This is a genomic window from Bradyrhizobium sp. 76 (genome assembly GCF_023073025.1).
Lineage (GTDB): Bacteria > Pseudomonadota > Alphaproteobacteria > Rhizobiales > Xanthobacteraceae > Bradyrhizobium.
Genome location: NZ_JADPIS010000035.1, coordinates 1 through 54,526 on the forward strand (window position 1 = coordinate 1; position 54,526 = coordinate 54,526).

Annotated in this window: 58 protein-coding genes and 3 pseudogenes; 36 read left to right on the forward strand and 25 right to left on the reverse strand. The window is 64.5% G+C overall.

Going from position 1 to position 54,526, the window contains the following annotated elements:
• Positions 1-76: 76 nt before the first annotated feature.
• Positions 77-907 (reverse strand): hypothetical protein, encoded by an 831-nt coding sequence (locus tag IVB48_RS07850; protein ID WP_247399165.1) that lies wholly within the window; start codon positions 905-907, stop codon positions 77-79.
• Positions 908-1,152: 245 nt separating this feature from the next.
• On the opposite strand from IVB48_RS07850, the gene IVB48_RS07855 reads away from it, so the two are divergent.
• Positions 1,153-1,413, forward strand: coding sequence for a DUF1127 domain-containing protein (locus IVB48_RS07855; protein WP_081747940.1), 261 nt, complete (start codon positions 1,153-1,155; stop codon positions 1,411-1,413).
• A gap of 109 nt (positions 1,414-1,522) precedes the next feature.
• Here the strand turns inward: IVB48_RS07855 and IVB48_RS07860 are convergent, their stop codons facing one another.
• The 4 genes from IVB48_RS07860 to IVB48_RS07875 are packed head-to-tail and all read right to left on the reverse strand — an operon-like array spanning position 1,523 to position 3,899.
• Positions 1,523-2,023, reverse strand: a complete 501-nt coding sequence (locus IVB48_RS07860) for a heme-binding protein (protein ID WP_027569093.1) — start codon at positions 2,021-2,023, stop codon at positions 1,523-1,525.
• Between the two features lie 29 nt (positions 2,024-2,052).
• Complete coding sequence (locus IVB48_RS07865) at positions 2,053-2,736, reverse strand: family 16 glycoside hydrolase (protein ID WP_247399167.1); 684 nt, start codon at positions 2,734-2,736, stop codon at positions 2,053-2,055.
• A 3-nt stretch (positions 2,737-2,739) separates the two neighbouring features.
• Entirely contained in the window at positions 2,740-3,648 is a 909-nt protein-coding gene (locus IVB48_RS07870) for a DUF1259 domain-containing protein (RefSeq protein ID WP_247399169.1), read from the reverse strand.
• Between the two features lie 17 nt (positions 3,649-3,665).
• Positions 3,666-3,899, reverse strand: a complete 234-nt coding sequence (locus IVB48_RS07875; RefSeq protein ID WP_247399171.1) for a hypothetical protein — start codon at positions 3,897-3,899, stop codon at positions 3,666-3,668.
• Between the two features lie 493 nt (positions 3,900-4,392).
• Here IVB48_RS07875 and IVB48_RS07880 point away from each other — a divergent pair, with 493 nt between their 5' ends.
• From IVB48_RS07880 to fetB, 3 genes are read left to right on the forward strand one after another with little or no spacing between them, the layout of a single operon-like run.
• On the forward strand, positions 4,393-5,427 hold the full coding sequence (locus IVB48_RS07880; RefSeq protein WP_247399174.1) for a Cj0069 family protein: 1,035 nt from the start codon (positions 4,393-4,395) through the stop codon (positions 5,425-5,427).
• 3 nt (positions 5,428-5,430) lie between these two features.
• Entirely contained in the window at positions 5,431-6,027 is a 597-nt protein-coding gene (locus IVB48_RS07885) for an ABC transporter ATP-binding protein (RefSeq protein ID WP_247399176.1), read from the forward strand.
• On the forward strand, positions 6,024-6,824 hold the full coding sequence (gene fetB / locus IVB48_RS07890; RefSeq protein ID WP_247399179.1) for an iron export ABC transporter permease subunit FetB: 801 nt from the start codon (positions 6,024-6,026) through the stop codon (positions 6,822-6,824). Before IVB48_RS07885 ends, fetB begins: the two co-directional genes overlap by 4 nt.
• 12 nt (positions 6,825-6,836) lie before the next feature.
• Here fetB and IVB48_RS07895 read toward each other — a convergent pair whose 3' ends face one another.
• The 3 genes from IVB48_RS07895 to IVB48_RS07905 all read right to left on the reverse strand — a co-directional run bounded on the left by IVB48_RS07895 (position 6,837) and on the right by IVB48_RS07905 (position 9,871).
• A complete protein-coding gene (locus IVB48_RS07895) occupies positions 6,837-8,018 on the reverse strand; it encodes an MFS transporter (protein WP_247399993.1) in 1,182 nt (393 codons plus the stop codon).
• Between the two features lie 115 nt (positions 8,019-8,133).
• On the reverse strand, positions 8,134-9,501 hold the full coding sequence (locus IVB48_RS07900; RefSeq protein WP_247399182.1) for an NAD(P)-binding domain-containing protein: 1,368 nt from the start codon (positions 9,499-9,501) through the stop codon (positions 8,134-8,136).
• 52 nt (positions 9,502-9,553) lie between these two features.
• Complete coding sequence (locus tag IVB48_RS07905; protein ID WP_247399994.1) at positions 9,554-9,871, reverse strand: helix-turn-helix domain-containing protein; 318 nt, start codon at positions 9,869-9,871, stop codon at positions 9,554-9,556.
• Positions 9,872-10,004: 133 nt separating this feature from the next.
• Here IVB48_RS07905 and IVB48_RS07910 point away from each other — a divergent pair, with 133 nt between their 5' ends.
• The 3 genes and pseudogenes from IVB48_RS07910 to arsC all read left to right on the forward strand — a co-directional run bounded on the left by IVB48_RS07910 (position 10,005) and on the right by arsC (position 11,461).
• Positions 10,005-10,367: a metalloregulator ArsR/SmtB family transcription factor gene (locus IVB48_RS07910; RefSeq protein ID WP_247288796.1), complete on the forward strand. Its 363-nt coding sequence runs from the start codon at positions 10,005-10,007 to the stop codon at positions 10,365-10,367.
• Positions 10,360-11,063 (forward strand): annotated as a pseudogene (locus IVB48_RS07915) (MIP/aquaporin family protein). Before IVB48_RS07910 ends, IVB48_RS07915 begins: the two are co-directional and overlap by 8 nt.
• Positions 11,060-11,461, forward strand: a complete 402-nt coding sequence (gene arsC, locus IVB48_RS07920) for an arsenate reductase (glutaredoxin) (RefSeq protein WP_247399184.1) — start codon at positions 11,060-11,062, stop codon at positions 11,459-11,461. The pseudogene IVB48_RS07915 and the gene arsC overlap by 4 nt, the downstream one beginning before the upstream one ends.
• 27 nt (positions 11,462-11,488) lie before the next feature.
• Here the strand turns inward: arsC and IVB48_RS07925 are convergent, their stop codons facing one another.
• The 3 genes from IVB48_RS07925 to IVB48_RS07935 form a co-directional block, all read right to left on the reverse strand.
• A complete protein-coding gene (locus IVB48_RS07925; RefSeq protein WP_247399186.1) occupies positions 11,489-12,466 on the reverse strand; it encodes a tripartite tricarboxylate transporter substrate binding protein in 978 nt (325 codons plus the stop codon).
• Between the two features lie 74 nt (positions 12,467-12,540).
• Positions 12,541-13,446, reverse strand: a complete 906-nt coding sequence (locus IVB48_RS07930) for a VOC family protein (RefSeq protein ID WP_027569079.1) — start codon at positions 13,444-13,446, stop codon at positions 12,541-12,543.
• Between the two features lie 15 nt (positions 13,447-13,461).
• Positions 13,462-14,454 (reverse strand): zinc-dependent alcohol dehydrogenase family protein, encoded by a 993-nt coding sequence (locus IVB48_RS07935; RefSeq protein WP_247399188.1) that lies wholly within the window; start codon positions 14,452-14,454, stop codon positions 13,462-13,464.
• Between the two features lie 106 nt (positions 14,455-14,560).
• On the opposite strand from IVB48_RS07935, the gene IVB48_RS07940 reads away from it, so the two are divergent.
• The 9 genes and pseudogenes from IVB48_RS07940 (at position 14,561) to IVB48_RS41150 (ending at position 19,727) form a co-directional block, all read left to right on the forward strand.
• Positions 14,561-15,262: an FCD domain-containing protein gene (locus IVB48_RS07940; RefSeq protein WP_027569077.1), complete on the forward strand. Its 702-nt coding sequence runs from the start codon at positions 14,561-14,563 to the stop codon at positions 15,260-15,262.
• Between the two features lie 94 nt (positions 15,263-15,356).
• Entirely contained in the window at positions 15,357-16,220 is an 864-nt protein-coding gene (locus tag IVB48_RS07945; RefSeq protein WP_247399190.1) for a fumarylacetoacetate hydrolase family protein, read from the forward strand.
• A 9-nt stretch (positions 16,221-16,229) separates the two neighbouring features.
• Positions 16,230-16,823, forward strand: coding sequence for an amino acid synthesis family protein (locus tag IVB48_RS07950; protein WP_247288779.1), 594 nt, complete (start codon positions 16,230-16,232; stop codon positions 16,821-16,823).
• Between the two features lie 95 nt (positions 16,824-16,918).
• Positions 16,919-17,192 (forward strand): annotated as a pseudogene (locus IVB48_RS07955) (LysR family transcriptional regulator); the annotation flags it as partial.
• Positions 17,193-17,375: 183 nt separating this feature from the next.
• Entirely contained in the window at positions 17,376-18,530 is a 1,155-nt protein-coding gene (locus IVB48_RS07960; RefSeq protein WP_027569073.1) for a helix-turn-helix transcriptional regulator, read from the forward strand.
• Between the two features lie 189 nt (positions 18,531-18,719).
• On the forward strand, positions 18,720-18,905 hold the full coding sequence (locus tag IVB48_RS07965; RefSeq protein WP_027569072.1) for a hypothetical protein: 186 nt from the start codon (positions 18,720-18,722) through the stop codon (positions 18,903-18,905).
• 60 nt (positions 18,906-18,965) lie between these two features.
• Complete coding sequence (locus IVB48_RS07970; RefSeq protein WP_247399192.1) at positions 18,966-19,133, forward strand: hypothetical protein; 168 nt, start codon at positions 18,966-18,968, stop codon at positions 19,131-19,133.
• Between the two features lie 205 nt (positions 19,134-19,338).
• Positions 19,339-19,536 (forward strand): hypothetical protein, encoded by a 198-nt coding sequence (locus IVB48_RS07975; protein ID WP_247399194.1) that lies wholly within the window; start codon positions 19,339-19,341, stop codon positions 19,534-19,536.
• Positions 19,537-19,595: 59 nt separating this feature from the next.
• Positions 19,596-19,727, forward strand: a complete 132-nt coding sequence (locus IVB48_RS41150; protein WP_256379048.1) for a hypothetical protein — start codon at positions 19,596-19,598, stop codon at positions 19,725-19,727.
• A gap of 5 nt (positions 19,728-19,732) precedes the next feature.
• On the opposite strand, the gene IVB48_RS07980 is transcribed toward IVB48_RS41150, so the two are convergent.
• Entirely contained in the window at positions 19,733-20,494 is a 762-nt protein-coding gene (locus IVB48_RS07980; protein ID WP_085395547.1) for a hypothetical protein, read from the reverse strand.
• Positions 20,495-20,509: 15 nt separating this feature from the next.
• A complete protein-coding gene (locus IVB48_RS07985; RefSeq protein ID WP_027516916.1) occupies positions 20,510-20,698 on the reverse strand; it encodes a hypothetical protein in 189 nt (62 codons plus the stop codon).
• Between the two features lie 253 nt (positions 20,699-20,951).
• Between IVB48_RS07985 and IVB48_RS07990 the strand changes: the two genes are divergently transcribed.
• On the forward strand, positions 20,952-21,938 hold the full coding sequence (locus tag IVB48_RS07990) for a DUF2336 domain-containing protein (RefSeq protein WP_247399196.1): 987 nt from the start codon (positions 20,952-20,954) through the stop codon (positions 21,936-21,938).
• On the opposite strand, the gene IVB48_RS07995 is transcribed toward IVB48_RS07990, so the two are convergent.
• From IVB48_RS07995 to IVB48_RS08005, 3 genes are read right to left on the reverse strand one after another with little or no spacing between them, the layout of a single operon-like run.
• Positions 21,935-22,279: a DUF1491 family protein gene (locus tag IVB48_RS07995; protein WP_027569068.1), complete on the reverse strand. Its 345-nt coding sequence runs from the start codon at positions 22,277-22,279 to the stop codon at positions 21,935-21,937. The two genes, IVB48_RS07990 and IVB48_RS07995, sit on opposite strands and share 4 nt — an antisense overlap.
• A 56-nt stretch (positions 22,280-22,335) precedes the next feature.
• Positions 22,336-23,031: a peptidoglycan-binding domain-containing protein gene (locus IVB48_RS08000; protein WP_247288761.1), complete on the reverse strand. Its 696-nt coding sequence runs from the start codon at positions 23,029-23,031 to the stop codon at positions 22,336-22,338.
• A complete protein-coding gene (locus IVB48_RS08005) occupies positions 23,024-24,955 on the reverse strand; it encodes a PAS domain-containing sensor histidine kinase (RefSeq protein ID WP_247399198.1) in 1,932 nt (643 codons plus the stop codon). Before IVB48_RS08005 ends, IVB48_RS08000 begins: the two co-directional genes overlap by 8 nt.
• Before the next feature lie 384 nt (positions 24,956-25,339).
• On the opposite strand from IVB48_RS08005, the gene IVB48_RS08010 reads away from it, so the two are divergent.
• Together IVB48_RS08010 and IVB48_RS08015 are read left to right on the forward strand one after the other, a co-directional pair.
• Complete coding sequence (locus tag IVB48_RS08010; RefSeq protein WP_247288757.1) at positions 25,340-25,765, forward strand: DUF5330 domain-containing protein; 426 nt, start codon at positions 25,340-25,342, stop codon at positions 25,763-25,765.
• 68 nt (positions 25,766-25,833) lie between these two features.
• Positions 25,834-26,265, forward strand: coding sequence for a SufE family protein (locus tag IVB48_RS08015; RefSeq protein ID WP_247399201.1), 432 nt, complete (start codon positions 25,834-25,836; stop codon positions 26,263-26,265).
• A gap of 5 nt (positions 26,266-26,270) precedes the next feature.
• On the opposite strand, the gene IVB48_RS08020 is transcribed toward IVB48_RS08015, so the two are convergent.
• On the reverse strand, positions 26,271-26,687 hold the full coding sequence (locus tag IVB48_RS08020; RefSeq protein ID WP_027569063.1) for a MucR family transcriptional regulator: 417 nt from the start codon (positions 26,685-26,687) through the stop codon (positions 26,271-26,273).
• 174 nt (positions 26,688-26,861) lie between these two features.
• Positions 26,862-27,734 carry a DUF308 domain-containing protein gene (locus IVB48_RS08025; protein WP_247399204.1) on the reverse strand — a complete coding sequence of 291 codons (873 nt, stop codon included), beginning with the start codon at positions 27,732-27,734 and terminating at the stop codon, positions 26,862-26,864.
• Between the two features lie 313 nt (positions 27,735-28,047).
• Between IVB48_RS08025 and IVB48_RS08030 the strand changes: the two genes are divergently transcribed.
• Together IVB48_RS08030 and IVB48_RS08035 are read left to right on the forward strand one after the other, a co-directional pair.
• Positions 28,048-29,697, forward strand: a complete 1,650-nt coding sequence (locus IVB48_RS08030; RefSeq protein ID WP_247399207.1) for a glycosyltransferase family 39 protein — start codon at positions 28,048-28,050, stop codon at positions 29,695-29,697.
• Positions 29,698-29,877: 180 nt separating this feature from the next.
• Positions 29,878-30,657: a class II aldolase/adducin family protein gene (locus tag IVB48_RS08035; RefSeq protein WP_007593534.1), complete on the forward strand. Its 780-nt coding sequence runs from the start codon at positions 29,878-29,880 to the stop codon at positions 30,655-30,657.
• A gap of 197 nt (positions 30,658-30,854) precedes the next feature.
• Here IVB48_RS08035 and IVB48_RS08040 read toward each other — a convergent pair whose 3' ends face one another.
• The 3 genes from IVB48_RS08040 to IVB48_RS08050 all read right to left on the reverse strand — a co-directional run bounded on the left by IVB48_RS08040 (position 30,855) and on the right by IVB48_RS08050 (position 35,392).
• Positions 30,855-32,249 carry a M20/M25/M40 family metallo-hydrolase gene (locus IVB48_RS08040; protein ID WP_247399210.1) on the reverse strand — a complete coding sequence of 465 codons (1,395 nt, stop codon included), beginning with the start codon at positions 32,247-32,249 and terminating at the stop codon, positions 30,855-30,857.
• Between the two features lie 52 nt (positions 32,250-32,301).
• A complete protein-coding gene (locus IVB48_RS08045) occupies positions 32,302-33,630 on the reverse strand; it encodes a glycosyltransferase family 87 protein (RefSeq protein ID WP_247399214.1) in 1,329 nt (442 codons plus the stop codon).
• Positions 33,631-33,763: 133 nt separating this feature from the next.
• A complete protein-coding gene (locus tag IVB48_RS08050) occupies positions 33,764-35,392 on the reverse strand; it encodes a helicase HerA-like domain-containing protein (protein WP_247359878.1) in 1,629 nt (542 codons plus the stop codon).
• A 346-nt stretch (positions 35,393-35,738) separates the two neighbouring features.
• Between IVB48_RS08050 and IVB48_RS08055 the strand changes: the two genes are divergently transcribed.
• The 15 genes and pseudogenes from IVB48_RS08055 to IVB48_RS08125 all read left to right on the forward strand — a co-directional run bounded on the left by IVB48_RS08055 (position 35,739) and on the right by IVB48_RS08125 (position 50,291).
• A complete protein-coding gene (locus tag IVB48_RS08055) occupies positions 35,739-36,104 on the forward strand; it encodes a DUF2267 domain-containing protein (RefSeq protein ID WP_247399217.1) in 366 nt (121 codons plus the stop codon).
• Between the two features lie 26 nt (positions 36,105-36,130).
• On the forward strand, positions 36,131-36,538 hold the full coding sequence (locus tag IVB48_RS08060; RefSeq protein ID WP_007608193.1) for a DUF4332 domain-containing protein: 408 nt from the start codon (positions 36,131-36,133) through the stop codon (positions 36,536-36,538).
• Positions 36,539-36,773: 235 nt separating this feature from the next.
• Entirely contained in the window at positions 36,774-37,634 is an 861-nt protein-coding gene (gene folP / locus IVB48_RS08065; RefSeq protein ID WP_247399219.1) for a dihydropteroate synthase, read from the forward strand.
• Positions 37,631-37,999 carry a dihydroneopterin aldolase gene (folB, locus tag IVB48_RS08070; protein WP_027516901.1) on the forward strand — a complete coding sequence of 123 codons (369 nt, stop codon included), beginning with the start codon at positions 37,631-37,633 and terminating at the stop codon, positions 37,997-37,999. The genes folP and folB overlap by 4 nt, the downstream gene beginning before the upstream one ends.
• A gap of 1 nt (position 38,000) precedes the next feature.
• Positions 38,001-38,492: a 2-amino-4-hydroxy-6-hydroxymethyldihydropteridine diphosphokinase gene (gene folK / locus IVB48_RS08075; RefSeq protein ID WP_247359881.1), complete on the forward strand. Its 492-nt coding sequence runs from the start codon at positions 38,001-38,003 to the stop codon at positions 38,490-38,492.
• A gap of 82 nt (positions 38,493-38,574) precedes the next feature.
• The gene (locus tag IVB48_RS08080; RefSeq protein ID WP_247399223.1) at positions 38,575-40,446 is read left to right on the forward strand and encodes a methylmalonyl-CoA mutase subunit beta; all 1,872 of its coding nucleotides are present in this window, start codon (positions 38,575-38,577) and stop codon (positions 40,444-40,446) included.
• Positions 40,443-40,907 carry a GFA family protein gene (locus tag IVB48_RS08085; protein ID WP_247399225.1) on the forward strand — a complete coding sequence of 155 codons (465 nt, stop codon included), beginning with the start codon at positions 40,443-40,445 and terminating at the stop codon, positions 40,905-40,907. The genes IVB48_RS08080 and IVB48_RS08085 overlap by 4 nt, the downstream gene beginning before the upstream one ends.
• A 23-nt stretch (positions 40,908-40,930) precedes the next feature.
• Positions 40,931-43,087 carry a methylmalonyl-CoA mutase gene (scpA, locus tag IVB48_RS08090; RefSeq protein ID WP_247399228.1) on the forward strand — a complete coding sequence of 719 codons (2,157 nt, stop codon included), beginning with the start codon at positions 40,931-40,933 and terminating at the stop codon, positions 43,085-43,087.
• Between the two features lie 53 nt (positions 43,088-43,140).
• Positions 43,141-43,900: pseudogene (locus IVB48_RS08095) on the forward strand (RsiV family protein).
• Positions 43,901-44,029: 129 nt separating this feature from the next.
• The gene (locus tag IVB48_RS08100; protein WP_247399231.1) at positions 44,030-45,022 is read left to right on the forward strand and encodes a tripartite tricarboxylate transporter substrate binding protein; all 993 of its coding nucleotides are present in this window, start codon (positions 44,030-44,032) and stop codon (positions 45,020-45,022) included.
• Positions 45,023-45,111: 89 nt separating this feature from the next.
• Positions 45,112-45,606, forward strand: coding sequence for a tripartite tricarboxylate transporter TctB family protein (locus IVB48_RS08105; RefSeq protein WP_247399234.1), 495 nt, complete (start codon positions 45,112-45,114; stop codon positions 45,604-45,606).
• A 4-nt stretch (positions 45,607-45,610) separates the two neighbouring features.
• On the forward strand, positions 45,611-47,125 hold the full coding sequence (locus tag IVB48_RS08110; protein ID WP_027569048.1) for a tripartite tricarboxylate transporter permease: 1,515 nt from the start codon (positions 45,611-45,613) through the stop codon (positions 47,123-47,125).
• 51 nt (positions 47,126-47,176) lie between these two features.
• Positions 47,177-48,166 (forward strand): methylmalonyl Co-A mutase-associated GTPase MeaB, encoded by a 990-nt coding sequence (gene meaB / locus IVB48_RS08115; protein WP_247359886.1) that lies wholly within the window; start codon positions 47,177-47,179, stop codon positions 48,164-48,166.
• The gene (locus IVB48_RS08120) at positions 48,163-48,816 is read left to right on the forward strand and encodes a pyroglutamyl-peptidase I (protein WP_247399237.1); all 654 of its coding nucleotides are present in this window, start codon (positions 48,163-48,165) and stop codon (positions 48,814-48,816) included. The genes meaB and IVB48_RS08120 overlap by 4 nt, the downstream gene beginning before the upstream one ends.
• A gap of 104 nt (positions 48,817-48,920) precedes the next feature.
• The gene (locus IVB48_RS08125) at positions 48,921-50,291 is read left to right on the forward strand and encodes a TIGR03808 family TAT-translocated repetitive protein (RefSeq protein WP_247399240.1); all 1,371 of its coding nucleotides are present in this window, start codon (positions 48,921-48,923) and stop codon (positions 50,289-50,291) included.
• Positions 50,292-50,321: 30 nt separating this feature from the next.
• Here the strand turns inward: IVB48_RS08125 and IVB48_RS08130 are convergent, their stop codons facing one another.
• From IVB48_RS08130 to IVB48_RS08145, 4 genes are all read right to left on the reverse strand, one after another.
• A complete protein-coding gene (locus IVB48_RS08130) occupies positions 50,322-50,984 on the reverse strand; it encodes a TIGR03809 family protein (RefSeq protein ID WP_247399243.1) in 663 nt (220 codons plus the stop codon).
• 480 nt (positions 50,985-51,464) lie between these two features.
• Positions 51,465-53,165 (reverse strand): S8 family serine peptidase, encoded by a 1,701-nt coding sequence (locus IVB48_RS08135; RefSeq protein WP_247399245.1) that lies wholly within the window; start codon positions 53,163-53,165, stop codon positions 51,465-51,467.
• A gap of 15 nt (positions 53,166-53,180) precedes the next feature.
• Positions 53,181-53,876: a hypothetical protein gene (locus tag IVB48_RS08140; protein ID WP_027569041.1), complete on the reverse strand. Its 696-nt coding sequence runs from the start codon at positions 53,874-53,876 to the stop codon at positions 53,181-53,183.
• Entirely contained in the window at positions 53,873-54,442 is a 570-nt protein-coding gene (locus tag IVB48_RS08145) for a sigma-70 family RNA polymerase sigma factor (protein WP_007593582.1), read from the reverse strand. Before IVB48_RS08145 ends, IVB48_RS08140 begins: the two co-directional genes overlap by 4 nt.
• Between the last annotated feature and the right edge of the window lie 84 nt (positions 54,443-54,526).

The following is a 54,526-nucleotide window of genomic DNA, read 5'->3' on the forward strand; positions in this document are numbered from 1 at the left end:
CAGCGGGCAGGCGGGGGCTGATCGCGAAGACTTCCACTCTGAGGCAAACAGGCGACCTCCCGTATAAAGCTGGGTGCTACTCGGTCCTTGGCTGCGAAGCCCAATTGACCGAATGCCGTCCAGGCCGCTGCGGAAGGATAGCTACGAGCAAGACAATTGCAGCGAGAATGACTACGGAAGCTAAAGGACGACTTAGGGCGAGCCCGCCATGGCTGACTGGCTTGTCCAGAAAATCTCCAACAGTGGCCCCCAGAGGACGCGTGAGAATGAAGGCTGCCCAGAACAGAAACACCCGCGATATCTTGCTCCAGTAATACAGCGCCGCAAGCACCACAAGTCCCGCACCAAACAGTAGAGCGCCTCCATCGTATCCCAGTCCGGTGTCGTCAGCGATCCAGTCCCCGAGAGCAGTACCCAAGGTTTGCGAAAACGTAATCGTGATCCAATAGAATAGTTCGGTCCTTAGGGATGTTACCGTGTCCACATTCACTGAGCCCAAAGTCACGTACCACGCACCAAGGGAGCAAAGCACGCTTGCCAGCAAGATGGATGAGCCTCCCACATAGCCAATCCCCAATGAGCGATCAAAGAAATCGGCGAGCGCGGTGCCAACGGTGGTGGAAGCAACAATGGCGAGCCAGTAGACCCAAGGATTGAACTTCGTCGTTGAAATCTGAGCAATCACTGCGGCAATGAAAATCGCCAGAAAGATTGCAGTTCCGATCAGATATCCGCCGTTCTGGGCATTCTGATCTGCGTGAAGCCAGCTCATCGTTACCGCGTCGCCACCAGTCTCTCCCAGAGTGGTGGCAAGGATTTTGATGACCCAGAAGCCGAGCGTGACGGCAGGTACTTTGCTGAGAATGTCATTGGCGCTCTGAATGTCGTTTGCGCTCTGAAACCTCATTAACGTACTCCTGCATACCCGTGTCGCTGGCCCCGGACGGCCAGCCAACGAAACGCTGCAAGTACTTGAAAAGTTGCCGCGCAAAAGCCAAGCAGCTGGAGCGGCCGCTAAGGGTCACTTGCCGAAGTCGGCAGGGTCGCTTGCGCGGCAAGGACGAGCATGATAGCAAGCGCCATCGGGTCAAACACAACCGCCCGACCAGCTTTCGAGCCAAGCGTTGTTTCGCTCCATTATGGAGGTGAAACATGTCTTGCGACAGCACCACTGGCTCAATCTGCACATCCAACGCAGCCTTCGTTCCTTCTCCAAACCCTGGATGGTTCTGGAAACTCACGCTCGCGCTGCTGGACGGCATCACACGGCGCCGCCAGTACGACGAGCTTCTCGAACTGGACGACCGGCTTCTCGCGGACATCGGCTTATCGAGAACAATCGTTGGGGAAGCTCGACGGTCTTATTTCTCAGGTTGGCGTGACAAATCGGATATTGTCGATTCCTGTCGGTGAGCGCCCGACACCTGCGCGTGCGAAGGCGGCGCGTCTGCTTGTCTCTGCGGATCGGACGGCCGCCAAGCTCGCAAAGGTCTGAAGATTTTTCCACCACGATCTTTACGCCTCAGAAGTCCAGCTTGTCTCGTATGGCGTCAATTCCGGCTTTCGCGCAGGCTTCGTCCGCGTCACCGCCCGGCGCACCGGACACGCCGACCGCTCCGACCAGGGAGCCGCCGGCTTCGACGATCAGTCCTCCGGCGATGACGACCGTTCCGGGAAGGTTGCGAATGCCCGCCTGCATCATGCCCGGCTGGCTGATCGCATTCAGCTCGGTCGTGCTGGTCTTGAACGAGGCAGCTGTCCACGCCTTGCCTGCTGCGGTTGGGACAGTGTGAGGACCTGCAAAGCGGTCGCGCAACATCACTTGCGTGACGCCGAAGCGATCGACGACGGCAACTGCAACCTGGTATCCACGGGTGCGGCAGTTCGCCAACGCAGCGCGCGCAAGATCGAGCGCCAGTTCCGGACCGAGGGATTTGTAGGCGACCAGACCTTCCTCCGCCCGTACCGGGCAGATGGACGCAATCAGCAGGGCCGTCGCGACCGACAGGCATCGAACGTTCATGGCAATCTCCGGCAAAGGTGACCAAACGCCTATTTGATCCCACCATATGTCAGATCATCGAACAGGGTTACGCTATCTGCCTTGGTCCAAAGGCCGATCATGCCGGCGTCCGGAATGGTGGCGTCTTCCACCTCGAACAATTGCTTTCCGTCATAGCTCACCTTGAACCGACTTCCTGCGAAGTCGCAGCGCAGCAGGTGCCATTGTCCGGACGGCACCGGCGCGCTGACGCCATAGCCGCCTCTGCGACCCACGATCTCAAGTGATGTTCGGACGCCATTGGCCGTCTTGTACAGCACGACATTGTCCTCCAGCGCATTCGCGCGGACCACGTAGTAATTGTCGGCATCCTTCGCACGCCAGATAACTCCCGCCGCGCGATCCTCGGAGCCGGCGACGGCTTTGAATTTCACTTCGACGAAGCCGTCACGGATGGACGTATCGCGCTTGATGGCGAGGGGAAACGTCGCCCGTCCGGATTGCTTGAGGACGTTCGGCTTGCTTGGCGCTGTCGACTCGGCCTCGACGGTCCATTTCGGCTGTCCCTTGCCGGTCATCGTCAAAGTCCACCCGTCGGGCGAGGTTCCGGCAGCAGCGTTGTCGAAATTCAAGGTCTCGGCCATGGCGTTCCCTCCCACTAACAAAGCCAGCATGGATGCCAGCGCAAGCATGCCCACGAGCTTGTCCAGGTGCTTGTCCACGTACTTGTCCATGCGTCAGCCCTTCGTGCTCGCCGTCTTGTCGAGCGCCGCACGGAGACCCTCTGCAAGTTTGACGGCATCGTCGTTGGCCCAGAAGTGCATGAAGAAGAGCCGCGGCTGTTCGTCCAGCATGTGGCTGTGCAGCGCGGTCACCTCGATGCCGTGCGTCCGCAGCGCCACGATGACCGGGTTTACCTCGTCGCTGGTCAGCACGAAGTCGCCGGTGATGGCCGCCCTACCCGCGCCCGTCGGCTGGAAATTGATGGCGATCGCGACGCCCATCGCGCCGACGGGCGTCAACAACATGCCGTCTTCCGTGATGGGGTCGCGCCGCTTCACGTTGAACTGGTAGACGCCGCCGTTCGCCTGCCCCTTGACGCCAATGATCTGATCGAGCTTCGCGGTGTCGAGGTCGATGGCGGGCGGCGGGTTCGCCGGCGCCGTGACCGTCAGCGGGGTCTTGCTTTCGGCCAGCGCATCATGGATCGCCGAGGCCAATTTGACGGGATCGCCATGGCCGGCGACGTGCATGTAGAACGTGGCCGGGCTCGCACGCAGCAGATGATTGTGCACGGCGGTGATCTCGAGCCCGCTCGCGATCATCTTCGCCATGACAGGATTGATCTCGGTCTCGAGCAGCACGAGATCGCCCATGACCATGGCGCCGCCATGCGCAGGCTTGAACGCGATCCAGCCGCCCAGCGCCAGCGCCGGCTTGATCGCAACCCCGTCCAACGTCACGGAGAGATCGCTGCGGGGAAAGCCGTAACGGCGGACGTCGTCCGAGACGGCGGGCTTGCGACGCAGGGTCTCGTCCACCTTCTGCCAGTCGGCATCCTGAGCATATGCCGGGATGAAGGGGCCGAAGCGAAATGCAAGAAGACAGACACCAATGCCGACCACGGCCCAAATGATTCTTTTCATCGCGCTACTCCCTAGGCTTAGTTTCGCTCTTTGACCTGGCCGCTGCTGTCGACGACCAGCGTCACCGCCTTGCCGTTCTTCACCGCCTTGGCGGTGATGCCTTCGGCCGTCGACTTGATATCGCTGACTTGCGCGTAACCGGCCGCCTGGATCCTGGCGACGAGCTCCTCCTGCGTCAGAGCGTGCGCGCTCGACAGCCCGCCCGTGATCGCAAGCAACAGGATCGTGCGGAAGATTGGTCGTGTTCGCATGATCATTCTCCTGGTTTGTCCTGCCCCAAATTTTCTTGCCCCAGGTGAAGTCCGTTTCGCGATCTTCCCCTACGCGATGCCCACAAGGCGCAAGAGGCCGGGGGCATTAATGTGCACAGCGACGCGACCGGCGCGGACGCCGTGCCGAAAAGTCGAGCCGGTCTGACGGATGAATCGGGGATGTATGATGACATGCTGCGCCCTTGGTGATCAGGACGCGATGCTTGGGCATGTCGCCTCACGGGGAGATCGCACATCCCCGAGCCCCAAGTAAAAACCCGAGGGCGGCAGCTGTCAACGGGCCCAGGCTTTGGGCGGCGCACCGACGCCGCCGGCGAACGTCACAAAGAGTTCACCGCTCCGCGGAACCCCGCCAGCCACGTCTTGAAACTGGCGGACGGCCCCGCTACTGTCCTTTGCGTGGGGACAAAGCAGACTCCCCGTGAGGCCTCGGTCCAAGCTCTGCGCAGCACGCCATTTGTGGAGCTTGCGCATGGACACCGAACGACACCCTTCTCACCAACATACCGTCGCCATCCTCTCACGCGGAGACGCTGCCGCGCGGCGGGATGCGACGGCGCAAAACAGCCGCTTCGCGCAGCTTTTCGAAGCGCTCGCCGCCGTCGGCATTGAAGCCCAGCCGGCGATCTATGATGAAGGCTTCGCCGAGGGCGTCCGTGAACAATTGCTCGGGGTGGACGGCGTGCTGGTCTGGGTTAACCCCATTCAGGACGGTCGAAGTCGCATTGGTCTCGACCCATTGCTGCGGGACGTCGCGGCGCAGGGTGTGTGGGTAAGTGCCCATCCCGATGTCATCCTCAAGATGGGCACCAAGGAGGTTCTGTATCGTACCCGCGCGATGGGCTGGGGATGCGACACGGCCTTATATCAAACTGCCGAGGCCATGCGCGCCGAGTTGCCGACACGGCTCGTCACCGGTCCGCGCGTGATCAAGCGCAACCGGGGCAACGGCGGCCAAGGCGTCTGGAAGGTCGAGAGTCTGCCGACCTCCTCCATGATAAAGGTGCTGGACGCGACCAGGGACGCGCCCGAGGAACTGACGCTGGATGATTTTCTCCGTCGCTGCGCCGAGTATTTCGAGAACGGTAGCGTGATCGACCAACCATTCCAGCCTCGCCTGGGCGAGGGCGTCGTACGTTGCTACATGGCAGGCGATCGCTGTGCCGGCTTCGGCCATCACAAGGTCAAAGCCCTGGTTGATTCGCCAGCCGCACGCGCCGAGGCCGGACCACGGCTCTATTCGTCCAACGCAGACCCGCGCTTCCAGCGGTTGCGTCGCTTGATGGAAGACGAGTGGACGCCGCAGCTGACGTCGTTGCTCGATATTCCGCGGCTCGACCTGCCTGCGATTTGGGACGCCGACTTCATGCTTGGCTCGGTCCTTCCCGACGGGACCGACAGCTATGTCCTCGGTGAGATCAACGTCAGCTCGGTGCATCCTTATCCGGACGAGGCGCCGGCGGAGATCGCTAGGCGAGTTGCCGATCGGCTCCGGCGCAAGCTTTGAGACATGCTGACGGTCCGCGCGCTCAAGCGCTTGCACATCTCCGTTTCATTCGACTTGCAGGACGGCGAATGCGTCGCCCTGCAAGGGCCCTCGGGCGTAGGGAAGACCCAACTCCTTCGCGCGATCGCGGATCTCGATCCCAACGAAGGAATGGTCAAACTGGACGGAACGCTCAGGGAGGCGATGCCCGCCCCGGCCTGGCGCAAGCGAGTGACCTACCTCGCTGCCGAGCCGGGCTGGTGGACAGACATCGTGCAAGATCACTTCGGTGGCTGGGATGATGCCTTACCGCTGGTCACGAGATTGGGGTTGCCGTGTAGTTGCGGTCCCTGGCCGATCCAAAGACTTTCGACCGGCGAACGACAACGGCTGGGGCTGGTGCGGGCGCTGATGCTGCGATCGCGGGTTCTTCTCCTAGACGAGCCGACTTCGGCCCTCGATTCGGCATCGACAGCGGCCGTGGAATCCTTGATCGCCGAACGCATTTCGAATGGAACGAGTGTCGTCTGGAGCACTCACGACAACACCCAGGCCCGCCGCGTCGGGTCGAGGGTCCTTGTGATGAATGCCGAGGGCGGAATTGAGGACAATCGGCCGTGAGTTACATTCACCTGGCATACGGCGACTTGGTTCTGCCCGCGCTCCTTGTCGTCATGGACGGCGCTCTCTCGCTCGCTCTCCGCCTCAAGCTTGAAAAGCAGCTGGCCATCGCCACCGTGCGGATGGTGGTTCAGCTGGTGCTCGTCGGATACGTATTGACGTTCCTGTTTGCCGCGGTCTCGCCGCTCTGGACCGCCCTCGCCGCCGTCATCATGGTTCTGTTCGCATCACGGGAAATCGTCGCTCGGCAGAAGCGACGTCTACCGGGTATCTGGAGCTATGGCTTAGGAGCGGGATGCATGCTGCTCGCGGCCGGTACCGTCACGATGTTCGCGCTTCTGACGGAGCTACGCCCGGATCCCTGGTATCATCCGCGCTATGCGCTGCCATTGTTGGGCATGATCCTGGGCAACACCATGACCGGGATAAGCCTGGGCTTGGACGTGCTGACGAATAGCCTGGTGCGCGAACGGGCCGCCGTCGAAGCTTGCCTTGCTCTTGGCGGTACGCGCTATCAGGCGTTGCTGCCGGTCCTGCGAGACGCATTGAGAAGCGGCTTCACGCCAATCATGAACAGCATGGCTGCGATCGGCCTTGTCTCTTTGCCGGGGATGATGACCGGTCAGATCCTTGCAGGCGTCGAGCCGATCGACGCCGTCAAGTATCAGCTCCTGATCATGTTCTTGATCGCCGGCGGCACGGGATTGGGAACGCTCGCCGCCGTGATGGGAGGTGCTCGCCTTCTCACCGATCATCGGCATCGATTGCGCCTCGATCGATTTTCCACCGCCGAGTAGAATTGCGCGACCTCACATCGACTGCGCCCGAACAGACTGGCCCTTCCGCGCCCACAGCAGCGCGAATGGACCCAACGCGATACCAGCCGCGAGGACGCTGAACGCCAGCAGCCAGCCGGTCGCGCTCTGCGGGCCACCGGCTGCGTCGAGCGCGGCGCCGGTGCCCCAGGCGCCGACCGCTGACAGGCCGAATCCGACGGTCGAATGCAGGGCCAAGGTCGCGCCGCGATGTTCGGACACAGCCGCGGCCGACATGCCGGCGGTCAATGCGCCCGAATCCGCCGGCACGGTCAGGCCATAGGCAAGCAGCAGCAGCGCGAGCACCCATGCCGGCGCTGTCGCGTTAAGGCCGATGATGAGCGCGACGCAGGCCGACGCGATCATCACGACCGTGATCGCGCGATGGCGCCCGAATTTCAGCGCCGCCTCGTTGCCGAGGATGCTGGCCGGCATCGAGATCACCGCGAAGCAGAAGCTCAGCACGACGGGGCTCAACCATGAGGGCGCGCCTTGGTGGACGACGACGAAGGTCCAGAACCCGACCAGCCAGGTGCGGATACCGTAGAGTTCGAAGCAATGGGCGCCGTAGCCGAAGATGTATCCGAGCGCCTCGCGGTTGGCGAAGACGGGCGCGAAGTTCAAGAGACGTCCCGTCTTCGGCGCGGGCCGCTGCGCCTGCATCAGAAGGCACGCGACGACCATTGCGATCGGACCGAAGCCGGTGACAAGGAAAGCGGTCCGCCATCCCCAGCGGTCGGCGATCACTTGCGCGACCAGGAACGAGAGGCCGACGCCGACCGAGAAGCTCGACGTGTACAGCGTGACGGCGCGCGAGGTGTCGCCGGGGGGAAGCCGGTCCGTCAGCGCCTTCAGGCCCGGCATGTAGGCGCCGGCAAATCCAAGTCCTGCCAGGGACCAGATCGCGGTCGCGGACCAGAACCCTTGCGCGAAGATTCCGAACGCTGCGGTCGCCAGTCCGCTGACGATCGACCCCCAGAGCAGAACGAGGCGCGCGTCGATCCGGTCGGTCAACGTCGTCAGCACGGGCACGGCGAGCATGTAGCCGAACGCGTAACCGCTCGCCATCAAGCCGCCTTCGGCCGCCGACAGCCCCCACGCCGGCATCAGATGCTGCGCCAGATTCGCAGACAACGTCACATGCGGCAGCAGATTGCCGACCTGGCCGATGCACATCACCGCGATCAGAGACCGCCCGCTCAAGTTACGAATGCTGTCCTCCCGCCCCCACGCCGACACGGCGCACCAACCACAATGGGCAACTCTCCGGCTTCACCTGCAAGACCCAAATTCATGAACAACCGCAGCCGGAAGCGCCGGCCTTCTTCGCCGCTTCGTCGTCGGCGCAACAGGCCGTCGGTTCCTGCTTCGCCGGCCCGCCGCAACATCCTGATCCGGCCGCGGCGGCTTCGACGCCGCCGCGCGTGCAGACGCCGGTCTCCGGCAGCACGAGCTCCACCCTTGCGGCGGCTTTCTTGTCGCCGGCGAGATCGGCCGCAATCGAGCGCACCTGCTCATACCCCGTCGTCATGAGAAAGGTCGGCGCGCGGCCATACGACTTCATGCCCGCCATGTAGAAGCCCGGCTCGTCGTGCGAGAGCTCGCGCGCGCCGTGCGGGCGCACCGTGCCGCAGCTGTGCTCGTTGGGATCGATGAGCGGCGCCAGCGCGACCGCCGCCTCGATGGCGGGATCGAGCCGCAGGCGCAATTCGGACAGGAACGAAAAGTCGGGACGAAAGCCGGTCGAGACGATCAGCTCGTCCACAATCACGCTTCGCGCGCCGCAACCCGAGCCGGCCGCGATCTCGAGGCGGCCTTCGGAGTCCGACAGATGCGTGACGCCGAATTCGGTTTCGACCCTGATCTTTCCGGAGGCAACAAGCGCAGCGAACGCGCTGCCGAGCTCTCCGCGTGCGGCAAGCTTGTCATTCCGGCCGCCGCCAAAGGCCTTGGCGGGATCGGCGCCGCGCAACAGCCAGATCGCTTGCGTCCCCGGCACCTCGCCTGCGAGCTGCACCAGATCGATCAGCGTGCCCACCGCGGAGTGGCCGGCGCCGAGCACCGCAACGGTCTTCCCGGCATATCTGGCGCGGCCGGCACCGCGGACATCGGGCATGCCATAGGCGATGTGACCGGCGCATTCACGCTCGCCGATCGCGGGCAGACCATTGCCTCCGGCGGGATTGGGCGAGAACCATGTGCCTGATGTGTCGATCACGGCATCCGCGCGCAGCACTTCAGGACCTTTGCCGTTCTGGTAGCGGATTTCGAACGGCGCCTGCTCACGTCCCGTCGTCTTCGCCTTGTCGAAGCCGACGCGGCTGATGGCCGTGACACGGCTGGATGTCCGGATCACCTCGCGCAACGGCGTTCGCGTCGCAAGCGGCGTCAAATATCGGTCGATCAGCTCGCCGCCGGTCGGATAGGAGCCCGGGTCCGGCGAATTCCATCCCGTCGGCGCGAGCATGCGCGCGGCGGCCTTGTCGATATTGTACTCCCACGGCGAGAAGAGCTGGACCTGCTGCCACTGGCGAACCGCGTGCCCCGCTTCGGGTCCTGCCTCCAGCACGATGGGTGACATGCCACGCTCCAGGACGTGCGCAGCTGCTGCGAGGCCGACAGGCCCTGCCCCGATGATGGCGACCGTCTTAGCGTTCATTCGACTTTTCCCATAATTCTAGAATCATCGAAAAATGCTAGCCAAAAAAAGTTCACGCCGCGGTTTGCTTCGTCTTGCATCCGACTTCGTCTGCGCAGCACTCCGCCGCCAGGAAATCGACCAGGCCCCGCATCGCCTCGAAATTCGCGTGACAGACGAGGCTCGTCGATTCCCGGACCTGACTGACGAGCCCGACCGAGACCAGGGTCTTGATGTGATGCGACAGCGTCGAGGCCGGAATCTTCAGCTTGTCCTGCAGGCGGCCGACGGCCATGCCCTTGTGCCCTGCCCGCACCAGGGCACGATAGATCTCAAGCCGGGTCCGGTTTCCCAGAGCCTCCAAGCGTGCTGCTGCGTCGTCGATCTTCATGGCCGCCATGATGCGCCTGCCGATTTCAAACTGTCAAACCATATTTCTAGAATCTTCGAAATACTGGCTCGGCCGCCCAACGGGCAAGAATTCCGGATTGACGCGCTCCAATTAGTTCCATAAGTCTGGATATATGGAAACAGAAGAAGCCGTCCTGGCGCTCGCCGCGCTGTCCCAATCGACCCGGCTGGAGGCCTTCCGCGCACTGGTCAGGCACGAGCCTGATGGTCTCGCTGCCGGCGATCTCGCACGGCTGTTGGAGGTCCCTCAAAACACCCTCTCGGCGCATCTGTCGATCTTGACGCGCGCGCGGCTGGTGACCTCCGAGCGGCGCAGCCGTTCGATCGTCTACCGCGCCAATCTCGGCGAATTTCGCGACGTCGCGGTCTTCCTGCTGCGGGATTGTTGCGGCGGACGGCCGGAAGTCTGCGAACCTGTCGTCGAAACCCTGCAAGCGTGCTGCAAGCCGAGACGAAAGGAGCGAAGCCGTGCCTGATCAATTCGATCTTCCGCGGCGTCTCGCGGCTGAGGCGCTCGGCACGGGCATTCTGGTTGCCACGGTGGTCGGCTCCGGCATCATGGCGGAGACGCTGACCAAAGACGTCGCGCTTGCGCTTCTGTGCAACACCCTGCCGACCGGCGCCATTCTGGTCGTCCTGATCACCGTGCTCGGTCCGATCTCCGGCGGACACTTCAATCCGGCAGTGACCCTCGTCTTCACCGGCAAGCGGGAGTTGCCGGGAACGACGCCGCATTTTACGTCGTCGCGCAGATCGCCGGTGGCATCGTGGGAACGATGGCGGCGCATCTGATGTTCGGACTGCCGCTGCTCGATCTCTCGGCGAAGGTGCGAACCGGAGGAGCGCAATGGTTCGCCGAAGCAGTCGCCGCTTTCGGTCTGGTCGCGACGATCCTGGCCGGCATCCGGTTTCAGCGCACTGCGGTCCCGTGGCTGGTCGGTCTCTACATCACCGCGGCCTATTGGTTCACGGCCTCGACCTCGTTCGCCAATCCGGCCGTGGCCATTGCGAGGTCGCTGACCAACACGTTCACGGGCATACGTCCCGCCGACCTGCCCGGATTCATTCTCGCGGAGCTCTGCGGAGCGTTCGCCAGCGTGCTGCTGATGAATTGGCTGCTCGCAGACGCCCGCGCGGCCGGCCCCATCCCAATCGCGGAGACCACCCGATGAGCGTCACGATCTATCACAACCCCGCCTGCGGCACCTCGCGCAACACACTGGCGATGATCCGACAGAGCGGCGTCGAGCCGGACGTGATCGAATATCTGAAGACGCCGCCATCCCGCGAAAAGCTGGTCGAACTCGTCAAGGCCCTCGGCATCTCGGTTCGCGCGCTGCTGCGCGAGAAAGGCACGCCCTACAAGGAGCTCGACCTCGACGACCCGAAATGGTCCGACGACGAGCTGATCGACCAGATGCTCGCGCACCCCATCTTGATCAACCGTCCGATCGTGGTGACCCCCAAGGGCACACGCCTGTGCCGTCCCTCGGAAGCCGTGCTCGATCTCCTGGACCATCCCGTCGGCCGGTTCGTGAAGGAGGATGGCGAGGTGGTCGAAGCGCGATAGGCTTACGAGATCCCTGTCCTATTGGGATCAGATCTTCGGGATCTTCGCCCGCTCCACCACGCCGGTCCATTTGCTGATCTCGGTCTCGATCAGGGCCTTCATCTCCTCCGGCGAGCTACCGCGAACCTCGCCGCCGACGGCGGTCTCCAGACGTTGCTTGAGGTCGGGATCCCTGAGAGCGTCGAGCGTCGCCGCATTGAGTGCGGCCATGATGGCGGGCGGCGTTCCCTTCGGGGCCAGCAGGCCGGCCCAGGTGCGCACGTCATATCCCTTGATACCGGCTTCCTGAACCGTCGGCACGTCGGGCAACAATGCGGTGCGCGTCGGCGAGGTCACCGCCAGGCCGCGGATCGCGCCGCCCTGGATCTGCGAGGCAAGCAAGACCGGCGTGCCGACGATCACCGGAACCTCTCCGCCGAGCAACGCGGTGACGGATTGAGAATCGCCGCGATAAGGCACGTGCACGATCTCGACGCCGGCGGCTGCGTTCAACAGCTCTCCTGCTAGATGGTGCGTGCTGCCAAAACCGACCGATCCGAAGCTCAGTGCACCGGGCTTCTGCTTTGCCATGGCGACGAGCTCGCCCAGCGATTTCGCCGGGTAGTCGCTACGCACGGCAATGACGAGCGCGTAGTAGACCAGCGTCGAGATCATCTCGAAACTCTCGGCCGGCTGGTAGGCGAGGCTCTTGTAGGTCGCGGCGGAAATCGCGTGAGCGCCGGTGACGAGCCCGATCGTGTAGCCATCGGGCGCCGCCTTCGCGATGGCATCCGCGGCGATGTTGCCGCCGGCGCCGGGCTTGGCCTCGACGATGATCGGCTGGCCGAGCTTCTTCGAGAGCCCGTCGGCGATGATGCGCGACAACGTGTCGGCCGCGCCGCCGGCGGCAAATCCATGCAGCAGCCGGATCGGGCGCGATGGATAATTGTCCGCCGACGCCGAAGTGGCTGCTAAAAAGCCGCCAAACAGAAAAATCGCCGCAGCAAGCCGCTTCATCCTTCGCATGGATGCGTCCTCCCTTTGACTGTTCTATCGTTGGCCGCGACGAGGCGGCGCTCTTCAAGTCGAGTTTGAATCCGCTAGCGGGCGAACTCCGTGCATTCAGGCGATGGCGGCATGCCCCAGACGTCGCGCGGCAGACCGACCCAGACTTTTGGCCGCTGCGGTCGATCGCGATGCCAGGGACGCGGCTCGAAGTAGCCGAGCTCTTCGTCGGTCATGCGGTCGAGATCGAAGAACAGCTCGACCACATGCCCGTCGGGATTGCGGTGGTAGATCGCGGTGTTGTGCCCGGGGCCATGACGAACCGGCCCCCAGAGAACCGGCAGCTTGTGCCGCGCGAGATGATCGCAGGCCTCGTGCATGTGGGCGGCACCACGCAGCTCGAACGCGACATGATGCAGGCCACGGACGGGCGCGCGGGCGAAGTTCAACGTGTGATGCTCGAAGCCGCTGCGCATGAACACGAAGCGATCCTCGATCCAGTCTGAAACCCGCAGGCCCATCATGTTCGCGTAGAACTCCGAGGCCGCGCGCGGATCGGGCGTGCGAAGAGCGACATGGCCGAGCTTGGTGACGGCAAGCGCACCGATCCGCTCCTGCGCAGGCGTCGGCGTCCAGCCCTGGATCAACTCGAAGCGCGTGCCTTCGGGGTCGCTGAACGACAGCGATTTGGAAACGCCAGGCAGGGGATCGCTATGCAGCTCGGGCCGCAGATCGGCCTGCTTCAGCGCGGCGCCCAGCGCCTCGATCTGGACATCAGGAGATATCTCGAAGGCGATGCTCGTCAGCGCCGCGTCGCCGGGTTCGATCACCAGCGAAAGCTGCTCGGAATCGTTGGCAAGGAAGATGCGGTTGCCGTCGCGGCCGACGAGGCCAAGACCGATCACGGCGCGGTAATAGTCGAGCAACCGCTCGGGATCGGGCGAGGCAAAGCTCGCGTGCCGGAGCCGGGTGAAGCGTGCAATGGGTGCTTGTGTCGTCATCGTGCAATCCCCCCCTCATGGCGTCATGATGATCTTGCCGAGCGCCGAGCCTTGCTCGAGCAGCGTGTGGGCCTGCCTGACCTCGTCGAGCTTCAGGACCGCCGAGATCGCCGGCTTGATCGCATTGCGGCTCAGCGCGTCGATCACGTTGCGCATGAGCACGCGACGCCCGTCGCGATCGTGGTCGTAGATGTGGAAGGAGAAGCAGCGTATCGCCGGGCAGATGTCGAGATGGTCGCGCATCGCCGCCATCAGGTTTTCTTCCGGCAATCCTGCGAAGGCGTTGTACGACAGCAGCGTCCCCCATTTGCCGAGCGCGCCGAGATAGCCGGTGAACTCGGGCCCACAGACGTGATCGAGCACGAGGCCGACGCCCTCGCCATTGGTCAGCTCGCGGGTCCGCGCCACCACGTCTTCGCGGCGGTAGTAGATGACGTGATCGGCGCCGTTGCCGCGCGCGAATGCGGCCTTCTCCTCGTTGGAAACCGTGCCGATGACATTCATCTGCGCGAGCTTGGCGAGCTGCACCAGCGCGGTGCCGACACCACCCGCCGCCCCGATCACCAGCACGCTGGCCGGTGCGCGCGGATGGCGGCACTCGTTCAGCAGCGCGTAGGCCACCTGGTAGTTCGACAGGCACACGGCCGCTTGCATATCGACATCGTCGGGCAGCAGATGAATGGCGTCCGCCGGCGCGACCACATAGTCGGCGTAGCAGCCGCCGCGCTGCGACAGGTCGCGCGCGCTCAGCAGCACCTTCTGGCCGATCGCAAACCCTTCTACGCCGGACCCGAGCGCGGCAATGCGGCCGGCGACGTCGTTGCCGGGATTGGCCGGCAGCGGCGGCATCCATTTGTAGACGCCACGCCGGATCAGCACATCGGGCTGGCCCACCCCGAACGCTTCGGCCCGGATTTGCACATGGCCGGGTCCGGGCACAGGCACCGGACGCTCCACCAGTTCGAGTGCATCCGGCCCACCCGGCTGACGCACCAGCACCGCCCTCATGATTTCATCTCCCGCCCATATTTTCGAAAATAATATCGTTTACGAAAATTATTGCAAGATGCTCGTTACCGCGGCATGTTGAGCCATCGATTCAATGACAGAAACCATGTCCGAAAGCGCCATTCGCCCCCGCAAGGAATTCGGCAAGACCGTTGCCGCCGACATCACCCATCGGCTGCGCGAGGAGATCATTGCCTGCGGCCTGGCGCCGGGCGAGCCGCTGCGATTCGACGTCCTGCGCGAACGATTCGGCGTAAGTTTCACGACGCTGCGCGAGGCGCTGACGGCGCTTACCGCCGAAGGCCTGGTCGACGCGCAGGAGCAGCGCGGATTTCGGGTGGCGCCGGTCAGCCGCCAGGACCTGGTGGAAGTCACCGATGCCCGGGTGCTGATCGAGGTGGAATTGATCCGCCGGGCGATCGAGCGGGGCGACGACGATTGGGAAATCGCCGTCATCTCGACGCTGCATAGATTGAAGCGAATCGAGCAGCGCGATCCCGAACATCCGCTGCGCGATCCCGAATGGAAGATCGCCCACCGCCAATTCCACCAGGCACTGGTGTCCGCCTGCGGCTCCGCTACCCTTCTTGCCATTCGCGCCGACCTGTTCGATCGCGCCGAGCGCTATCGGCATCTGTCGGCCAATTTCCGGCCGCGGCCGCGCGACAAGGCCGGCGAGCACCAGGCGATCATGCAGGCCGCCATCTCGCGCAATCCGGATCTCGCGGTGCAGCTGATCGAGACGCATATCCGCACGACCGCCGACAACGTCGCGACCTACGCCGCGCATCTGCTCGATATCGAATAGGCGGCAACGGCTTTTTACCGCCGTGGGCTTGCGCCTCGCAAGATTTTCGAAAATAATAGACAAGATCGAAAATGCCAACCTTTGGGGCGTAACCATGAAGCTGCTGTCGTTCTTGGACGTAAATCGGGAAAGCTGGGGCGCCGTTGTCGAAAATGGCGTCGTGGATCTCAGCCGCGCCCTGCCCCAGTACCCTGTTCTCGCGGACTTCCTCGGCAGCGACGACTATGCGCGGCGCGAGGCCATCGTCGCCGGACACAAGCCCACGATGGCGCTGAGCGACGTCAAATATCTGCCGGTGATCCCGCGTCCGGAGAAGATCGTCTGCGCCGTGCGCAATTATCTCGACCACCACAATGAAGCCGTGGCGTTCGGGATGAAGCGCGAGATCACGGAGTTTCCGCCGATCTTCCTCCGGGTCTGGCGCTCCCAGGTCGCGCACAACGCGCCGGTGATCCGGCCGAAGGTCTCGGACAATTTCGACTGGGAGGGCGAGCTGGCTGTCGTCATCGGCAAGGGCGGCCGTCACATCAGCCAGGCCAACGCCTGGGATCACGTGGCGGGCTACTCGATCTACAACGACGTCAGCGTGCGCGACTGGCAGCGTCACGCCCAGCAGATCGCCTCCGGCAAGAACTTCGTCGGCACCGGCCCGTTCGGACCATGGCTGGTGACGCCGGATGAGATCGGCGATCCCACCAAATTGAAGCTCGAGACGCGCGTCAACGGCGCGGTGGTACAATCCTCCGACACCTCGATGCTGATCTTCTCGATCCCGCGGCTGATCGAGTACAGCTCGACCATCTTCGACCTCGTCCCCGGCGACGTCATCGCCACCGGCACGCCGGCTGGCGTCGGCTTCACCCGCAAGCCGCCTGTTTTCCTCAAGCCCGGCGATGTGGTCGAGGTCGAGATCGAGAACATCGGCGTGCTGCGCAATCCCGTCGTCGACGAAGCATAGCGCCTGCGCATGTCGTCTCAAGACGTGTCCCATGACATCCGCAAGACCGCCCTTAGCGTCGAGACCATCTGGCACGAGCGCGGTCCCCGGCTGGAGAAGCCGCTGCTGGTCGGAACGGCCATTGCGGTGATCCGCAATCCCTTCGCGGGCCGCTTCGAACCTGATCTGATGCCGTTTCAGGCATCCTTGCGCGAGCTCGGGCGAGAGCTTGCAACGCGGCTGATCGCGCAGCTCGGCGGTGCCGCGCAGATCGAAGCCTATGGCAAGGGCATCATCGTCGGCGAGGACGGCGAGCTCGAGCACGGCGCGGTCTGGCACGAGGCCGGCGGCCAGGGCATGCGCGAGGTGCTCGGTCAGCCCAAGGCGATCGTTCCGGCGGCGAAGACCATCGGCGGTCCGGGCACGCGGCTCATGGTTCCGCTCGGGCACATCCACGCCGCCTATGTCCGCAGCCATTTCGGCACCGCGGAGATGACGCTGTGGGATTCACCACGGCGCGACGAGATCGCATTCGGGCTCGTGATGGCGACCGGCGGCCGGCCTCACGCGCGCATCGGAGGCCTCGCGGCATCCGCGATCTCCGCGCACGACGGACAGCGCTGACGGCCCGAGCAGCGCACTCAATGTGCGTCGCACCTGCAGCGCTCATAATCGGCGGGATCGTGGCTGTTGACGACGCTCACGCGATCGCCGTGGTTCAGATCATCTCGAAGACCATGTTGCGCGCTGACGAGCATTTCGTCGCGATGTGAGCGAGCGTTATGTCGCAGCGCCGCCGCCGTCGCATCCGCTGGCGCTGAAGGAGAAGCTTCGCACCGCCGATCTCGCCCGCGTCCCCTTGATCGACCGCTGCCATTGCGAGCAAAGCGGCAATCGGAAGACTGGGCCATGGCGCTGGTCGCTGCCGGGGTGGGCATCGCCATTGTCCCGGAAGGCGCGGCGCGCGGCAATCCGGACGTCGCAGTGTCAAAAGCAGCGCGCCAAGTCTCCACGGGGCCGAGCGGCCGTGGCGAACGCGAAGAGATCGCCTCGTCCGCGCTAGCGCATCCTTATTGCAGCGCAAAGTAGCGCTCGTAAATCCATCAAATGATGTGCTATGTATATTACGCCGGTTGTTTGCCTAAAAACTAATCAAAGAAGAATGAAAGAGGCGTCATGATCGGTTTGGAGGGGGTTTCCGCCCAAGCGTTATCCGACACCATCGGCGCCATCTACGACTGCGCCCTCAATCCGCAGCTTTGGGCGGCCACCTGCCGGAAGATCGCCGATCTCTGCGAGAGCACGGCGGGCGGCATCTGCGTTCACGACATGAAGCACGTCCAGAACGACCAGCTGTTCGTGTTCGGCTACGAGCAGACGTTTCTGGAAAAGCTCGGCGAGAACTACGCGAAGACCCCGATGGCGGCCGCGGATATCGTCGCCGACATCGGTCATGTCAGCGCGCTCTCGATGAACGATCTCGATGAGCTGCTCGAAAGCCGGTTCTACCGGGACATTCTCCAGCCTCACGGATTGCAGGACATCATCTGGTTTCCAGCTCTGCGGACCGGCGGGCGCATGGCCTCCATGCATGCCTCTCGGACGGCGAAGACGCATCGCTATCAGCAGCTGGACATCAACCTGTTCAAGATGCTGTCCCCTCATGTCTGCCGCGCCCTCACCATCTCCGACGCACTCGACCTCAGGACGCTGCGGTCGGAGATGCTGGAGCGGACATTCGACATGCTTGCCGTCGGTGTCTTCCTGACGGCGCGCGACGGCCGGGTCGTCTACATGAACGAGACTGCCGAGCGGCAGATCAAGACCGGCAACGCCGTTCGTGTTCTCGGCAACCGGATCTTTCCGACCGATGCCGCCGCCCGCGACGCGCTGTCCAAGGCCATCGACGAAGCGTCCCGCGACGATGCGGATTTGAGCGGACACTCGCTCGCGATCCCCGATATCGACGGCGCCGGCTACATCGCCACCCTGCTTCCTGTCGATCGCGGTCAGCGCAGCGGAATCCTCGCCCCGTTTGCCGCATCGGTAGCCGTCTTCATGAAGGACCCCGCCGAGGTGCCGATGATGCCGGGCGAGGCTTTTGCGAGGCTCTACAAGCTCACGGGCGGCGAGCTTCGCGTGCTGATGACGCTCGCGCAAGGTCTCGGCGCGAAAGAGGCGGCCGACATGCTCGGCATCGGCGAGTCAACGGTGCGCTCTCACCTGCAGCGCATCTTTGCCAAGACGAACACGACGAGGCAAACGGATCTGCTTCGCCTGCTGCAAAGCGCCACGCCGCCGCTTCTGCCCGCACAAGGCGCCGTCGGCTAATTCGTCATCTGACATACGCCTAAATCGTCGTCATTTGCCTGCGTCGCCGGCTTGCGCCGCGCTACGCATGCCGGGCGAAATTTCCAGACAAGAAAAATTCGCCGACGACGGTTGCGTTTCATTGGTTCCGATGATGCGGCGATGCGGGATGACTGATTTTCTCATCGTCACGACATCAGGAGATCAACGATGCGGACGGCAACTGGCGGGCGCTGCCTCGATACGGACGACCATCGGCCCGAACCAAAGCGATGGCGTCTCGCGTCTTACGTCTTTCTGATCGCGCTGATGTTGCTGGCCATGTTCGAGCAGAAGCAAGCCAGCGACGTCTCAATTCTTGCCACCGGCCCACTGCCGGCAATCAACATTCCTTGAGTGAGGCCGCGTTGGCGCACCCTTTGCTTCGATTTGGTTTTTATTTGCATTGGACATTTCATGACTCAAACCGCGAGCGATCAAGCGTTTTTGCTCATGCTGATTTCAGCCTGCCTGGGCGCGTGTTTCGTTTGGGCGTTCTGGGAAATCGAGGAAGCCCGCCGGCGCCGGGAACGGTACGACGAGTTCACGCGCGAAGCGCAACGGCCGGTCAGGCCCGGCCATTAGCCCACGGTCCGGATCATCATGCGAGCCCTCGCAACCGCCGCCATTGTGAGCGCTTTTGCTCGCGCATTCCCCGCGTCTTCGTTGCGGGCACATGTTCTCAAGCAGCTCACTATGTGCTGCGGAGCCGTCCTGTTCGTATGGCTGCTGTCGCTGACCCACGGGTTCGATCTCAACGCCGGGTTCTTCTGACCGATCGGATTCGACCATGAGCATCATGTCAGTTTGGTCCGGAGCGGCCTCTCAGGCTTCCAACCGCCACGTCGAACCGGAATCGCGAGGCATCTTCGCCTTCATCATGTCGGCGCTGCACGCCTCGCGACGGCATCAGGCAGGTCGCGTCCTGCGCCATTACGAGCACTTGCTCACCAACGAACTCAAACATGATGCCGGAGAACGAGAATGATCGTTGCGAACAGGACAGCTGAGGCAGGATTGACGGTGCGGTCTCCGCAGCGCAGTGAAATGCGTTGGCTCCTGGCGGTCGCAGCCGCATTCCTCGTCGTTCACATCGTCGCCGTGATGATCTGGGGACGCGCGTCGGCGAGCGAGGCCGCGGCTCCAGTGCAGCCGACCATATCGCCCTTGTGCGACTAACTGGGTTAGCCCTTCGAGACTACCGCGCGGCCGTAGGGCGGCTGGGCCGCGACCGGCGGGTTGGCGGTCTGGGCGGCGAGTTCGCCGATCAGGCGGTCGGCATCGGCGGCCATGCCGTCGGGCGCCTGGATCACCAGCCGCTCCAGCCCCCAGCGATAGGACGAGACGCGCTGCTCGAGGCACTGCTGCACCCACTGGATGATCAGCGAATTCTCCTGCATGCGCTCGACCGCGTCCTCCTTCTCCTTCGGCGAGAGGGAGGAGACACGCGCCATGCTGGCATTGCGCTTCTTGTCGAGGTCGATGACGCGGATCGCGGAGGCGAAGAACGGCTCGAAGCGGGTGATGTCGTTGCGCACGTCCTCCATCAGCTGCGTGTAGCGCGAAGAATGCGAACGGTGCGGCTCGTCGATCAGTGTGCGACCATACATGGTGCGGTCGAACACGATCTTTTGCCGCCAGGGCGAGGGCAGCGCCTTGTAGTCGCCGAACACGCTCTTCCAGGCGGGCCGCGACAGCGGCGGCTCGATCAGCGGATAAGCGAGGTCGCGAAGCTGGCGCTCTTCGTCGGTGAGCTGGAATTGGGATGGCTTGAGGCCGACGCTGGAGGTGACTTCCGCGCCCAGCCAGCGATGCATGTCGTCGCTGCGCATGTCGGCGCGGGTCCGGCCGAAATCGCCACCACTACAGGCGGCAAGCGTCGCGCCCAGCACTGCGAGCATGATGGCCGTTACGACCGGCCGGATCTGGCGGAGGTTCTCCGGCATTGCAAAGACCGAAGGCTAACGGCGACGACGACGGCGCCCCGGCGCTGTGCCCTGCTCCGGCCCGTGATCCCCGCTGGTTTCGTCGCTCTCGCGCTCGATGCGGATCACGGGAAGGATCAAAATCGTGCCCATGTCCGCGCGCGGAGCCACGTCCCCCGACGCGCTCACCCGGCGACCGGCCGGAAATTCGATGATGGTCCCCATATCAGCTCTCTTCAATTGCCACGCGACCCGGCGCGCCTCTGCAACATGCATTCATTAAGATCAGTTCATGGTTAACGGGGTGTAAACGTGCCGGCGGGACCGTAACCGCACGGGCGGGACCCGTCGTCCCGTTGCGGCACGAGAACGCTTCAAATTGCCGGTTCGGCTTCACGCCTCGTTTTCCTTAACGAGCCTTTAAAGGAGCCCGCGATAGGCTGGCGGCGAGTATCTCTTCCAGGTCGCGTATCTCTCCATGACCAAGTCGTTGTTTCCAGGATTCGACGGGCTGATGACCCTCTCCCGTCGCGAAGGCGTCGATGTTCGTCCGACGCTGCTGCGCGTGCTGACCGACCTCTATGTCCAGTCGAGCACCCATAGCGACGACGAGCAGCGCCAGTTCGTCGAGCTCGCCACACGACTGATCGACCAGGTCGACGACGCGACGCGCGCCGCCGTCAAGGCGCGGCTTGCGATCTATCCGTCGACGCCCGCGCCGGTCATGCAGAAGCTCGGACTGTCGGCCGCGCAGGAGGGCCGCAGGGTTGCGCTCGCGCGCGAAATCCCGGCGCCCGCCCCTGCCACCGCTCCTGTCCCCTTGCCGGTTCGCACGCCTAGCGACGCCGAGCTGCGCATGGCCTCGAACATGGCGATGCAGCCAAAGGACGCGGCCGATATCCACGACATGTTCTTCCGCGCCGGCGCCGCCGAGCGCGCGCTGATCCTGCACAATCTGGCGCAGACGCCGCTGAAGGCCGCGCCGCGGATTCCGACCGTCCGCGCCAAGCGCGCGATCCAGATCCTCGAGATGGCGGCGATCGCGGGCGATGTCGAGAATTTCATCTTCGAGCTCGGCGACAGCCTGATCCTGCCCTCGCGCGTCGCAGCCCAGATCGTCGACGATGCAAGCGGCGAAGCGCTCGCGGTCGCCGCGCGCGCACTCGACATGCCAAGCCCGGAGTTCCAGCGCATCCTGCTGTTCTTCAAGCCGGAGATCGGCAACTCCGTGACCGACGTGTACCGGCTGTCGCGGCTTTACGATCGCCTCAGCGACCGCGCGGCGCTGGTGATGCTGGCCGCATGGCGCGGCTCGACGCTTGCCGTCACTCGTGCCAAGTACCAACCGTCGCTGCACGACAGCGAGCGCCAGCGCGCACGTGCGGGCGCAAGCCAGACGCGTCCGGGCGTGCAGCCCGGCTCCGCGCCTGCGGTGCGGACAGGGACTGACGGATCGGATCGTTAGGTCTTCGCCAGCTCGAGGAAATGCCGCCCGGCGCGGTCTTCGGTCTCGACGATCCAGATGTCGGAGTCGAAGCGGATCTCCTTGGTCAGACGCTCCTCCACCGCGGACTCCGGCATCGGCTGCGGCGCAAGCGGCACGAAGAAGCGATCGACCGGTCGACCGTCGTCATAAGAGGTCTGCGGCGCCGGCACGTAGAGCATCGCATTGCCGTCGAGCAGCGAGACCTTCACGAACACCGCACCCGCCTCCTCGGCGCCGCGACGACGCACCGCGCCGTACACGCCCTCGGTCTGGCACCGGCGCAGATAGGCTGAGACCCAGATGTTTGATTTCAAACGCATGGAGGCCACGATAGGACAGCGCTGCAATCAGCACCAGCCTTCGCACAACATCACGACTATTCGACGGGGTGGCCGATCGCGGCGCCGAGCTCGCGGAGCAGGCGGTCGGACAGCTGGCCGGTGACCTGCATCTTGTGCTCGCGCTCGAATTTCTGGATCGCGGACTGGGTCTCGGCGCCCATCGCGCCCGTGATCTTCAAATTCCCGTAGCCGTATTCGGAGAGCGCGCGCTGCACGCCGGCGATGCGCCGCGCGGCCGGGCCCTGCTGCACGGGGATCGGCGCCGGCGGACGCGAGACGGAGGGCGGCGCCGAAATCGTTTGCTTGACCAGATTGGTCATGGGATCGCCCGAGCGCGGCGTCGATGCAGTCGCCTCGACGGGCCTCTCCGGCGGCTTGTCTGCAGGTTTGGGCTCGGCACGAAACTCCGTCGCTCTCGGCTCGAGCGGAGAGGTATCGGCGCCGACGGGACGCGGACGGGGCAAGGGGTTCGACAGCGCCATGGACGACGGTGCGGGAAGATTGATCACGGTACCGAACATCGGCGCCGGGTGCCGGCCGGTCTGCAGGAACAGCGCATTGGCAACGATCGCGCCGATGGCGGCAACGGCGACGAGACCGGCCAGCGTATCCTTGGGGCTATGCAGCAGCACGCGCAGCACAAGATTGCGCTCGGTCTCGACATCGATGACCGCGGCCTTGGCGCCACGGCGGCGCGGAGCGGCTTCGTCCTTGGCAGACTTCTTAGGCACTTTTCTTCACCAGAGCGGGTTGGTCCTGATCTTGGTCGTGAGGATGGTCGTGAAGTTCGTGGTCCTGAAGTTCCTGGCGCAGCGCCGGCGTCAAGGTCGCGATCTTGCTCTCGCTCGCCTTGCTGTCGGACATCTTGCCATCAGAGGTCTTCATATCAGACGTCTTGGCCTGCGGCGTGTAGACCAGCGGCAGCTTGACGGTGACGGCAGTGCCCTCGCCGAGCCTGCTTTGTACCGTCAATTCGCCGAGATGCAACGCCACCAGGCTCTTCACGATCGAAAGTCCGAGGCCGGTGCCTTCGTGACGGCGCTGATAGGTCTTGCCGGCCTGGAAGAACGGCGCGCCGATGCGCTTGAGATCGTCAGGCGCGATGCCTATACCGGTGTCGCTGACGCGCAGCGCAAGCTGTGAGCCCGAGACCGCGGCTGTGACGGTGACCTGACCGCCGCGCTCGGTGAACTTGACGGCGTTGGCGACGAGATTGAGCACGATCTGCTTGAAGGCGCGTGGATCGCCGGTCATGACAGGCAGGTCCTGCGGCGCATCGGTGACGAGATCGACGCCGTTCTCCCGCGCCTTCAGCGCCAGCAGATTGCAGCAATGCATCAATGATGCACGCGGCGCGAACGGTTCCGACGCCATCTCGAAATTGCCCGACTCCATCTTGGACATGTCCAGGATGCCGTTGACGACCGAGAGCAGATGCTGGCCGGAATCGTTGATCAGCTGGGCGTATTCCCTCCGCTGGGCCGCGCCCAGCATCAAGGTCTGCTCCTGCGTGATCATCTCGGAGAAACCGATGATGGCGTTGAGCGGCGTGCGCAGCTCATGGCTCATGGTGGCGAGGAAGCGCGTCTTGGCGGCGTCGGCCGCCTCTGCAGCGCTGCGTGCCTCGTCGAACGCCTGCTCTCCGAGCTTGCGGTCGGTGACATCGCGCATCACGGCGACGACATCGGCCTCGCGCGTGGCATCACGGCCCATATCCTGGTCGAGCGGGCGGCACCGCATCTCGACCCAGATGAAGTCAACCTGGCCGCGTTCCGAGCCGGCACGTTCCCGGCGCAACCGGAACTCGACGCTGCGCACGTCGCCGCGCGCGGCATCGGACAGCGCCGTCAGATACGCCGGGCGATCGGCGACATGGACCCGATCGAACAGGCCGTGGCCGAGCAGTTGCGCGACGGGTACGCCGAGCATGGCTTCCACCGCCGGTGAAATGAACTGCACCGCGCCGTTACGCTGATGCCGCGAGATGACGTCGCTCATATTCCGCGCCAGGAGGCGGTAACGCTCCTCCTCCCGCGACAGCAGCGCCACGCTGGTGCGTGCGAGCGATTCCACACCGAAGGCCAGGCCCGCGGCATAGAGCGTCGCCGAGGCGACGCCGAACGCCATCAGCACGCCGCGTTCCGCGGCGCTGGTGTCGCCAATCGGCAGCCAGCCGAGCTGGCTGACGAGGATCAGGATGCCGGCGCAGGACAGTGCCAGCAGCGATGCAAAGGCCGCGACGCGGCGCGAGGCCGACAGCGCAGCTTCGAGGGGAACCACGACCAGCCAGATCGCGGCGAAGGATTCGATGCCGCCGGTCGTCACCGCAACCGCCATGATCAGGCCCGACAGCGCCAGCGACGACAGCACATGCGCGCCCTCGTAACGGCCGGTCCGCGACAGGAACCAGGACAACAGGATCGGCGCAATCAGCCAGGCGAAGGCTGCGACCTCGAGCGCGCTCGGCGCGCCGCGCATGGCGAGATAGACCGGGAATGCGGCGAAAGCGGCCAGGCTGCCGAGCAGCCGCGGGGCCATGAAGGCATGATGGCGCGCTCGCGTCAGCGCGTCGTAACGCGCGGAGGGATGCAGCAGCGCATCGAGACAATCGCGGATGATACTCAAAACTGTCACGGGTCTCGCGCTTCGGCTCATTCGTCGGGAAGACGCGCCGGAACGCCTCCTTATCGTTGAGCCACCGTGTCAGAGCGACCTTAAACGAACACTAAGGCAGCGCGGCGCGCCGCCGGACACCGCGTCATCGCAGGGCTTTTTAGACGATTTGACGACGTCATCGGCGAGGATGGTGAACACAGGGTTTCCCCGTGATCCGCATGGTTTCGAAATGGTGGACGGGCATGGCGGCAGAGTTCACGGCACGGACGTCAATCGAAAATTTACGACACCGTCGATTGCAAAGATTCTTGAGTCAATTTTCCGCGAATTAAGCGGAAGGCAATCACTTGCGATTTATCGAGAGTTGCTAGGTCCGACATCCGCGGAGATCGCCGCGACGGGGTCTAACATACAGGTCGCAAGATGCGCTTTCTGCTTCGCATCACATTCTGGCTCGGGCTGGTGCTGGTGCTCCTGCCGCGGGACAAGACGCCCGAATCGGACAAGCTGCCGCAGATCGGCGCTGCCGACGCGGTGCAGGCTGCGACCGCGGCCGTCTCCGACATGACTCAGTTCTGCAAGCGCCAGCCGGCGGCCTGCGAGGTCGGCGGACAGGCCGCCACCATCATCGGCCAGCGCGCGCAGGACGGCGCGAAGAAGATCTACCAGATCATCAACGACAAAAAAGAGCAGCTCGAGAAGCCCGACAAGAAGGCGCCCGACCACACCGGCTCGATCGCGCTGGCCGGCGAAGGCGATACCGCAACCAGCGAAGCGCCGCGCGACACCCTGTCCCAGGACGACCTTGCGCTGGAATGGCGCGGTCCGGCGCTTGCACCGGCGAATTAGCGCCCAAACCCTATCGATTTCGGCGCTTTGCGTCCCTATATTGGCCTGAACGGGAACTTTGGGCCAGCATGACGACGATCGACGAAATCAGGGATAATTTCGAGATTCTGGACGATTGGGACGACCGCTATCGGTATGTCATCGAGCTCGGCCGCACCCTGGAACCGATGTCCGAGGCTGAGCATTCGGCCGAGAACAAGGTCAATGGCTGTGTCAGCCAGGTCTGGCTTCAGAAGCTGATCGATCATCGCGATGGCGGCCCGCCGGTCCTGACATATCGCGGCGACAGTGACGCCCACATCGTGCGCGGGCTGGTCGCGATCGTGCTGTCGCTTTACTCCGGCCGCACGCCTCAGGAGATTCTTGCAACCGATGCCATTGCCGTATTCGACGAGTTCGGCTTTCGCGATCATCTGACGCCGCAGCGTTCCAACGGCCTGCGCTCGATGGTCGAGCGCATCAAGACCGACGCGAAAGAGGCGCTCGCGGAAGCGTCGTAGAAAATCTACTTCCGCTTCCGCTGCTGCTGTCCCAGTCCCATCTGCTTCGCAAGCTGCGAGCGGGCCACCGCATAGTTTGGCGCGACCATGGGATAGTCGGCCGGCAGGCCCCATTTCTCGCGATATTGCTCCGGCGTCATGTTGTATTGGGTGCGCAGATGGCGCTTCAGCGACTTGAAGCGCTTGCCGTCTTCCAGGCAGACCAGATAATCGGGCGCGATCGACTTCTTCAGCGAGACCGCCGGCTTCGCGGGCTCAAGCGGCACCGTCTCGGTGCGGCCCGACGAAACGCGCACCAGCGCGCCATGCACCTGGCTGATCAGGTTCGGAATCTCAGCCGCAGGCGTCGGATTATTGCTGAGATAGGCCGACACGATGCCTGCCGTCAGCTCAATGAAATTCTTAGCCCCGGCATCCGACATCGGCCCCGCCTTTCTCCACCTTGCGTCTCACGGGAGAGACGACGTCAGAGTATTCCGTGTCAACAATACGTTTGGCTGAAATGGGACGACTGAGGAGTATGGGCTGATTTACTGACGAACCAACAGAACGCCAGCGCTTTACTTGGCTGCGCCAGAGTTGCCTACGCCCGCTCTTCAAGCGCCCCGCTGGTCAAGGTGGGAGCGCAGTTCGTCGATCGAGGCAAAGCGCATCATCCCCTCCGGCATCTGGGCTTCGATCGAGCCATCGGAGTAGAGCGAATAGGCCATGCCGTCGACGATGCCGGATTTGAGCACGGTCACGGGCGCCTGCTCGGCCGCGGCCGTCGGCTCCGGTGCAGGTGGCGGAGCAGCCTCCGCGAAGGTCGACGGCGAGCGTGGTGGCGGGCGCCGCGAGGCGGCCGGCGGCTCTGCAGGCCTCATGCGATCCGGCTTCGGCCAGGCGTCGTCAAAGCTCGCAGGCGGCGCCTCCGGGGCGGCAGGCTCCCCCGACGGCTCGGCATGCGGCAGCGGCGGCACGCCCTCGCCGGTCTTCGCCTCCGCGCGCTCGCGCTCCTTGCGGGAGGTCGAGGCGAACAGCAAGTTGCGCCGGCGCGGCGGCTCCGGAACCTCAGGCGGGCTCGGAGCTTCCGGCGGTGGCGGAGGTTCGACGCGCGGTCGCTCGCGCGCGGCTGCTTCGTTCTGCCAGGGCGGCGGGCCTGCGGCCGGCAATGGCGGCGCCGGCTCCATCTTCTCCGCGCCCGGCTCAGGCGAGGGGGCAGGCGTTCCAGGCATCCCGAGACCCGGCAGTACGGGCCGGACCCGAACGTCGGATGGTGCGATTGATCCAGCGAGCCGGCGGGCCATGCCCTTCAATTCCGCAACCACGACGTAGAGGCCGGCCAGTAACATTCCGGAGCAGACGCCGATGGTGCCGGAGATTATGAGGGTACTGCCGAGACTGAATTCCCTGACGGTGAAGCCGAACAGGATCGCAAGGAGGCCCGCCAAAACGGCGAAAATCCCCGCGATCAACAATACCAACGCCATCGAACTCACCCCCGGCCGCGCAGCCACACGCGACACTCGTCACGCCACGATACCGTCATCCAGTGTTCCACGCCAACGTCGAATTATAGCCTGCGTTCCTAAAGGAAAGGAAATCAGGGACTTATTCACATTCCCTTCAGCTACGGCTCGCTACTTCTAAGCTGCTCTCGATGTGGTCGGATTTGCTGCGTTGCATCAGGAATTTAGCCATAATGCCCAATTACTTGGTAATGGAACTGCGCTATAGGGATTCCGGGGAGCAGGCCCGCGCGCACCAGCAGGGCCAAGAGGGGATTCCGGGTCACCAATAGCCATGACATCCATCACGACTTCGGCGATCGACACGCCTCTGCGGCGCTCGGTTGAACGGACTTGCGACGATCTCGCCATGCTGGTGCTGGCTGCGGTCGCCGTCATTGCCGGTTTGACCTTCCGCGACTACGGGCTCGGCTGGGACGACTACACCCACGCCGAGTATGCCGACCTGCTGCTGCGCATGTTCGGTTCCGGTTTCAAGGACACCGCGGCACTCTCCTTCGCCAACCTTTACATGTATGGCGGCGGCTTCGACATGGTCGCGGCTCTCCTGCACAAGGTGATTCCGCTCGAACTGTTCGAGACGCGCCGTCTGGTCGGCGCCGTCGTCGGCGTGATCGGACTTGCGGTGACGTGGCGGCTCGGCCGCCGAGTCGGTGGCCCCCTTGCGGGACTTGCCTCGCTCCTGCTGCTCGCGCTCTGCCCGATCTTCTACGGCCACATGTTCATGAACCCGAAGGATGCGCCCTTCGCGGTGGCCATGATCATCCTGATGCTGGGTCTCGTCCGCCTCGCCGAGGAATATCCGCAGCCTTCGCCGCGCACGATCCTGATCGTCGGCCTTGGTGCCGGCCTCTCGCTCGGCACCCGCATCCTCGGCGGCCTTGCGCTGATCTATGCCGTGATCGGCTTCATGCCGCTGTTCCTGGAGGAACTGCGCAGCGAGGGCCTGCGCGAGTCGGTCCGCCGCTTCGCTTATGTCGTCTACGTGCTGCTGCCCGGCCTCGTGCTCGGCTACCTCGTGATGGGGCTGATCTGGCCGTGGTCGATCATGGAGCCCGGCAATCCCTTCGAGGCGCTGACCTACTTCTCGCACTTCTTCGAGAAACCCTGGAAGGAGATGTTCGACGGCGCGATCGTATCCGTGCCCGACATGCCCTGGTCCTATCTGCCGACGCTGTTCGCGCTTCAGTTGCCCGAGGTGATGCTGGTGCTGATGTTCGGCGCCGTGATCGGCACCTTCGCACTGCTGCCGCGTCGCGAGGTTCCCGCACGCCGCAAGACCATCCTGCTGATGCTCACGCTCGCCGCGACGCTGCCGCTCGCGATCGCGATGGTGAAGCGACCGGCGCTGTACAACGGCATCCGCCATTTCGTCTTCGTGATCCCGCCGATGGCGGTGCTCGGCGGCGTCGCCTTTGGCTGGGCCATGCAGCGGCTGCGCGCCAATCACCGCACCTGGCAGCCGGTCGTGCTCGCCACCTTCTGCTTTGGCTTGGCGCTTTCGCTCGCCGAGATGATCCGCCTGCATCCCTATCAATACACCCACTTCAACCACATCGCCGGCACCGTGCGCGGCGCCGACGACCGCTTCATGCTGGATTATTGGGGCCTGGCGCTGAAGCAGGCCTCGGACGAATTGCGCGAGCAACTGGTGGAACGCCAGGAAGTGCCGCCGCGCAACCGCAAATGGAAGGTCGCCGTGTGCGGTCCGCAGCGCCCCGCCCAGGTCGCGCTCGGCCCTGACTTCACCATCGGCTGGGATTCCAATGCCGCCGACTTCGCCATGACGCTCGGTGAATTCTACTGCAAGGGCCTCACCGCGCCCGTGCTGGTCGAGATCAAGCGCGACGACGTGGTGTTCGCCCGCGTCTACGACATCCGCGGCAGCAGCATTTCCAGCCTGCTCTCGATCCCGGCACCGTAATAAATTTCTCCGGATCGTAGCCCGGGTGAGCGCAGCGACATCCGAGGCCTATCAGGCAGCCCCGCATGTCGCTTCGCTCATGCGGACTACGCTGGACTGCCGCGCTTTGTGTGCCTTGCTGGCAGCTCGCGGCAGGACTACGCTCCCTCCCCGCAACAACGATGTTCGGAGAGATCAACCATGTCGCCAGCGGAAGCGCGCCTGAAGGAAGTGCCGTCGAACATGACGGAGGCCGAGTGGCAGCAACGGGTCAATCTCGCCGCCTGCTATCGCCTCGTCTCGCTCTACGGTTGGGACGATTTGGTCGACACCCACATCTCCGCGCGCGTGCCCGGCCCCGACCATCATTTCCTCATCAATCCCTACGGGCTGATGTTCGACGAGATCACGGCGTCGAGCCTGGTCAAGGTCGATCTGCACGGCAACCAGCTCTCCGAGAGCGAGTACAGCATCAACCCCGCCGGCTTCACCATCCACTCGGCGATCCACGAGGTGCGCGAGGACGCCATCTGCGTGCTGCATCTCCACACCCTCGACGGCACCGCGGTCTCGAGCAGCGCCGAAGGCCTGCTGCCGCTGAACCAGACCGCCCAGCTCGTCACCCACGACCTCGCCTATCACGACTACGAGGGCATCGCGCTCGACCACGACGAGCGGCCGCGGCTGCAGAAGGACCTCGGCGACCACAACCACATGCTGCTGCGCAACCACGGCACGATGACGGTCGGCCGTTCGGTGGCCTCGGCCTTCGAGCGCATGTATCACCTTGAGCGGGCCTGCTCGATGCAGGTACGTACGCGCGCGCTGGGCACGCCGGTCTATCCGGTCGACGATGTCGCCATCGACAAAAACACCGAGCTGCTCGCCAACCGCGACCGCGCCGAGTTGCGCGCCACCAACCTCGTGTGGCCGCCACTGCTGCGCAAGCTGGACCGCGAGCTTCCAGGCTACCGCTCTTGAGATTTTCGGGATTTGGTGTAGGGTAGGTCTCAACACCCTCTACACATTTTCGGAATGAAACGCCGCCCAATTCCGGGCGGCGTTTTTATTTGGCCCCGTCATTGCGAGGAGCGAAGCGACGAAGCAATCCAGGCTGTCACCGCGGAGAGATTCTGGATTGCTTCGCTACGCTCGCAATGACGAGGACAGAGCGCCCGCTACTTCACCTCCGCCAGCGCCGCGAGGATGCGCGCCCAGGAACGGATGCCTTTCTGGAAGCTGCGGAGGTCGTATTTCTCGTTCGGCGAGTGGATATTGTCGTCGTCGAGGCCGAAACCAACGAGCAGCGAATCCAGCCCCAGCGTGCGCTTGAAGTCCGCGACGATCGGGATCGAGGCGCCCGAGCCCATCAGCACGGTCTCCTTGCCCCATTCCTCGGTCAGCGCGGTCCTGGCCGCGGCAAGCGGCTTCATGTTCCAGTCGAGCGCAATCGCGGGCCCGGCAGAGTGGTCGCCGAACTCGACCTTGCAGTCCCCCGGAATGCGCGCAGTCACGTACTCGCGGAAAGCCTTGCGGATCTTCGCGGGATCCTGGCCTTCGACCAGCCGGAACGAGACCTTGGCCGACGCGTGCGACGGGATCACCGTCTTCGAGCCCTCACCGATATAACCGCCCCAGATGCCGTTGACGTCACAGGTCGGACGCGTGGAAGCCTGCTCGACCAGGAGCCTGCCCTTCTCGCCGGCCGGTATCGATAGTCCAACCGGCTTGAGGAACGTGTCCGGCGTGAAATCGAGCTTCTTCCACTGCGCGAGAATGTCCGACGGCGTGTCCTTCACCCCGTCATAGAAGCCGGGAATGGTGATACGGTTGTCATCGTCGAACAGCCCGCCGAGAATTTTGGTCAGCACCCGGATCGGGTTCATCGCGCTGCCGCCGAACACGCCGGAATGCAGGTCGCGATTGGCGGCGGTGATCTTGAGCTCCTCATAGAGCAGACCGCGCAGCGAGGTCGTGATCGCGGGCGTGTTGCGGTCCCACATGCCGGTGTCGCAGACCAGCACGTAGTCAGCCTTAAACTCGTCCTTGTTGGCTTCGATGAAGGGCACGAAGTTCTTCGAGCCGACTTCTTCCTCGCCTTCGATCAGGAAAGTGACGTCGATCGGCAGCGATCCCGTCACCTTCTTCCAGGCGCGGCAGGCCTCGACGAAAGTCATGACCTGACCCTTGTCGTCCTCGGCGCCGCGCGCCACGATGATCTTGCGGCCGTCGGCATGGTCGGTCACAACAGGCTCAAATGGCGGACGGTGCCAGAGCTCGATCGGATCGACCGGCTGCACATCATAGTGGCCGTAGAACAGCACATGCGGCCGGCCGCCCGCGACGCTCTTGCCGACGACCGCGGGGTGGCCGGCGGTTGGCCTCACTTCAGTCGCAACGCCGAGGCTCGCGATGTCCCTGGCAAGATGCTCGGCCGCCGCCTTGCAATCGGCCGCGAAGGCCGGATCGGCGGAGATCGACTTGATCCGCAACAGCGAGAACAGGCGCTCCAGGCTGTTGTCGAACTCCTTGTCGATGTGGTCGAGCACGGATTGAAGCTGCGCATTTGCCATTGTCGTATTCCCTGCGTTCGAATCCCAAGACGTCGGGGCTCAAGCTGTCTTCTCAAGAACTATCGGCTTTTAGCGCTGCCGCGGCGTTGGGGCCAGCCGCAACCGGCGGATGCCGGATGTGCCATGCGAGACTAGCTGCGAGGACCGCTGTGGCGACGAGGTTATTGCCCCAGGCCTGAAAGACATTGGGAAACCACGGCAGTGCCAGCAGCATGAGCATGCCGGCGGCGCCAAGGGAAAGCCAGGTTCCCAGGCGCACGTTCGCCCGCTCGTCGAAGGCGGCACGATGCATCAGCACCGTCATCGGGAAGAACAGCCACATGAAGTAGTATTGCCGCGCCAGGGGCGATGCCACCGTCATCAGGCAGAACAGGATGCCGAGCTCCTCGGCGTCCGAGCGCGCCATACGCCGCGCTTGCCGTGGCATGACCGCGACGAAGCCCAATCCGAGCAAGGCCGACAGCGCCAGCACGATCCAGTTCGCCGTCCTGAAATCGACGTCGATGACATTCATCGTGCGCGGCGGCTTGTTGGAATCCTCCTGATTGTAGTTGATCGGCCGGACCAGCCGGTGCGTGACGGCAATGAGTGACTGGTTCACCCACGACCAGTTCTGCTCGTCGCGCTGGCCAAATCCTTTTTCCGAGCTCGACCCGACCATGCCCTGATACCAGGTCTTGACCTCGGCGGCGTTGCGCTCGAAGCCGCGTATGGGGGCCGGCACGATATAGAGAAGCATGCCGGTGAAGGCGACCGTAGCGACGGCGGCTCCCCAGTTTCGACGCCAGACCAGATAGGGCAGCACCGCAATGGGAAACACCTTGATGGCGGTGGCGAGCGCGAACATCAAGCCTGCGAGCCAGGAGCGTTGATGCTGCAAGCTCCAGAAGCCGTAGAGCATCATCGCCAGCAGCACGAGGTTCGGCTGGCCAAGATCGAACATGTCGAACACGAAGGTCACGGTGACGAGAGCCGGCAGCGCCTCCAGCCACGGGCCAGGCGTGCGGCCCGAACCGGTCATGGCGTTGGAGAGCATCCCGGTGTACCACCACGCCGTAATATTCAGGATCGACAGCACGCTGTAGAGCGCGATCTTGCCGAACCAGCTCGGGATCGCCAGCAGGATCGCCGGCAGCGGGGGGTAGATGAACTCGAAGTACGCACCGATGTCGCCGGGATAGAGCGGCCCACCGTTTAAAACCTGCTGCCCGGCCCAGTACCACAGGCCATAGTCCTTGGTTTTGCCGTGCCCGAAGATCTCGGGTCCGAGGACATCGGCAGCCAGGATGAAGCAGCAGAGCAGGAAGAGCAGGTCGAGCGGCGCACGCAACGACAGGTTTCGGAATGCGCCGGGTCGGACGAAAGATTCAGGTGAGGTCACGATGTGGTCCAGTCAGGGGCCATAGCACCTAGCAGACCAACGGACGCTTGGAGAGTCCTGATCACCCGAATTTGTACCCGCCGCGCACAAGCGGCCGGTCTGCGGATGAATTGCCTCAAACGAGGCTTTCTGCCTACCTGCGCAGCAAGCCGCCGAGCGCGCCGCGGACCAGCGTGCGGCCGATCGAGCCACCAAGCTGGCCGGCGACCGACTTGCCGATATTGGCGGCCATCCCCCCGATCACCTGATTGGTGACCGATCGGGTCATGTCGCGCGCGATGACCTGCCCCGTCGAGAGGCGGCCGCGCTTGACGTTGGTGCCGAAGATGGTGCCGACGATCGAGCCGATCTGGCCGAGGATGCCGCCGCCTCCATTTCCGCCAGCCGCGCCTGGATCGGCAGTCGCAGCCGTGCCGGCAATGCGCTTCTGGATCATCTCGTAGGCGGACTCCGCATCGACGGCGGTGTCGTATTTGCCCTTCACCGGGCTTGCATCCATGATCGCCTTGCGCTCTTCCGGCGTGATCGGTCCGATCCGGGCCGATGGCGGCCGGATCATCACTCGCTCGACCATCGCCGGCGTGCCGTTGCCTTCGAGAAAGGACACCAGCGCCTCGCCCTTGCCGAGCTCCATGATCACCTTGGCAGTGTCGAGCTTCGGGTTGGGCCGGAAGGTCTGGGCCGCGGCGGCGACCGCCTTCTGGTCGCGTGGGGTGAAGGCGCGGAGCGCGTGCTGCACCCGGTTGCCCAATTGTCCAAGCACGCGGTCGGGCACGTCGACCGGGTTTTGCGTGACAAAATAAACGCCGACGCCTTTGGAGCGGATCAGGCGCACCACCTGCTCGATCTTGTCCATCAGCGCCTTGGGCGCGTCGTTGAACAGCAGATGCGCCTCGTCGAAGAAGAAGACCAGCTTCGGCTTGGGCAGGTCACCGGCCTCGGGCAGCTCTTCGAACAGCTCCGACAGCATCCACAGCAGGAATGTCGCGTAAAGCCGTGGGCTCTGCAGCAGCTTGTCGGCGACGAGGATGTTGACCATGCCGCGGCCGTCGCGGTCGGTCTTCATGAAGTCTTTCAGCGTCAGCGCCGGCTCGCCGAAGAATTTGGTGGCGCCCTGGTTCTCCAGCACCAGAAGCTGGCGCTGGATGGTGCCGACCGTGGCCTTGGTGACGTTACCAAAACCCTGCGCCGCCTTCTTGATCTCGGCAAGCGGACTCTCCTCGGCATCCGCCCCCTTCTTGCCGGCGTCGGGCACGATGGCATCGAGCAGCGCGCGCAGATCCTTCATGTCGATCAGCGTCAGCCCGTTGTCGTCGGCGACGCGGAAGGCGACGTTGAGCACGCCTTCCTGCACATCGTTCAGGTCGAGCATACGTGCGAGCAGCAGCGGGCCCATTTCCGTGACGGTCGCCCGCACCGGGTGGCCCTGCTCGCCGAACACGTCCCAGAACACCGTCGAGAACTGGTCGGGCTGGAACGTCAGTCCCATCTCGGTGGCGCGCTTGACGATGAAATCTTTGGCTTCGCCGACCTCGGAGATGCCGGAGAGGTCGCCCTTGATGTCGGCCGCGAACACTGGAACACCAGCGCGCGCAAATCCTTCTGCCATCACTTGCAGCGAGACCGTCTTGCCGGTTCCGGTTGCACCCGTGACGAGGCCGTGGCGATTGGCGAACGCCAGCGTCAGCCATGCCTGCTCGCTTCCTTTCCCGACGAAGATCTTGTCGTCGGTATCACCGAGCTTGCTGTCCTGTGCGGTCATTATGCCCTGATCTCTCTGCCTTGTTTCGCATATCGAAACTCGAATGCACCAGTTCCGTAGTTTAACGCATATCGCGCGGTGATTGAAACCATTCAACGCGCTCCGGGCATGCGACATCGTCGGAAACATGCGAGTGACATCCGCCGAAAGTAGGAACGACGCATTCGCATCGCGGCATTTTTCTGCCGATTTCATCTCCGCCCTTGCATCGCTGCAACACTTCTCGCGCGTTAGAGAATGAATCGGAACGTTGACGGCGTTCATCGCTTGTATTTCACATCACACCGGCTCAAGATCATTTTCGAAAGCAATACTCCGGCATGTGAACCGGCTGAGGGGCGGCCATATGGACGAGCTGATCGGGCGGCTGGCGACAAACGCCAGCATAGATAGTGCTGTCGCTGAAAAGACCGTCGGCATTATCCTGGGCTTCCTCCGCAACGAGGGTCCTTCCGACAGCGTCCAGGTCCTGATCGACCAGATTCCAGGTGCAGAAGCGGCAATCGAGGCGTCCCGCAGCGGCGGAGGACTGTCGCGGCTGATGGGCGGCGGCTTGATGGCGGTCGGCACGCGCCTGATGGGCCTGGGACTTGGCATGTCCGAGATTCAGAACATCGCCCGTGAACTTTTTCGCTTCGGCCGAGACAAAATCGGAGCGGATCAGATGGGCAAGATCATCGCGGGGACCCCGGGCCTCAGCCAGTTCGCCTGACGCCTGCGCATTTCACATCGAGTATCATGACATATCCGATCTCCGAGATTGAGGGCCTGTCGGCCTTTGCCGCCAACAAGTTGAAGGCGCAGGGTATCCGCACCACCGATGCGTTGCTCGAGGCGGCTTCGACCGTGAAGGGCCGCAAGGCGCTCTCCGCCAAGACCGGCATCAGCGAGCAGTTGCTGCTGGAATGGGCCAACGTCTCCGACTACATGCGCATCCCCGGCATGGGCCGGGCCAAGGTCGGCCTGGTCCGCGCCGCCGGCGTCACCACCGTGCGCGAGCTCGCCTACCGAAATCCGGCAAGGCTGGCCCAGAGCATGCGGGATGCCAACGAGAAGAAAAAGCTCCTCCGCATCCTGCCCTCGGAAAAGTCGGTCGGCGACATCATCGCCAAGGCGAAAAAGCTGCCGCCGAAGATTTCGTATTGATCCAGGGACAGGGCTGGGCAGATAGAGCACCGCTCCTTCCCGGTCGTCATTGCGAGCGCAGCGAAGCAATCCAGAGTCTCTCCGCAGCGGCAGCCTGGATTGCTACGCTACGCTCGCAATGACGGAGCGTGGGCAAGAGCATCGCGCCCTCACCGGCCCCGGAGTGCATTGGGCGACTGGATCGCCCCCCAATCCCGCCTTGAATCCCCCCTCCCCGACCGCTAAAGCGGGCCGCATGAATGCCTCGCCCTCTCCATCCGTCCCGGCGGCCGGTTCAGTCGGGCCTGACGTGCTGCGGACGCTGCTGGAGCGGCCGATCCCGGCGGTCATGGGCGTGCTCAACGTCACCCCCGATTCATTCTCCGACGGCGGCGAATTCATCGCGCCCGAGCAGGCGCTCGCGCGGGCACGGGCGATGATCGAGGCCGGGGTCGACATCATCGATATCGGTGCCGAGTCCACCCGGCCCTACAAGGGCGCTCGGCCGGTCACGGCGCAAGACGAGCTGGCGCGGCTGCGGCCGGTGCTATCGGAGATCGTGGCGCTCGGTGTGCCGGTCTCGATCGACAGCATGAAGGCGGAAGTGGTGGCCTTCGCGCTCGATCAGGGCGCGGCGATTGCAAACGACGTCTGGGGCCTGCAGCGCGATGCCGCCATGGCGCCGCTGATTGGCGCGAGAAGCGCCCCCGTCATCGTCATGCACAACCGCGACAGCGTCGATCCCGCCATCGATATCGTCGTGGACATGAAAGCGTTTTTCCTGCGTTCGCTGGAGATCGCGGCAAAAGCCGGCATCGCCCGCGACAAAGTCGTGCTCGATCCCGGCATCGGCTTCGGCAAGACAGCCGAACAGAGCATGATTGCGCTGGCGCGACTTCGCGAGCTCGACATGTTTTGCCTGCCGATCCTCGTTGGTGCCTCGCGAAAACGCTTCATCGCCTCGGTGTCGCCGTCGGGGTCGACAGAGCGGCTCGCCGGCTCGATCGCCGCGCATCTGATCGCCGCGCAGCGCGGCGCGAAAATCATCCGGACACACGACGTCGCCGAGACCTTGCAGGCCCTGCGAGTGGCGCACGCAATCGAGAGCAAGCCATGACCGATACGATCTTCGTGAGCGGCCTGTCGATCCATGCCCGCCACGGCGTGATGGAGCACGAGACCGAGGTCGGCCAGCGCTTCGTCATTGACCTCGAACTTTATACCGACCTGTCGGAGCCTTCGCGCAGCGACCGGCTCGCCGACACCGTGTCCTACGCCGACGTCGTGGCGACGACCACCGCGGCCTTCAAGAACACCAATTACAAGCTGCTGGAGCGCGCGGCCGGCGCGGTCGCCGATGCCATCCTGTCGCACTTCCCGCGTATCCGCGCCGTGAAGATCACCGTGCACAAGCCGCATGCGCCGATCGCCGCGATCTTCGACGACGTCGGAATCATGCTGACGCGTTCGCGGCACCCCTGACATGGCAAGCGTTCTGATCGCGCTCGGCGGCAATGTCGGCGATGTCCGCGCGACGTTCCAGAAGGCGATCGCCCATATCTGCGGCATGGCCCAGGCTGCGTTGATCGCGCGCTCGTCGGACTATGCGACGCCGCCCTGGGGCGACGAGGACCAGGCTCCCTTCATCAACGCCTGCGTCGAGATCGACACCAGCCTCGATCCGCATGCGCTGCTGTTCGTGATGCAGAAGGTCGAGCAGAAATTCGGCCGCTCGCGCGATAAGGAGCGGCGCTGGGGCCCGCGCACGCTCGATCTCGACATGATCGCCTATGACGATGTGTCGATGCAGAAGCCCGATCTGACCCTGCCGCATCCGCGCCTGTTCGAGCGCGCCTTTGTGCTGGTGCCGCTGGCCGAGATCGCGCCCGACCGCGTGATCGCAGGCATTCGTGTCCGTGACGGTCTCGCCAGCGTCTCGACACAAGGCATTGAGCGGCTTCCGGATACCGGTTAACCAAAAACAACCGTTTGCAGGGACGGCCGGCCGTGGCAATTTCGCCTGCGAACAACAAGATTTTTCGGGAGCCCTTCGCCGCATGACCTCCGCGACTGACGACCTGCCGCTGGCGGCGGATTTTCCCAAGGCGATCGTCGACGACTGGCGCAAGCTGGTCGATGGCGTGCTGAAGGGCGCGCCATTCGAGAAGCTGGTCGCCAAGACCTATGACGGAATCAGGATCGATCCGCTCTATCCGCGCGCCAAAGGCGTTGCGCCCGTGGTGGGACGGCCGGCGGCGGCGCCCTGGCAGATCATGCAGCGGATCGACCATCCCGATGCAAGTGCGGCGAATGCACAGGCACTGACCGATCTCGAAAATGGCGCGACAGGGCTTGCGCTGGTGTTCGCCGGCGGCAATGCCGCTCACGGTTTCGGGCTGGAACCGACCGCAGACGCAATCGCGAAGATCTTGAAGGATATCCATCTCGACGCCGGCATCGGGCTGGAGCTCGAGATCGGTCCGCAATCGCGGATGGCGGCGATCCACGTCGCGGAATATGTGAAGAGCAACGGCATCGATCCCGCGGCCTGTGACATCCGCTTCGGGCTCGACCCGCTCGCGGCCGGCGCGGTGTGGGGCCACAGCCCCTATACCTGGGACGAGATCGTTCCGGCCGTCACCGGCGGCATCAAGGGCCTCGCCGCGCTCGGCTTCAAGGGACCGTTCGCATCAGCCGACGGACGCGTCGTCCACGATGCCGGTGGCTCGGAGGTGCAGGAGCTCGCCTTCGTGCTCGCCTGCGGCATCGCCTATTTGCGCGCGATCGAGGGCGCGGGCGTTCCGCTGGAGCAGGCGCAAGGCATGGTCTATGCGCGGCTTGCCGCGGATGCAGATCAGTTCCTCACCATGGCAAAATTCCGCGCCTTGCGGCTGCTGTGGGCGCGCATCGAGACGGCGTGCGGGCTCATGCCAAAACCGCTGTTCATCGCCGCCGATACCGCCTGGCGCATGCTGACGCAACGCGATCCCTATGTGAACATGCTGCGCGCGACCATGGCGACGTTTGCGGCCGGACTCGCCGGCGCGAACGCGATCACCGTGCTGCCGCATACGCTGGCGCTCGGCCTGCCCGATCCGTTCGCGCGGCGCGTGGCGCGCAATACGCAGCTCGTGCTGCTGGAAGAGAGCAATCTCGCCAAGGTCAGCGATCCCGCGGCAGGCGCAGGCGGCATCGAGACGTTGACGGGCCAGCTCTGCGACGCCGCCTGGGCGCTATTCCAGGAGAGCGAGAAAGCCGGCGGCGCCTTCTCTGCGCTTCAGCAGGGCCTGTTCCAGAGCAAGGTCGCGGCCGCGCGAAAAGCCCGCGACGCCAACATCGCAAAACGCCGCGACGTGCTGACCGGCGCCAGCGAGTTTCCGAACTTGCACGAGAACGAGACGATGGTGCTGAAGGCGACGCCGATCGCGCTGGCGCCTTATGGCGAGCAAAAATACACGTTCGACGCGCTGCCGCCGATCCGGCTGGCGGAACCGTTCGAGGCACTGCGCGACAAATCCGATGCGGCCTTGAAGGCACACGGCGCGCGGCCGAAAGTGTTCTTGGCCAATCTCGGCACGCCCGCCGATTTCACGGCGCGCGCGACCTTTGCCAAGAGCTTGTTCGAGACCGGCGGCATCCAGGCCGTCGACAGCCAGGGCTTGGCCGATCCGGCCCAGTTGGCTGCAGCCTTCAAGGCCTCCGGTGCCGGGCTCGCCTGCCTTTGTTCCAGCGACAAGGTCTATGCGGAACACGCCGAAGCCGCGGCGCAGGCCCTGCAAACCGCCGGCGCCCGACTTATCTATCTGGCAGGCCGCCCGACCGATGCCGAGGCGGCGCTGCGTGCAGCCGGCGTCACCGGTTTTGTCTTCGCCGGGGGCGACGCGCTTGCGACATTGCAAGACACGTATCGACGGATGGAGCAGCCATGACGGAAGCAGGCAAACCCGTTCTCACCGGCGGCTGCCAATGCGGGGCAGTGCGCTTTGGAGTCACGACGGCGCCGAACAGGGTTTCGATCTGCCACTGCCGGATGTGCCAGAAAGCCAGCGGCGCGCCGTTCGCCTCTTTTGCCGACATCAACAAGACGGACTTTGCATGGACCAAGGGCAAGCCGTCGTTCTTCCGCTCCTCCTCCATCGCCGCGCGCGGCTTTTGCGCCGCCTGCGGCACGCCGCTAAGCTTTGGCCGCATCGACGGCGACCGGATCGAGATCATGACCGGCGCGTTCGACCGCCCCGATCACGTGGTGCCGACGCGGCAGTTCGGTTCCGAGTCCCGTCTCGGCTGGGTGGTCGGGATCGCCAATCTACCAAGCCAGACCACGCAGCAAAATTACGGGCCGGAGAAGATGGCAACCATCGTCAGCCATCAGCATCCCGACCATGATTGAGCGCCCATGATATGGTTGAAACCATGAGCCGCATTCCTGATTTCGCAGACATCGCCTTCGAGCGCACCACAAGCGCCGCGCCATCAGGCAGCGCCGAGCCGTGGCTGACGCCCGAGGGCATTCTGGTGAAGCCCGCTTATGGCGAGGCCGACCTCGCCGGCCTCGACTTCCTCGAGACCTATCCGGGCATGCCGCCTTATCTGCGCGGCCCCTACCCGACCATGTACGTCAACCAGGCCTGGACCGTCAGGCAATATGCCGGCTTCTCCACGGCGGAGGATTCCAATGCGTTCTACCGCCGCAACCTCGCGGCCGGACAGAAGGGCCTCTCGGTCGCGTTCGATCTCGCCACCCATCGCGGCTATGACAGCGACCATCCGCGCGTCGGCGGCGACGTCGGCATGGCCGGCGTTGCCATCGATTCCATCTACGACATGCGCACGCTGTTTGCGGGCATTCCGCTCGACCAGATGAGCGTGTCCATGACCATGAACGGCGCGGTGCTGCCGATCCTCGCGCTCTACGTTGCTGCTGCCGAGGAACAGGGTGTGCCGCCGGAGAAGCTCTCAGGGACCATTCAGAACGACATTCTGAAAGAGTTCATGGTGCGCAACACCTACATCTATCCGCCCGCGCCCTCGATGCGGATCATCTCGGACATCTTCGCCTACACCTCGCAGAAGATGCCGAAATACAATTCGATCTCGATCTCCGGCTATCACATGCAGGAGGCCGGGGCGACGCAGGACCTCGAGCTCGCCTATACGCTCGCCGACGGCGTCGAATATCTTCGCGCCGGCCTTGCGGCGGGCCTCGATGTCGACCGCTTCGCGCCGCGGCTGTCGTTCTTCTGGGCGACCGGGATGAACTTCTTCATGGAAGTGGCCAAGATGCGCGCCGCGCGGCTGCTCTGGGCGAAGCTGCTCAAGCCCTTCAATCCGAAGGATCCACGCTCGCTGTCACTGCGCACGCATTGCCAGACATCCGGCTGGTCGCTGACCGCGCAGGACGTCTTCAACAACGTGATGCGCACGACGGTGGAAGCGATGGCGGCGACGCAGGGCCACACCCAGTCGCTGCACACCAACGCGCTCGACGAGGCGCTCGCTTTGCCGACCGACTTTTCGGCGCGCATTGCCCGCAACACGCAGCTCTTCCTGCAGCAGGAGAGCGGCACCACCCGCATCATCGATCCCTGGGGCGGCTCGTATTATGTCGAGCGTCTGACACGCGACCTCGCCGCCAAGGCCTGGAGCCACATCCAGGAGGTCGAGGAGCTCGGGGGCATGGCCAAGGCGATCGAGGCCGGCGTACCGAAGCTGCGCATCGAGGAAGCCTCCGCCAAGACCCAGGCCCGCATCGATGCCGGCAAGCAGGCGGTGATCGGGGTCAACAAATACAAGCCGACGGACGAAGCTCCGATCGATATCCTCAAGGTCGACAATACCAATGTCCGCCGGCTCCAGATCGACAAGCTGACGCGGCTGAAGTTCGAACGCAACCAGAAGGAGGTCGAGGCCGCGCTCGCCGCGCTGACGCGCTCGGCCGGCGAAGGCAACGGCAATCTGCTCGCGCTCGCCATTGATGCCGCTCGCGCGAAGGCAACCGTCGGCGAAATCTCGGACGCGATGGAGAAGGTGTTCGGCCGTCACCGCGCCGAGATCAAATCCATCACCGGCGTCTACAAGCGGGAGGCGTCCAGCATGGGTAACCGGGTCGAGAAAGTTCAGGCGCTGATCGATGCCTTCGAGGAGGCGGAAGGCCGCCGCCCGCGCATCCTGGTCGCAAAAATCGGCCAGGACGGCCACGACCGCGGCCAGAAGGTGATCGCGTCGGCCTTCGCCGATATCGGCTTCGACGTCGACATCGGGCCGCTGTTCGCGACTGCCGACGAAGCCGCGCGCCAGGCGGTCGAGAACGACGTCCACATTCTCGGCGTCTCCTCGCTTGCGGCCGCCCATCTCACTGCCGTGCCCGAACTGAAAGCCGCGCTGAAGAAGCAGGGCCGCGACGACATCATGATCATCGTTGGCGGCGTGGTGCCGCCACAGGATTACGACGCGCTCTACGCGGCCGGCGCCGAAGCGATCTTCCCACCGGGCACGGTGATTGCGGACGCGGCCGAGGAGCTGATCCGCAAGCTGAACGCGCGGCTCGGGCATAGCGAGGCGGCGGAGTAGGTCGCCATCGCTCTTTGAAAGGACAGTGCGTGATATTTTCCGCGCCAGCGTTCATGCGCGCGCTAGCTGTGGTCGCAGCTTGCAGCGCGTTGTTGGCTACTGCCCATGCCGCCGATCCCAAGCCCGACGCGGTCATCAAGACCAAGAGCATCGAGGCGCGTGTCTTCCTCGACGACAAGGTCAAGGTCGATGCGGCGCTGGCGGCCGACTGCCTGACGGAAGGCAAGAAGTGGCTCGACAAGAACGCGGCAGAAGCCGCCGCCTCGCGCAAAGAGGATCCGCAGTTCTTCAAGGAAGGCGGCTGGGACTTTGAGCGCAAATATGCGGTCCGCTCCGTCGTCGCCGACCGCTATGTCAGCATTCTCCGCAACGACTACATGGACACCCACGGCGCCCATCCCAATTCCGACGTGAACACGGTCCTGTGGGACAGGGCGGAGAACAAGCGCATCTCCATCCGCCCGTTCTTCACCGAGACCGCCGACAACGGCCCGGCCATGAAGGCGATGGTGAAGGCGGTGATCGCCTCACTGAAAACCGAGAAGAAGAAGCGCGGCGCCGGCGAGACCGCGACCGACGAGTGGTTTAAGGAGCTCGCACCCAGCCTGCTCAAGATCGGCGCGGTGACGCTCGCGCCTTCAACCGATGCGGGCAAGAGTTCCGGCCTCACTTTCCACTACCCACCCTACGCAGTCGGCCCTTACGCCGAGGGCGTTCGTGCCGTGGGAAGCGCTGAAGCCCTATCTCACCGCGGAAGGCACTCGCATCTTCGGCGGCTCGCGGCCGAAGAGTGACGCGGACGAGCCGCAATGATCGTGTTGAGCAGCGACAGCTTGCTCGCAGAGCGCTGGTAGCGCTGCCTTGCAGCCGCGCTGCAAAGCCGACTAGAATGTCGCCATTGACAAGAGCGCCTGACGTCATGGGCGCCGTTGGGAGGCATTGATGTCCAAGATTACGCGCCGCACCTTTGCGGCTTCATCTGCCGCAGTCGCGGCATCCGCCGCATTCGGCCTCACACCCGCACTTGCGCAAGCCTATCCGGCGCGGCCCGTCACCGTGATCGTGCCCTGGGGCGCGGGCGGCGGCACCGACGCGACTGCGCGCATTGTCGCAGCGCTGTTGGAGAAGGATCTCGGCCAGCCCTTCAACGTGGTCAATCGCACCGGCGGCTCGGGCGTCGTCGGCCATACCGCGATCGCGACCGCGCAGCCCGATGGCTACACCATCGGCATGCTCACGGTGGAAATCTCGATGATGCACTGGCAGGGGCTGACCGAACTGGCGCCGAAGAGCTACACCCCGCTGGCGCTGATGAACGAAGACCCCCCGGGCATCCAGGTCTCCTCCTCCTCACCTTACAAGACGGTGAAGGAACTCGCCGAAGCCATCAAGGCGGCTCCTCCCGGCAAGTTCAAGGCTTCCGGCACCGGCCAGGGCGGGATCTGGCACCTCGCGCTGGTCGGCTGGATGCAGGCGATGGGCCTGCCCGCCAACCAGGTCGCCTGGGTGCCGTCGAACGGCGCCGCACCCGCGATGCAGGACCTCGCCGCCGGCGGCCTCGACCTCACTACCTGCTCGGTGCCGGAAGCCCGCGCCATCATCGAGGCCGGCAAGGCCAGGAGCCTTGCCATCATGGCGCCGGCGCGCAATCCGATCTTCAAGGACGTGCCGACGCTGAAGGAGGCGATGGGCATCGACTACGCGACCGGCGCCTGGCGCGGCATCGCCGGGCCGAAGAACCTGCCGCCGGAGATCGCAACCAAGCTCACCGCGGCGCTGCAGAAGGTCTACGACTCCGCCGAGTTCAAGGACTTCATGAGCAATCGCGGCTTCGGCACGGTGTGGGGCGATGCCGGCCAGTTCGCAAGCTTCATGGACAGGGGCGACGCCCAGATGGGCGAAGCGATGAAGGCGGCGGGTCTGAGCAAGGCGTGACCCTGGGATCATTTCCCGACTACACGCGCTGATCGCCTCTCTCTCCTCCCGCGCGGGGAGAGAGAGAATACCTCACATAGGATTCTCCCATGCGTCTTCCCGACTCGGTCACGGGATCGTTTCTCGTCGTGCTCGGCACAGCAGCCGCCTATGGCGGCTGGCTGCTGCCGCCGGTGCCCGGGCAGCCGGTCGGTCCCAACGTATTTCCGCTCGTGATCGGCATTGGGCTTGCGCTGTGCGGGCTCGCGATCGTGTTCGGGATCGGCCACACCTTCGAGGAGGCGGAAGAGCTGATCCCGCTCGAGGATGGCCAGGCAGCGGCTGCCCCGCCGCCGCAGGGAAAGTTGTACGGCCTGCGCGCGCTGCTGCCCCCGGCGCTGCTGCTGTTCTACGTGGTCGCGGCCGACCGCCTCGGCTTCATCGTCACCGCGGCGATCATGGTCTACGTCACCTCGACCGCGTTGGGGGCGAAGTGGAAGCTGGCGCTGCCGCTCGCAGCGCTGTCGCCGTTCGCCATCCACCTGATCTTCGGCAAGCTGCTGCGCGTGCCGCTGCCCGCCGGCCTGTTGCCGACGCCCTGGTGATCCCATGCTGAAAACCCTGATTGAAGCGTTCGCACTGATCTCCACCTGGGAGGTCATCATCGCGATGTTCGCAGCCTCGGTGTACGGGCTCGTGATCGGCTCGCTGCCGGGCCTGTCGGCGACGATGGCAACCGCCCTGCTCGTTCCCGTCACCTTCTACCTCTCGCCGATCGCGGCGATCGCGACCATCGTCGCGGCGTCCTCGATGGCGATCTTCTCCGGCGACATTCCCGGCGCGCTGCTGCGCATCCCGGGAACGCCCGCCTCCGCCGCCTATGCAGACGAGGCCTACGCCATGACCCGCAAGGGACAGGCCGAGCTGGCGCTCGGGGCCGGCGTGTGGTTCTCGGCCGTCGGCGGCATCGCCGGCGTGCTGTCGCTGATGATCCTGGCGCCGCCGCTGGCCGAGATCGCGCTGTCGTTCTCGACCTTCGAGTATTTCTGGCTGGCGCTGCTCGGCCTGATGTGCGCGACGTTGGTGGCGCGCTCCTCGCCGGTAAAGGCAATCGCCGGCATGTTCCTCGGCCTGCTGGTCTCCTGCGTCGGCATCGAAAATCCCGGCGGCGTGCCGCGCTTCACCTTCGGCCTCACCGATCTGTTCGGCGGCATCGAGCCGATCCCCGCGCTGGTCGGCGTGTTCGCGGTGGCCCAGGTGATGCGCGCGATGCTGACGCCCGAGCCTCCGCCGCTGCCGCGGCGCAAATTCGGAAGCATCATGGCCGGCCAGTGGAAGCTGACCAAGAAATACCATTGGCAGATGACGCGCGGAAACATCGTCGGCATCATCATCGGCGTGCTGCCCGGCGCTGGCGCCGACATGGCCGCTTGGGTGTCCTACGCGATGTCGAAGCGCTTCTCCAAGGAACCGGAAAAGTTCGGCACCGGCCATGTCGAAGGCCTGGTCGAGGCCGGCGCCAGCAACAATGCCAGCATCGCCTCGGGCTGGGTGCCATCATTGCTGTTCGGCATCCCCGGCGACACCATCGCGGCGATCGCGATCGGCGTGCTCTACATGAAGGGGCTCAACCCGGGGCCGACGCTGTTCACCGAGAAAGCGTCGAGCATGTACGCGATCTATCTGATGTTCATCATCGCCAACATTTTGATGATCCCGCTCGGCATCGCCATGATCCGGGTTGCCGCCTACATCCTGCTGGCACCGCGCTCCGCTATCATGCCGATCATCATGCTGTGCTGCGCGGTCGGCTCGTTCGCGATCGGCAACAACATGTTCGGCGTCGTTACCGTCGCCGCCTTCGGCGTGATCGGCTATGTCATGGAAGCAAACGGCTACCCCGTCGCCGCCATGGTGCTCGGCATCGTCATGGGCACCATGGTCGAGCAGGCCTTTGTCACTTCGTTGATCAAGTCCGACGGCAGCATTTTGCCGTTTTTCGAACGCCCCGTGGCCGCGATCCTCGCAGCCATGGCGATCGGGGCGCTGCTGTGGCCGGTGATGGTGTGGGCGTGGCGGAAGGTGAAACCGGTGCGGACGGGAGTGGCGGCGACATCCCGGTAATATCGGGCGAGCAACCCTCGCCTGCCCCGCGCGGGCGTTGTAAAGCACGGCATGGTTGAGAAAAAGCCTTCACTGGACATCAAATCCCTCGCCCACGACCTCCGCGCCGGCAGCCGCGCGGCGCTGGCGCGGGCCATCACGCTGGTCGAGAGCCGGCGCAGCGATCATCAGGCGCTGGCGCGCGAGCTGGTGCAGATGCTCTTGTCCGATACCGGCAGGGCGGTCCGCGTCGGCATCACCGGCTCGCCCGGCGTCGGCAAGTCCACCACCATCGACGCGCTCGGCACCCATCTCATCGAGCAAGGCCACAAGGTCGCGGTGCTCGCGGTCGATCCGTCGTCGGCGCGGAGCGGCGGCTCGATCCTCGGCGACAAGACGCGGATGGCCCGCCTGTCGGCCTCCGACGACGCCTTCATCCGGCCCTCGCCGGCCTCGGGCACGCTCGGCGGCGTCGCGGCCAAGACACGCGAGGCGATGCTGCTGTGCGAGGCCGCCGGCTTCGACGTCGTGCTGGTGGAAACGGTCGGCATCGGCCAGTCCGAGACCGCGGTCTGCGACATGACCGATTTCTTCCTGGCCTTGATGCTGCCGGGCGGCGGCGACGAATTGCAGGGCATCAAGAAGGGCCTGGTGGAACTCGCCGACATGATCGCGATCAACAAGGCCGACGGCGACAATCTCAAGCGCGCCAACATCACCGCCGCCGATTATCGCGGCGCGCTGCATATCCTGACGCCACGCTCCGAGCACTGGCATCCGCCGGTCGAGACCTATTCGGCGCTGACCGGCGACGGCATCGCGAAGATCTGGCAGAAAGTCCTCGATCACCGCAAGGCGATGAATGCATCCGGCGACTTCGCCGCACGGCGGCGTGAGCAGCAGGTGAAATGGATGTGGTCGATGCTGGAGCAGCGCATGCTGGCACGGTTGCGCAGCGAGGCGTCGGTGCGGACCAAGGTCCGGAAGATCGAGACTGAGGTCGCCGACGGCCATCTCACGCCGGCGCTCGCCGCCGAAAAGATCCTGGAGTTGCTGCAATGAGCGCCAAGCTCCGCATTCTCCTCACCGGCTTCGGCCCGTTTCCCGGCGCGCCCTACAATCCGACCCAGCCACTGGTCGCCCGGCTGGCGCAATTGCGCCGACCCGCACTCGACGATGCCGCGATCTCCAGCCACATCTTCCCGGTCACCTATGCAGCGGTGGACCGGCAATTGCCGGAGGTGCTCGCGAAAGAGAAGCCCGACGCGCTGCTGATGTTCGGCCTCGCCGCACGCACGCCCTATCTGCGCATCGAGAGCCGCGCGCGCAACGCCGTCACGATGCTCTGGCCCGATGCCGCCAACACCCGCTCGAGCAAGCGCGGCATCGCCGCCAATGCGGACGCGATAACGTTCGGCCCGCACACCGCAAGGCTGCTGCGCGCCGCGCGCCTCACCGGCATCGACGCGCGCGCCTCGCGCGATGCCGGCGGCTATCTCTGCAATTACCTGAGCTGGCGCGCGATCGAAAACGTCAGGGCCGGCGGGCCGCAGCTTGCGGCGTTCATCCATATTCCCCTGCTCGCGCGCAGTGGCGCCGTGCGCCGCAAGGGCGCGCCGCGGATCACGCTGGAGGAACTGGTGGACGCCGGGGAAGCGATGCTGATGGAGATGGTACAGCTGGCACGGAAGGCTCGGAACACGACTGCGTAAACATTTAACCCTACCGTGAACTATCCTCATGGCCCCAGCCGCGCGGTCCCGTTTTTGCGCTACCTAACCGCTGCGGGCCCCCGCGTCCGCCGGAGGACGCATCCATGGACCTCAATCGCCGCCATCTCATCGGAGCATCGACCGCAGGCATCGCCGGCGCGCTCGCGATACCAGCCGACGCCGCGCGCGCAGCGCCGCTGACGTCGCTGCTCGGCCGCGATGCCACGCAATATGGCGTGCGGCCTGGCAGCAGCGAGGATCAGACCCGCGCGCTCCAGCGTGCGATCGACGAGGCCGCCCGGGCGCAGATGCCGCTGGCGCTGCCACCCGGCATCTACCGCACGGGACTGTTGCGTCTGCCAAATGGCGCGCAACTGATCGGCGTGCGCGGCGCGACAAAATTCGTTTTCACCGGCGGGGCGTCGGCGATCCAGAGCGACGGCTCCGATGCAATCGGCATTTCCGGCATCACCTTTGACGGCAGCGGCATTCCGCTGCCGACGCGACGCGGGCTGATCCAGATCCTCGGCGGACGCGACGTCCGCATCACCGATTGCGCGATCACCGGCTCCGGTGGCAGCGGCATCTGGCTCGAGCAGGTCTCCGGCGACATCTCGGGCAACATCTTTACCAACATCGCGGTGACGGCAGTGGTGTCGTTCGACGCCAGGGGTCTCAGCGTCTCCCATAACACCATCACCGGCACCAACGACAATGGCATCGAGATCCTGCGCACAGCCATCGGCGACGACGGCACGCTGGTCGCTGATAACCGCATCGAGGACATCAAGGCCGGTCCCGGCGGCTCCGGCCAGTACGGCAACGCCATCAACGCGTTCCGCGCCGGCAACGTCATCGTGCGCGGCAATCGCATCAAAAATTGCGATTACTCCGCCGTGCGCGGCAACTCGGCCTCGAACATCCACATCACCGGCAACAGCGTCAGCGATGTGCGCGAGGTCGCGCTCTATTCGGAATTCGCTTTCGAGGCCGCGGTGATCGCCAACAACATCGTGGACGGCGCCGCCGTCGGCGTCTCCGTCTGCAATTTCAACGAAGGCGGCCGCATCGCCGTGGTCCAGGGCAACATCATCCGCAATCTGATCCCGAAGCGGCCGATCGGCACCGCGCCGGATGACGATGCCGGCATCGGCATCTACATCGAGGCGGATTCATCAGTCACCGGCAACGTGATCGAGAACGCGCCGTCCTACGGCATCGTCGCCGGCTGGGGCAAATATCTCCGCGACGTCGCCATCACGGGCAACGTGATCCGCAAGGCACTGGCAGGCGTCGGCGTGTCCGTCGTGCCCGGCGCCGGCACCGCGCTCGTCAATAACAACATGATCTCGGAAACCCCGCGCGGCGCCGTCGTCGGGCTCGATCACGCGCGAGCCGTAACGTCCGACCTGTCGGCGGATGGCGCCCAGCGCTTTGCGCAATTGGTGGTCGGTGGGAATGCTGTGCGGCGGTAGCTGCGGCTCCTCGCCTCTGGCTCTCGAACGCTAGAACGCGTTCCGCAGCAGCGGGTACTTCGCTTCGAGGCCGTCGAGGCTGAAGGTGAACTCAACCAGACGTTCGGGGGCTGCGACAATTTCGGCTGCCGGCGGAGAGAACTGCGGCAGAAGCGCCGCCATCGCAGCCAGCGCCTTGGGCGCTGCCGGCACCTTGGGCCCCGTCATTGCCACGGGCGCGGTAGGCGGCGCCATGGCAGCCGGCACTTGGAGCGGTGCCACCGGCGCAGGCGCGGCGACCGGCGCGACCGGGGCTTCGGAGATTTCGGCGAGAACGCCCGGCTTCGGATCGAGCCTGACCGGGACGGCGATCTCCGGGGCGATGTGCACGGCCTTCGGCTGCACGGTCTGCGCCTGCTGCTCGCGCGGAAACATGCGGGGCATTGTCGCCGGCGACCAGCCGAATGCGGGCGACACGCTCGCGGCCGCCGTGGCGACATCAGCGCCGGTGGCAAGCGCGCGCCAGGTCTGGACGGCGAGCTTCGCTTCCTGAATGTTTTCGAGAAATGCGATCTCGGAATGATAGCGGCGCCAGCGCCCGGTCTCGAACATCTCGGAGAGATGCACCAGCCGCTGCTCGGCGAGAGCGCACCAGCGTGCCGCAACGTCGCGGCCAATAGCAACGTCGCGAATAGCCTCTTGGCGATGTGTCATAAATCAGCCCGTCAGGAGAAAATACGGACGCGACGCAACGCACACGAATCAATTTAGACGCGACGTGAATATTTTGTGGAAAAGTTTTGACTTGTCCAGCAACGACGATGTTTTCGTCGCCAAACTCCGTAGTCGTGCGGAGATTCAAGGGGTTTTGGAGTCAAGCTTCGCACAAGCATAGCGCGCTTGCGGCGTGCCGGCGGAGCGGTAGCGTTGAGTGAGCTACGACCTCTCAACCGGAAGCTGATCTCGCGTAGGGCTTCGAGGAATTGGACGTCCAAAAAGAAAAAGACCCGTCCGGGGGGACAACCGGACGGGTCGAGCCATATGGGCGCTTGGGGTGGATGGGCGCTCGCGCCTAATATGACTTATGGGGAGGGATAACCGCTCCCACATAATTTGGTCGTGGCAGCGGGCCGAACGTTCAACGCGGCGTTTGATTTTTCGACCTTCGCGCCGCGCGCAAAGTTGTCGCAGCCGCTATCGCGTCGTCGGCTTATCCGCTTGAGAAACCGTGGCTTTATCCTCGGTGCTCGACAACGAAGGTTGCTCTAATGCGCGGATGCCAGGCTCGTCGCGACGCTTCTCGATATCTTCACGTTTTGTTGTACCGGACGCGGCCGCGACCGGCGTCGCGCCGGCGGCGGGAACGGCCATGACCGCGGCAAACGCGTCGGCCTCGCCATCGCCGAACAGATCGTCACGCCCGGGTGAACCGAGGTCACGCGCCGTCTTTGCCAGCGTCGTGCGCAGCGCTTCCGGCTTCAAGGCGTAGTTGCGCTCGAGCAGCAGCGCCGCGACGCCGGAGACATAGGCGGCCGAGAACGAGGTGCCCGACGTCATCTGGTATTTGCCGTCAGGCGCCGGCAGGAAGATATCGACGCCGGGGGCCGCGACCGCGATGTAGTTGCCACGGTTGGACGCGGTGAACAGCCTGTCCTGCTGGTCGGTCGCGCTCACCGCGATCACGTTGGGATTGGCGGCCGGATAGAGTGGCGGCGACTTCGCGCCGGCATTGCCGGCGGCCGCGATCAGCACCAGGCCACGCGCGGCCGTCGCCGCGATGGCCCGCTCGATCACCGCGTCTTTGGGGCCCGCAAAGCTCATGTTGACGATCTGGGCGCCGTGCTCGGCGGCATAGTTCAGCGAGCGCAGGATGATGTAGGACGAGCTCTCGGCCCCGCCGGTGGTGCCGCCGAAGGCGCGGATGGCGATGAGGCGCGCCTCGGGCGCGCTGCCCATCAGCTTGGCATGCGCCACGATGGCGCCGGCAATGCCGGTGCCGTGAATGTGCGGGCCCTCGGCGCTGCCAAGCGCATCGAAATTGTCGGCAATGGAATTGGCAAGTTCCGGATGTTGGACGTCGATGCCGGAGTCGATCACGGCGACCGTCACATTGGCGCCATGCGCGAGAGTATGTGCCTGCGGCAGGCGGAGCTTGGCCAGCGCATATTGCGCGGGATCTCCCTCGGTCGGCACCGACGATTTCTGGTCCTGAAGCAGGTAGCGGAAGTTCGGCTGGACCGAACGCACGCTGCCGTCGGCCGCGAATTCACGCCGCACCGTCGCGGAGGGCCGGCCGTCGGTGATGCGGAACAGTCCGAACGTCGCCCCGATCAGCGGAAAATTCTCTGAGGACACGCGCGTCAGGCCATGGCGACGCGCAAGCTCGTCGGCTTGGCTCAACGACAGCCCGCCGTCGATCTCGGCGACAAATTCGCCGGCAAAGGTGCGCAAATCCGCGGCGGCGGGCGTGTTGTTGCCGCGCCCCTTTCCGGCGGTCTTCTTGCCCGATTTGCCCGAGCCATCGCCGCCTGCGTTCTGCTGCGCCAGGCATTCGCCGGCGGCGTCGCGATCGGGCGCGGTACAGGCGGGATAGAGGTTCGGGGAGTAGCGCGCATAAGGCAGCACCGGCGTCGGCCCCATCCGCGCCGAAATCCTCGTCGTCACAATCGGACCGGGACCGCGGCCGACGGCCACCGCTCTGGCGGCAACACCGGGACTGACGCGCGCGGCGATGCCAGGAGAAATCGTCGGCATTCGGGAGGAGACGCTGATCGTTGGCGTGCGCATGATCGCCTGCGCCTGCGCAACCTCGACGCCGAGACAGGCGGCGAGCAGAAGCGCGGCTCCGACCGACGAAGCGCCGGCTCTTACTCCACTTTCAAACTTGCGCGTCATTGGTTTGGAAGCACCTTACGGCGCTGCGACGGCGAGGTTGACGAACTTCTCGCGCTGCATCTTGCCAAGCAGCGAGGTGAGTTCGTCACGGCTCATCGCCTTGTCGAACTGGAGGCGGAACATACCGCCCTTGGCATCACCGATGATCGAAGCCTGGTAGCCGTCGAGCAATGCCGTGATATCGGCGACGCGCGCCTCGGGCGTGAAGCGTACCAGCGCGCGCGCTGGCGGGACGGTCGTGCCGAGGTCGCGGGTGATCGGAGCGCTGGTCGAGAGCGAAGCAGTCTGGAAGGTCGCAGTCTGGGTCTTCGTCAACACGGCGCCGATGATTCCGGCCTGCAGCACGAGCGCGATGGCGCCAAGGCTCGCCGACCAGGCCAGAGTGCGCGGCGACAGGCTCGCAAAGAAGGTGGCGATGCGCGCCGACAGCGGCAGCGAACCGGCCGCCCGCGCAGGCTCAGCGTCGATCGCGGCGAACAGCTTCTGCATCGCACGCGCCGACGGAGCCCCCAGGCTCTCGTTCAGATGGATGGTCTCTTCATACTCGCCGCGGATCGCGGCATATTGCTTCGCGAGCTCGGGATCGCGCGCCAGCGCCTCGTCGACGCGGCGCGCATCGCGCGGGTTCAGCGTGCCGGCGGCGTGCCACGGCAGCAGCAGTTCAATTTCACCGGGCTCTTGCTCCAGCATCTTCTTGCTCAAAGCCATCATGGCCAGCCTCGCTCAATGCCGGCTGCTTTCAGCAGTTCGGCCAATTTCTTGCGCGCATAGAACAAGCGCGTCTTCACAGTGTTCTCCGGGATACCAACGATTTCGGCCACTTCTTCCACGGACTTCTCGTGGTAGTAGACGAGATCGACGATTTCCCGATGGTCCGGCGAGAGGCCCGTCAGACACTCCCGCAACGCTTCACTGGTATCCTTCTTCTGCACCGCCGTTTCCGGATTGTCGGACGTATCCTCGATCGCGTTCGCGGCGTCGTCGTCCAACTCAAAATCCTTCCTGCGCCGAAGCGCAGACAGGGCCTTGAATCGGGTAATGGCCAGCAGCCAGGTGGAAACGGCGGATCGGCCCTCGAATTTGCCGGCTTGACGCCAGACGTCGAGAAACACCTCGCTGATGAGGTCTTCCGCCGCCTGCTCGTCCCGCACGAGCCGGAGGCCGAACCGATACACCCTGACATGGTGCCGCCCGTACAGCACCTGCATGGCGAGCCGGTCACCTTGAGCGATCCTGGCGATCAGGATCTCGTCCGAAGCCGCTTGTGTCACGCTCAAAGACCGTCTCGCAAGGTTGGTCGGGTCGATGCGGCAGACGGTTCGACGGGAGGGGTAAAATTGTTCAGCCTACCGCAGTCATAC

What these genes read in the sequence shown, in the direction of transcription:
- IVB48_RS07850 (WP_247399165.1), bottom strand. Translation starts at nt 907, where the DNA reads ATGAGGTTTCAGAGCGCAAACGACATTCAGAGCGCCAATGACATTCTC.
- IVB48_RS07855 (WP_081747940.1), top strand. Translation starts at nt 1,153, where the DNA reads ATGTCTTGCGACAGCACCACTGGCTCAATCTGCACATCCAACGCAGCC.
- IVB48_RS07860 (WP_027569093.1), bottom strand. Translation starts at nt 2,023, where the DNA reads ATGAACGTTCGATGCCTGTCGGTCGCGACGGCCCTGCTGATTGCGTCC.
- IVB48_RS07865 (WP_247399167.1), bottom strand. Translation starts at nt 2,736, where the DNA reads ATGGACAAGTACGTGGACAAGCACCTGGACAAGCTCGTGGGCATGCTT.
- IVB48_RS07870 (WP_247399169.1), bottom strand. Translation starts at nt 3,648, where the DNA reads ATGAAAAGAATCATTTGGGCCGTGGTCGGCATTGGTGTCTGTCTTCTT.
- IVB48_RS07875 (WP_247399171.1), bottom strand. Translation starts at nt 3,899, where the DNA reads ATGCGAACACGACCAATCTTCCGCACGATCCTGTTGCTTGCGATCACG.
- IVB48_RS07880 (WP_247399174.1), top strand. Translation starts at nt 4,393, where the DNA reads ATGGACACCGAACGACACCCTTCTCACCAACATACCGTCGCCATCCTC.
- IVB48_RS07885 (WP_247399176.1), top strand. Translation starts at nt 5,431, where the DNA reads ATGCTGACGGTCCGCGCGCTCAAGCGCTTGCACATCTCCGTTTCATTC.
- IVB48_RS07895 (WP_247399993.1), bottom strand. Translation starts at nt 8,018, where the DNA reads ATGTGCATCGGCCAGGTCGGCAATCTGCTGCCGCATGTGACGTTGTCT.
- IVB48_RS07900 (WP_247399182.1), bottom strand. Translation starts at nt 9,501, where the DNA reads ATGAACGCTAAGACGGTCGCCATCATCGGGGCAGGGCCTGTCGGCCTC.
- IVB48_RS07905 (WP_247399994.1), bottom strand. Translation starts at nt 9,871, where the DNA reads ATGAAGATCGACGACGCAGCAGCACGCTTGGAGGCTCTGGGAAACCGG.
- IVB48_RS07910 (WP_247288796.1), top strand. Translation starts at nt 10,005, where the DNA reads ATGGAAACAGAAGAAGCCGTCCTGGCGCTCGCCGCGCTGTCCCAATCG.
- arsC (WP_247399184.1), top strand. Translation starts at nt 11,060, where the DNA reads ATGAGCGTCACGATCTATCACAACCCCGCCTGCGGCACCTCGCGCAAC.
- IVB48_RS07925 (WP_247399186.1), bottom strand. Translation starts at nt 12,466, where the DNA reads ATGCGAAGGATGAAGCGGCTTGCTGCGGCGATTTTTCTGTTTGGCGGC.
- IVB48_RS07930 (WP_027569079.1), bottom strand. Translation starts at nt 13,446, where the DNA reads ATGACGACACAAGCACCCATTGCACGCTTCACCCGGCTCCGGCACGCG.
- IVB48_RS07935 (WP_247399188.1), bottom strand. Translation starts at nt 14,454, where the DNA reads ATGAGGGCGGTGCTGGTGCGTCAGCCGGGTGGGCCGGATGCACTCGAA.
- IVB48_RS07940 (WP_027569077.1), top strand. Translation starts at nt 14,561, where the DNA reads ATGTCCGAAAGCGCCATTCGCCCCCGCAAGGAATTCGGCAAGACCGTT.
- IVB48_RS07945 (WP_247399190.1), top strand. Translation starts at nt 15,357, where the DNA reads ATGAAGCTGCTGTCGTTCTTGGACGTAAATCGGGAAAGCTGGGGCGCC.
- IVB48_RS07950 (WP_247288779.1), top strand. Translation starts at nt 16,230, where the DNA reads ATGTCGTCTCAAGACGTGTCCCATGACATCCGCAAGACCGCCCTTAGC.
- IVB48_RS07960 (WP_027569073.1), top strand. Translation starts at nt 17,376, where the DNA reads ATGATCGGTTTGGAGGGGGTTTCCGCCCAAGCGTTATCCGACACCATC.
- IVB48_RS07965 (WP_027569072.1), top strand. Translation starts at nt 18,720, where the DNA reads ATGCGGACGGCAACTGGCGGGCGCTGCCTCGATACGGACGACCATCGG.
- IVB48_RS07970 (WP_247399192.1), top strand. Translation starts at nt 18,966, where the DNA reads ATGACTCAAACCGCGAGCGATCAAGCGTTTTTGCTCATGCTGATTTCA.
- IVB48_RS07975 (WP_247399194.1), top strand. Translation starts at nt 19,339, where the DNA reads ATGAGCATCATGTCAGTTTGGTCCGGAGCGGCCTCTCAGGCTTCCAAC.
- IVB48_RS41150 (WP_256379048.1), top strand. Translation starts at nt 19,596, where the DNA reads ATGCGTTGGCTCCTGGCGGTCGCAGCCGCATTCCTCGTCGTTCACATC.
- IVB48_RS07980 (WP_085395547.1), bottom strand. Translation starts at nt 20,494, where the DNA reads ATGCCGGAGAACCTCCGCCAGATCCGGCCGGTCGTAACGGCCATCATG.
- IVB48_RS07985 (WP_027516916.1), bottom strand. Translation starts at nt 20,698, where the DNA reads ATGGGGACCATCATCGAATTTCCGGCCGGTCGCCGGGTGAGCGCGTCG.
- IVB48_RS07990 (WP_247399196.1), top strand. Translation starts at nt 20,952, where the DNA reads ATGACCAAGTCGTTGTTTCCAGGATTCGACGGGCTGATGACCCTCTCC.
- IVB48_RS07995 (WP_027569068.1), bottom strand. Translation starts at nt 22,279, where the DNA reads ATGCGTTTGAAATCAAACATCTGGGTCTCAGCCTATCTGCGCCGGTGC.
- IVB48_RS08005 (WP_247399198.1), bottom strand. Translation starts at nt 24,955, where the DNA reads ATGAGCCGAAGCGCGAGACCCGTGACAGTTTTGAGTATCATCCGCGAT.
- IVB48_RS08010 (WP_247288757.1), top strand. Translation starts at nt 25,340, where the DNA reads ATGCGCTTTCTGCTTCGCATCACATTCTGGCTCGGGCTGGTGCTGGTG.
- IVB48_RS08015 (WP_247399201.1), top strand. Translation starts at nt 25,834, where the DNA reads ATGACGACGATCGACGAAATCAGGGATAATTTCGAGATTCTGGACGAT.
- IVB48_RS08020 (WP_027569063.1), bottom strand. Translation starts at nt 26,687, where the DNA reads ATGTCGGATGCCGGGGCTAAGAATTTCATTGAGCTGACGGCAGGCATC.
- IVB48_RS08025 (WP_247399204.1), bottom strand. Translation starts at nt 27,734, where the DNA reads ATGGCGTTGGTATTGTTGATCGCGGGGATTTTCGCCGTTTTGGCGGGC.
- IVB48_RS08030 (WP_247399207.1), top strand. Translation starts at nt 28,048, where the DNA reads ATGACATCCATCACGACTTCGGCGATCGACACGCCTCTGCGGCGCTCG.
- IVB48_RS08035 (WP_007593534.1), top strand. Translation starts at nt 29,878, where the DNA reads ATGTCGCCAGCGGAAGCGCGCCTGAAGGAAGTGCCGTCGAACATGACG.
- IVB48_RS08040 (WP_247399210.1), bottom strand. Translation starts at nt 32,249, where the DNA reads ATGGCAAATGCGCAGCTTCAATCCGTGCTCGACCACATCGACAAGGAG.
- IVB48_RS08050 (WP_247359878.1), bottom strand. Translation starts at nt 35,392, where the DNA reads ATGACCGCACAGGACAGCAAGCTCGGTGATACCGACGACAAGATCTTC.
- IVB48_RS08055 (WP_247399217.1), top strand. Translation starts at nt 35,739, where the DNA reads ATGGACGAGCTGATCGGGCGGCTGGCGACAAACGCCAGCATAGATAGT.
- IVB48_RS08060 (WP_007608193.1), top strand. Translation starts at nt 36,131, where the DNA reads ATGACATATCCGATCTCCGAGATTGAGGGCCTGTCGGCCTTTGCCGCC.
- folP (WP_247399219.1), top strand. Translation starts at nt 36,774, where the DNA reads ATGAATGCCTCGCCCTCTCCATCCGTCCCGGCGGCCGGTTCAGTCGGG.
- folB (WP_027516901.1), top strand. Translation starts at nt 37,631, where the DNA reads ATGACCGATACGATCTTCGTGAGCGGCCTGTCGATCCATGCCCGCCAC.
- folK (WP_247359881.1), top strand. Translation starts at nt 38,001, where the DNA reads ATGGCAAGCGTTCTGATCGCGCTCGGCGGCAATGTCGGCGATGTCCGC.
- IVB48_RS08080 (WP_247399223.1), top strand. Translation starts at nt 38,575, where the DNA reads ATGACCTCCGCGACTGACGACCTGCCGCTGGCGGCGGATTTTCCCAAG.
- IVB48_RS08085 (WP_247399225.1), top strand. Translation starts at nt 40,443, where the DNA reads ATGACGGAAGCAGGCAAACCCGTTCTCACCGGCGGCTGCCAATGCGGG.
- scpA (WP_247399228.1), top strand. Translation starts at nt 40,931, where the DNA reads ATGAGCCGCATTCCTGATTTCGCAGACATCGCCTTCGAGCGCACCACA.
- IVB48_RS08100 (WP_247399231.1), top strand. Translation starts at nt 44,030, where the DNA reads ATGTCCAAGATTACGCGCCGCACCTTTGCGGCTTCATCTGCCGCAGTC.
- IVB48_RS08105 (WP_247399234.1), top strand. Translation starts at nt 45,112, where the DNA reads ATGCGTCTTCCCGACTCGGTCACGGGATCGTTTCTCGTCGTGCTCGGC.
- IVB48_RS08110 (WP_027569048.1), top strand. Translation starts at nt 45,611, where the DNA reads ATGCTGAAAACCCTGATTGAAGCGTTCGCACTGATCTCCACCTGGGAG.
- meaB (WP_247359886.1), top strand. Translation starts at nt 47,177, where the DNA reads ATGGTTGAGAAAAAGCCTTCACTGGACATCAAATCCCTCGCCCACGAC.
- IVB48_RS08120 (WP_247399237.1), top strand. Translation starts at nt 48,163, where the DNA reads ATGAGCGCCAAGCTCCGCATTCTCCTCACCGGCTTCGGCCCGTTTCCC.
- IVB48_RS08125 (WP_247399240.1), top strand. Translation starts at nt 48,921, where the DNA reads ATGGACCTCAATCGCCGCCATCTCATCGGAGCATCGACCGCAGGCATC.
- IVB48_RS08130 (WP_247399243.1), bottom strand. Translation starts at nt 50,984, where the DNA reads ATGACACATCGCCAAGAGGCTATTCGCGACGTTGCTATTGGCCGCGAC.
- IVB48_RS08135 (WP_247399245.1), bottom strand. Translation starts at nt 53,165, where the DNA reads ATGACGCGCAAGTTTGAAAGTGGAGTAAGAGCCGGCGCTTCGTCGGTC.
- IVB48_RS08140 (WP_027569041.1), bottom strand. Translation starts at nt 53,876, where the DNA reads ATGATGGCTTTGAGCAAGAAGATGCTGGAGCAAGAGCCCGGTGAAATT.